The sequence below is a fragment of the Citrobacter sp. CK189 genome (genome assembly GCF_030333505.1).
In the GTDB taxonomy this organism is placed as follows: Bacteria; Pseudomonadota; Gammaproteobacteria; order Enterobacterales; family Enterobacteriaceae; genus Citrobacter_B; species Citrobacter_B koseri.
The window spans coordinates 57,672-115,342 of record NZ_JAOWFV010000020.1; the positions used below are offsets into that span (position 1 = coordinate 57,672).

The 57,671-nt window shown below is 55.2% G+C and carries 52 protein-coding genes (1 of these 52 only partly in view); 26 read left to right on the forward strand and 26 right to left on the reverse strand.

Annotated elements, in window-relative coordinates:
• Positions 1–754, reverse strand: partial view of an L-rhamnose/proton symporter RhaT gene (gene rhaT / locus OGV83_RS00395; protein WP_012133892.1) — the 5' portion only. Its footprint begins 281 nt before the window's first position; 754 of the gene's 1,035 nt are visible here — the first part of the coding sequence; the start codon lies at positions 752–754; its stop codon lies beyond the left edge, outside the window.
• 288 nt (positions 755–1,042) lie between these two features.
• On the opposite strand from rhaT, the gene sodA reads away from it, so the two are divergent.
• Both sodA and kdgT read left to right on the forward strand, forming a co-directional pair.
• Positions 1,043–1,663, forward strand: a complete 621-nt coding sequence (sodA, locus tag OGV83_RS00400; RefSeq protein ID WP_024130664.1) for a superoxide dismutase [Mn] — start codon at positions 1,043–1,045, stop codon at positions 1,661–1,663.
• Between the two features lie 341 nt (positions 1,664–2,004).
• Positions 2,005–2,988 (forward strand): 2-keto-3-deoxygluconate transporter, encoded by a 984-nt coding sequence (gene kdgT / locus OGV83_RS00405; RefSeq protein WP_012133890.1) that lies wholly within the window; start codon positions 2,005–2,007, stop codon positions 2,986–2,988.
• A 52-nt stretch (positions 2,989–3,040) separates the two neighbouring features.
• Here the strand turns inward: kdgT and OGV83_RS00410 are convergent, their stop codons facing one another.
• A complete protein-coding gene (locus tag OGV83_RS00410) occupies positions 3,041–3,931 on the reverse strand; it encodes a dihydrodipicolinate synthase family protein (protein WP_286463004.1) in 891 nt (296 codons plus the stop codon).
• Between the two features lie 153 nt (positions 3,932–4,084).
• On the opposite strand from OGV83_RS00410, the gene yiiM reads away from it, so the two are divergent.
• Complete coding sequence (gene yiiM, locus OGV83_RS00415) at positions 4,085–4,756, forward strand: 6-hydroxyaminopurine reductase (protein WP_286463005.1); 672 nt, start codon at positions 4,085–4,087, stop codon at positions 4,754–4,756.
• A 98-nt stretch (positions 4,757–4,854) separates the two neighbouring features.
• Here yiiM and cpxA read toward each other — a convergent pair whose 3' ends face one another.
• Both cpxA and cpxR read right to left on the reverse strand, forming a co-directional pair.
• A complete protein-coding gene (cpxA, locus tag OGV83_RS00420) occupies positions 4,855–6,228 on the reverse strand; it encodes an envelope stress sensor histidine kinase CpxA (RefSeq protein WP_110494833.1) in 1,374 nt (457 codons plus the stop codon).
• Entirely contained in the window at positions 6,225–6,923 is a 699-nt protein-coding gene (gene cpxR / locus OGV83_RS00425; RefSeq protein WP_012133886.1) for an envelope stress response regulator transcription factor CpxR, read from the reverse strand. The genes cpxA and cpxR overlap by 4 nt, the downstream gene beginning before the upstream one ends.
• Positions 6,924–7,073: 150 nt before the next feature.
• On the opposite strand from cpxR, the gene cpxP reads away from it, so the two are divergent.
• The 6 genes from cpxP to OGV83_RS00455 all read left to right on the forward strand — a co-directional run bounded on the left by cpxP (position 7,074) and on the right by OGV83_RS00455 (position 13,207).
• Entirely contained in the window at positions 7,074–7,574 is a 501-nt protein-coding gene (gene cpxP / locus OGV83_RS00430) for a cell-envelope stress modulator CpxP (protein WP_012133885.1), read from the forward strand.
• A 148-nt stretch (positions 7,575–7,722) separates the two neighbouring features.
• Complete coding sequence (gene fieF / locus OGV83_RS00435; RefSeq protein ID WP_049011792.1) at positions 7,723–8,625, forward strand: CDF family cation-efflux transporter FieF; 903 nt, start codon at positions 7,723–7,725, stop codon at positions 8,623–8,625.
• Positions 8,626–8,815: 190 nt separating this feature from the next.
• A complete protein-coding gene (gene pfkA, locus OGV83_RS00440; protein WP_012133883.1) occupies positions 8,816–9,778 on the forward strand; it encodes a 6-phosphofructokinase in 963 nt (320 codons plus the stop codon).
• A gap of 208 nt (positions 9,779–9,986) precedes the next feature.
• Positions 9,987–10,976 (forward strand): sulfate/thiosulfate ABC transporter substrate-binding protein Sbp, encoded by a 990-nt coding sequence (gene sbp, locus OGV83_RS00445; RefSeq protein ID WP_286463006.1) that lies wholly within the window; start codon positions 9,987–9,989, stop codon positions 10,974–10,976.
• A gap of 103 nt (positions 10,977–11,079) precedes the next feature.
• The gene (locus OGV83_RS00450; RefSeq protein WP_115615274.1) at positions 11,080–11,829 is read left to right on the forward strand and encodes a CDP-diacylglycerol diphosphatase; all 750 of its coding nucleotides are present in this window, start codon (positions 11,080–11,082) and stop codon (positions 11,827–11,829) included.
• A gap of 73 nt (positions 11,830–11,902) precedes the next feature.
• The gene (locus OGV83_RS00455) at positions 11,903–13,207 is read left to right on the forward strand and encodes an SLC13 family permease (protein WP_012133878.1); all 1,305 of its coding nucleotides are present in this window, start codon (positions 11,903–11,905) and stop codon (positions 13,205–13,207) included.
• 82 nt (positions 13,208–13,289) lie between these two features.
• Here the strand turns inward: OGV83_RS00455 and tpiA are convergent, their stop codons facing one another.
• Both tpiA and OGV83_RS00465 read right to left on the reverse strand, forming a co-directional pair.
• Complete coding sequence (tpiA, locus tag OGV83_RS00460; RefSeq protein WP_024130662.1) at positions 13,290–14,057, reverse strand: triose-phosphate isomerase; 768 nt, start codon at positions 14,055–14,057, stop codon at positions 13,290–13,292.
• A gap of 114 nt (positions 14,058–14,171) precedes the next feature.
• Positions 14,172–14,768, reverse strand: coding sequence for a YiiQ family protein (locus OGV83_RS00465; protein ID WP_286463007.1), 597 nt, complete (start codon positions 14,766–14,768; stop codon positions 14,172–14,174).
• A 100-nt stretch (positions 14,769–14,868) separates the two neighbouring features.
• On the opposite strand from OGV83_RS00465, the gene OGV83_RS00470 reads away from it, so the two are divergent.
• A complete protein-coding gene (locus OGV83_RS00470; RefSeq protein ID WP_049011788.1) occupies positions 14,869–15,315 on the forward strand; it encodes a DUF805 domain-containing protein in 447 nt (148 codons plus the stop codon).
• Positions 15,316–15,390: 75 nt separating this feature from the next.
• Here the strand turns inward: OGV83_RS00470 and fpr are convergent, their stop codons facing one another.
• A complete protein-coding gene (fpr, locus tag OGV83_RS00475) occupies positions 15,391–16,137 on the reverse strand; it encodes a ferredoxin--NADP(+) reductase (protein WP_286463008.1) in 747 nt (248 codons plus the stop codon).
• Between the two features lie 95 nt (positions 16,138–16,232).
• Positions 16,233–17,243 (reverse strand): class II fructose-bisphosphatase, encoded by a 1,011-nt coding sequence (glpX, locus tag OGV83_RS00480; protein ID WP_071259473.1) that lies wholly within the window; start codon positions 17,241–17,243, stop codon positions 16,233–16,235.
• A 140-nt stretch (positions 17,244–17,383) separates the two neighbouring features.
• Here glpX and OGV83_RS00485 point away from each other — a divergent pair, with 140 nt between their 5' ends.
• Positions 17,384–17,692 carry a type II toxin-antitoxin system HigB family toxin gene (locus tag OGV83_RS00485; RefSeq protein ID WP_047459826.1) on the forward strand — a complete coding sequence of 103 codons (309 nt, stop codon included), beginning with the start codon at positions 17,384–17,386 and terminating at the stop codon, positions 17,690–17,692.
• The gene (locus tag OGV83_RS00490) at positions 17,692–18,111 is read left to right on the forward strand and encodes a helix-turn-helix domain-containing protein (protein WP_049011786.1); all 420 of its coding nucleotides are present in this window, start codon (positions 17,692–17,694) and stop codon (positions 18,109–18,111) included. The genes OGV83_RS00485 and OGV83_RS00490 overlap by 1 nt, the downstream gene beginning before the upstream one ends.
• Before the next feature lie 117 nt (positions 18,112–18,228).
• On the opposite strand, the gene glpK is transcribed toward OGV83_RS00490, so the two are convergent.
• Both glpK and OGV83_RS00500 read right to left on the reverse strand, forming a co-directional pair.
• The gene (gene glpK / locus OGV83_RS00495) at positions 18,229–19,737 is read right to left on the reverse strand and encodes a glycerol kinase GlpK (protein ID WP_012133870.1); all 1,509 of its coding nucleotides are present in this window, start codon (positions 19,735–19,737) and stop codon (positions 18,229–18,231) included.
• 23 nt (positions 19,738–19,760) lie between these two features.
• The gene (locus OGV83_RS00500) at positions 19,761–20,606 is read right to left on the reverse strand and encodes an MIP/aquaporin family protein (protein WP_012133869.1); all 846 of its coding nucleotides are present in this window, start codon (positions 20,604–20,606) and stop codon (positions 19,761–19,763) included.
• A gap of 390 nt (positions 20,607–20,996) precedes the next feature.
• Here OGV83_RS00500 and zapB point away from each other — a divergent pair, with 390 nt between their 5' ends.
• Entirely contained in the window at positions 20,997–21,242 is a 246-nt protein-coding gene (gene zapB / locus OGV83_RS00505) for a septal ring assembly protein ZapB (protein WP_012133867.1), read from the forward strand.
• A gap of 165 nt (positions 21,243–21,407) precedes the next feature.
• Here the strand turns inward: zapB and rraA are convergent, their stop codons facing one another.
• The 7 genes from rraA to priA form a co-directional block, all read right to left on the reverse strand.
• Entirely contained in the window at positions 21,408–21,893 is a 486-nt protein-coding gene (rraA, locus tag OGV83_RS00510) for a ribonuclease E activity regulator RraA (RefSeq protein WP_012133864.1), read from the reverse strand.
• A gap of 92 nt (positions 21,894–21,985) precedes the next feature.
• Positions 21,986–22,915 carry a 1,4-dihydroxy-2-naphthoate polyprenyltransferase gene (menA, locus tag OGV83_RS00515; RefSeq protein ID WP_047459819.1) on the reverse strand — a complete coding sequence of 310 codons (930 nt, stop codon included), beginning with the start codon at positions 22,913–22,915 and terminating at the stop codon, positions 21,986–21,988.
• A gap of 66 nt (positions 22,916–22,981) precedes the next feature.
• Positions 22,982–24,313, reverse strand: a complete 1,332-nt coding sequence (gene hslU / locus OGV83_RS00520; protein WP_012133861.1) for an ATP-dependent protease ATPase subunit HslU — start codon at positions 24,311–24,313, stop codon at positions 22,982–22,984.
• Between the two features lie 9 nt (positions 24,314–24,322).
• Positions 24,323–24,853, reverse strand: a complete 531-nt coding sequence (gene hslV, locus OGV83_RS00525; RefSeq protein WP_012133860.1) for an ATP-dependent protease subunit HslV — start codon at positions 24,851–24,853, stop codon at positions 24,323–24,325.
• A gap of 91 nt (positions 24,854–24,944) precedes the next feature.
• Positions 24,945–25,949: a cell division protein FtsN gene (gene ftsN, locus OGV83_RS00530; RefSeq protein ID WP_024130660.1), complete on the reverse strand. Its 1,005-nt coding sequence runs from the start codon at positions 25,947–25,949 to the stop codon at positions 24,945–24,947.
• An 86-nt stretch (positions 25,950–26,035) separates the two neighbouring features.
• A complete protein-coding gene (gene cytR, locus OGV83_RS00535) occupies positions 26,036–27,061 on the reverse strand; it encodes a DNA-binding transcriptional regulator CytR (RefSeq protein ID WP_012133858.1) in 1,026 nt (341 codons plus the stop codon).
• Positions 27,062–27,216: 155 nt separating this feature from the next.
• A complete protein-coding gene (gene priA, locus OGV83_RS00540) occupies positions 27,217–29,415 on the reverse strand; it encodes a primosomal protein N' (RefSeq protein ID WP_286463009.1) in 2,199 nt (732 codons plus the stop codon).
• Between the two features lie 206 nt (positions 29,416–29,621).
• Between priA and rpmE the strand changes: the two genes are divergently transcribed.
• Complete coding sequence (gene rpmE / locus OGV83_RS00545; RefSeq protein WP_024130659.1) at positions 29,622–29,834, forward strand: 50S ribosomal protein L31; 213 nt, start codon at positions 29,622–29,624, stop codon at positions 29,832–29,834.
• A gap of 117 nt (positions 29,835–29,951) precedes the next feature.
• On the opposite strand, the gene metJ is transcribed toward rpmE, so the two are convergent.
• Positions 29,952–30,269, reverse strand: coding sequence for a met regulon transcriptional regulator MetJ (gene metJ, locus OGV83_RS00550; protein WP_012133855.1), 318 nt, complete (start codon positions 30,267–30,269; stop codon positions 29,952–29,954).
• 267 nt (positions 30,270–30,536) lie between these two features.
• On the opposite strand from metJ, the gene metB reads away from it, so the two are divergent.
• On the forward strand, positions 30,537–31,697 hold the full coding sequence (gene metB, locus OGV83_RS00555) for a cystathionine gamma-synthase (RefSeq protein ID WP_047459810.1): 1,161 nt from the start codon (positions 30,537–30,539) through the stop codon (positions 31,695–31,697).
• Positions 31,698–31,699: 2 nt separating this feature from the next.
• Entirely contained in the window at positions 31,700–34,132 is a 2,433-nt protein-coding gene (gene metL, locus OGV83_RS00560) for a bifunctional aspartate kinase/homoserine dehydrogenase II (protein WP_060815949.1), read from the forward strand.
• Positions 34,133–34,212: 80 nt separating this feature from the next.
• On the opposite strand, the gene OGV83_RS00565 is transcribed toward metL, so the two are convergent.
• Complete coding sequence (locus OGV83_RS00565) at positions 34,213–34,584, reverse strand: carboxymuconolactone decarboxylase family protein (protein WP_012133851.1); 372 nt, start codon at positions 34,582–34,584, stop codon at positions 34,213–34,215.
• Positions 34,585–34,675: 91 nt separating this feature from the next.
• On the opposite strand from OGV83_RS00565, the gene OGV83_RS00570 reads away from it, so the two are divergent.
• The 3 genes from OGV83_RS00570 (at position 34,676) to katG (ending at position 38,975) form a co-directional block, all read left to right on the forward strand.
• Positions 34,676–35,584 carry a LysR family transcriptional regulator gene (locus OGV83_RS00570; protein ID WP_286463010.1) on the forward strand — a complete coding sequence of 303 codons (909 nt, stop codon included), beginning with the start codon at positions 34,676–34,678 and terminating at the stop codon, positions 35,582–35,584.
• A gap of 157 nt (positions 35,585–35,741) precedes the next feature.
• Positions 35,742–36,632: a methylenetetrahydrofolate reductase gene (gene metF / locus OGV83_RS00575; protein WP_012133849.1), complete on the forward strand. Its 891-nt coding sequence runs from the start codon at positions 35,742–35,744 to the stop codon at positions 36,630–36,632.
• A 162-nt stretch (positions 36,633–36,794) separates the two neighbouring features.
• On the forward strand, positions 36,795–38,975 hold the full coding sequence (katG, locus tag OGV83_RS00580; RefSeq protein WP_012133848.1) for a catalase/peroxidase HPI: 2,181 nt from the start codon (positions 36,795–36,797) through the stop codon (positions 38,973–38,975).
• A 98-nt stretch (positions 38,976–39,073) separates the two neighbouring features.
• On the opposite strand, the gene gldA is transcribed toward katG, so the two are convergent.
• Genes gldA through ptsP form a run of 3 tightly spaced genes read right to left on the reverse strand, consistent with a single transcriptional unit; the run spans position 39,074 to position 43,365 of the window.
• A complete protein-coding gene (gene gldA / locus OGV83_RS00585; RefSeq protein WP_012133847.1) occupies positions 39,074–40,177 on the reverse strand; it encodes a bifunctional L-1,2-propanediol dehydrogenase/glycerol dehydrogenase in 1,104 nt (367 codons plus the stop codon).
• Between the two features lie 12 nt (positions 40,178–40,189).
• On the reverse strand, positions 40,190–40,852 hold the full coding sequence (gene fsa, locus OGV83_RS00590; RefSeq protein WP_058668384.1) for a fructose-6-phosphate aldolase: 663 nt from the start codon (positions 40,850–40,852) through the stop codon (positions 40,190–40,192).
• A gap of 11 nt (positions 40,853–40,863) precedes the next feature.
• Positions 40,864–43,365 carry a phosphoenolpyruvate--protein phosphotransferase gene (ptsP, locus tag OGV83_RS00595; protein WP_286463011.1) on the reverse strand — a complete coding sequence of 834 codons (2,502 nt, stop codon included), beginning with the start codon at positions 43,363–43,365 and terminating at the stop codon, positions 40,864–40,866.
• A gap of 308 nt (positions 43,366–43,673) precedes the next feature.
• On the opposite strand from ptsP, the gene OGV83_RS00600 reads away from it, so the two are divergent.
• From OGV83_RS00600 to OGV83_RS00620, 5 genes are all read left to right on the forward strand, one after another.
• On the forward strand, positions 43,674–44,753 hold the full coding sequence (locus OGV83_RS00600; RefSeq protein ID WP_012133843.1) for a PTS fructose transporter subunit EIIC: 1,080 nt from the start codon (positions 43,674–43,676) through the stop codon (positions 44,751–44,753).
• A 14-nt stretch (positions 44,754–44,767) separates the two neighbouring features.
• Entirely contained in the window at positions 44,768–45,088 is a 321-nt protein-coding gene (locus tag OGV83_RS00605; protein WP_024130658.1) for a PTS fructose-like transporter subunit IIB, read from the forward strand.
• 112 nt (positions 45,089–45,200) lie between these two features.
• Positions 45,201–47,498, forward strand: a complete 2,298-nt coding sequence (locus OGV83_RS00610; RefSeq protein WP_286463012.1) for a formate C-acetyltransferase — start codon at positions 45,201–45,203, stop codon at positions 47,496–47,498.
• Positions 47,464–48,342: a [formate-C-acetyltransferase]-activating enzyme gene (locus OGV83_RS00615; protein ID WP_286463013.1), complete on the forward strand. Its 879-nt coding sequence runs from the start codon at positions 47,464–47,466 to the stop codon at positions 48,340–48,342. Before OGV83_RS00610 ends, OGV83_RS00615 begins: the two co-directional genes overlap by 35 nt.
• A gap of 1 nt (position 48,343) precedes the next feature.
• Positions 48,344–48,700, forward strand: coding sequence for a PTS fructose-like transporter subunit IIB (locus OGV83_RS00620; protein WP_112001499.1), 357 nt, complete (start codon positions 48,344–48,346; stop codon positions 48,698–48,700).
• Here the strand turns inward: OGV83_RS00620 and OGV83_RS00625 are convergent.
• From OGV83_RS00625 to argE, 4 genes are all read right to left on the reverse strand, one after another.
• The gene (locus OGV83_RS00625; protein ID WP_049008124.1) at positions 48,687–49,547 is read right to left on the reverse strand and encodes an AraC family transcriptional regulator; all 861 of its coding nucleotides are present in this window, start codon (positions 49,545–49,547) and stop codon (positions 48,687–48,689) included. The genes OGV83_RS00620 and OGV83_RS00625 overlap by 14 nt on opposite strands.
• 138 nt (positions 49,548–49,685) lie before the next feature.
• Positions 49,686–51,419, reverse strand: a complete 1,734-nt coding sequence (locus OGV83_RS00630) for a phosphoethanolamine transferase CptA (protein WP_286463014.1) — start codon at positions 51,417–51,419, stop codon at positions 49,686–49,688.
• Between the two features lie 218 nt (positions 51,420–51,637).
• A complete protein-coding gene (gene ppc / locus OGV83_RS00635; RefSeq protein ID WP_012133836.1) occupies positions 51,638–54,289 on the reverse strand; it encodes a phosphoenolpyruvate carboxylase in 2,652 nt (883 codons plus the stop codon).
• 287 nt (positions 54,290–54,576) lie between these two features.
• Entirely contained in the window at positions 54,577–55,728 is a 1,152-nt protein-coding gene (gene argE / locus OGV83_RS00640) for an acetylornithine deacetylase (protein ID WP_286463015.1), read from the reverse strand.
• Between the two features lie 154 nt (positions 55,729–55,882).
• Between argE and argC the strand changes: the two genes are divergently transcribed.
• Both argC and argB read left to right on the forward strand, forming a co-directional pair.
• Complete coding sequence (argC, locus tag OGV83_RS00645; RefSeq protein WP_012133834.1) at positions 55,883–56,887, forward strand: N-acetyl-gamma-glutamyl-phosphate reductase; 1,005 nt, start codon at positions 55,883–55,885, stop codon at positions 56,885–56,887.
• A 7-nt stretch (positions 56,888–56,894) separates the two neighbouring features.
• Entirely contained in the window at positions 56,895–57,671 is a 777-nt protein-coding gene (gene argB / locus OGV83_RS00650; protein ID WP_286463017.1) for an acetylglutamate kinase, read from the forward strand.

Consider the following 57,671-nt stretch of genomic DNA (forward strand, 5'->3'; position numbering starts at 1 on the left):
TTGCCAGCGAGAAGTCGGCTTTTATCGACAAGTTTTTCACTTTTGCCAGACGAACGAAACAGAAACCCAGGTTGATCAGCGCGCCGCCGCCCATGATGACCACGTAGCTTGGCAGAGCGACATACAGCGGATCGACGCCGAGCGCGGCAGCGGCTTCATGCATCGGTTTGGCGGCGTTCATCGCAAAGGACATCCCGGCGGAGAAAATACCGCACATCACCGCCAGCAGCAGACCTTTTTTCAGGTTGAACTCCTCGGCGGTGATCCCCATTTTGCGTTCTTTTAACTGCCCGGCGCGGGTGACGATGCCAACGCCGATCAGCGCCACCAGGACGCCCAGCAGCGTCATTCGTCCTCCTTCGGTATTGATCAGCACATCAAAGTTTCCATTGATGATGGGGGTCATCAGGGTGCCGACGATCAGCGTAATACCAATCGCGATGCCGATCCCCATCGACATGCCGAGATAGCGCATGGTCAGGCCGTAGTTAATATTACCGATGCCCCACATTGCGCCGAACAGAAATACGGGCAACAGGGTGGAGAGGTTGAAGGAACTGTAATAGGCCCAGAAATCCGGGAGCAGCAGGGCGCTGATGGTCCAGGGCAGGATAAGCCAGGAGACAATCCCACCGATTGACCACATGGTTTCCCAGGACCATTGTTTAACTTGTTTGAACGGGGCATAAAAACAGGCTGCACTGGCCGCACCTATCAAATGCCAAAAGATACCCATCGTAATCGCGTTACTCATGACTTAATCCTCATCGTTTTTATTGCCGGTGTGACCCTCCCGACCTGATGAGTGTAAAAATTGCGCAGTTGATTAACCTTTTGAGGATTGCCGACATTTCTTCCTTCCTGGCAACCAGCACGTTATACGGGTGATTTGGCTCACATATTCAAGAACATAATGAAAAGTTATATCCTTATTAAAACTACGGCATTGATAAGCATTTTCAATATCATTTAATTAACTATAATGAACCAACTGCTTACGCGGCATTAACACTTCAGCCGCTCGACAATAATGGAGATGATTATGAGTTATACACTGCCATCCCTGCCGTACGCTTATGATGCGCTGGAACCGCACTTCGATAAGCAGACGATGGAAATCCACCATACCAAACACCATCAAACTTATGTCAACAACGCTAACGCGGCGCTGGAAAACCTGCCTGAATTCGCGAACCTGCCGGTTGAAGAACTGATCACCAAACTGGATCAGCTTCCGGCGGACAAAAAAACCGTACTGCGCAATAACGCGGGCGGCCACGCTAACCACAGCCTGTTCTGGAAAGGCCTGAAAAAAGGCACCGCTTTGCAGGGCGACCTGAAAGCGGCTATCGAGCGTGATTTCGGTTCCGTTGATAACTTCAAAGCGGAGTTTGAAAAAGCGGCGGCAACGCGTTTCGGTTCCGGTTGGGCCTGGCTGGTGTTGCAGGGCGACAAACTGGCGGTTGTCTCTACCGCTAACCAGGACTCCCCGCTGATGGGCGAGGCCATTTCCGGCGTTTCCGGTTTCCCAATCCTGGGTCTGGACGTATGGGAACACGCTTACTACCTGAAATTCCAGAACCGTCGCCCGGACTACATCAAAGAGTTCTGGAACGTGGTGAACTGGGACGAAGCTGCTGCGCGTTTCGCGGCGAAAAAATAAGTCTTTTTGCCTGATGGCGCTGCGCTTATCAGGCCTACGAAGAGGATTTGTCAATTTGTAGGCCGGATAAGGCGTTAGCCGCCATCCGGCATTGAATTCAGCCCCCGCAGGCATAACCTGCGGGGGCTTTCTTTTAGGCGCTTTTGGGCTTGCCTGGTGTGACTTACGTCAAATTAAAAACATCAATCCATAAAAAATGAAACATAGTTTTGTTATGTGGTTGGGATCACTTTTATTGTTCGAATGAATGTCTATCGTTTCTTCATCAACGCGGGTGTGCCTCAAAGTAAGGCGCATTCGCCCATAAAAATTGCCCGTTTTTATGTCTACAGGTGAAGGAAATGCAGATTAAACGCACGATAGAAAAAGTCCCGGGTGGCATGATGCTCGTTCCGTTGTTCCTCGGCGCGCTATGCCACACCTTCGCGCCAGGTGCAGGGAAATACTTCGGCTCATTCACAAACGGTATGATCACCGGTACGGTGCCGATTCTGGCGGTCTGGTTCTTTTGTATGGGCGCGTCGATCAAACTGAGCGCCACAGGCACCGTACTGCGTAAATCCGGGACGCTGGTGGTGACCAAAATTGCGGTTGCCTGGGTGGTGGCCGCTATTGCGTCACGCGTTATCCCGGAACATGGGGTGGAAGCGGGCTTCTTCGCCGGGCTGTCTACGTTGGCGCTGGTGGCTTCTATGGACATGACCAACGGCGGGCTGTACGCCTCCATCATGCAGCAGTACGGCACCAAAGAAGAGGCCGGGGCATTTGTCCTGATGTCGCTGGAGTCAGGGCCGCTGATGACGATGGTTATTCTGGGAACCGCCGGGATTGCCTCGTTTGAACCGCATGTATTTGTGGGGGCGGTATTACCGTTCCTGATTGGTTTCGCGCTGGGGAATCTCGACCCGGAACTGCGGGAATTCTTCAGCAAAGCGGTACAGACGCTGATCCCGTTCTTCGCCTTCGCGCTGGGCAACACCATTGATTTGAGCGTGATTGCACAGACGGGCGTGCTGGGGATTCTACTGGGTGTGGCGGTCATTATTATCACCGGTATCCCGTTAATTATCGCTGACAAGTTTATCGGCGGCGGTGACGGTACGGCAGGTATTGCCGCCTCAAGTTCTGCTGGCGCCGCAGTAGCCACGCCCGTGCTGATCGCAGAGATGGTTCCGGCGTTTAAACCGATGGCGCCCGCCGCGACCTCGCTGGTTGCCACATCGGTTATCGTAACTTCGATTCTGGTGCCGATCATTACCTCAGTCTGGTCGCGGAAGGTGAAGGCCAGAGCGGCGGAAATCGATATTCGCGGTACGGTGAAATAAACCCGTTTTGCCGGATGACGGCTTATGCCTCATCCGGCGCTTCCGGTCAGAATTAACGGCCAAACACCTCATCAATTGTGCGACGCTCGTGCTCGTTCAGTTCTCCTCCCGCATTACGCGACACGCCGGTACAATAGCCGAACTTACGCGATACCACGGTTTTAATCGTGGTTACAAAATCCTCGCCAATCGCGTAAATGGACATAAACGTGCCGATTTTCTCCTGGATATCGCGCAACGTTTGCAAATCACCCTGCTTAAACGCCTCCCGCGCGCTGACAAACAGCTCCGGCATCACGTTGTTTAAGCCGGAAATAATGCCTGCGCCGCCCGCCAGCAGGTTGGGAATGTAATACTCGTCATAGCCGGAGAGCACGGCAAAATCGTCGCGTACCGCGCGGGTGGTCTGAATCATGCTGCGGGTATGGGACTGGCAGTCGACGGTATCTTTAATCCCGGCAAAATTCGGGAATTCGGCGGCAAGGGTCGCCACCAGATCCGGCGTTAAATCGCAGCCGGTACGTGCCGGGAAATTGTAGGCAAACCATTTGCCGCTCAGGGCGTTACCAAGCTGGCGGAAGTAGCTCAGAAGCTGCTTCGACGTCTGCCCGTAGTAATACGGCGGCAGAATCATCACCGCATCGTACCCGACGCGGTACGCTTCCTGCGCCATAAGCAGGATGTCGCTGGTGCAGGTGGAGGAGACATTGGCAACCATCTTCAGCGAACTCATCGCGTGGGCCTCGCGGATCAGCATCAGCCGCTCTTCCAGCGTGAAAGACGCAAATTCGCCAATGCTGCCCATCAGCAAAATAACATCAATGTTGGCCTCGGTAAGGCGTTTGAGATGCTGGCTCAGGCCGTTGAGATCGACTTTTCCGTCATTGTCCATCGGCGTAATGGAAGGACACCAGACGCCAGCAAACTGCGATTGTACTGTCACGTTGTTGACTCCTTATTATGAAATGGCGTTTCAAAATCACTTTAATTGATAGCACGTCTGCTGGCGCATCATGTGAACCCGGCTCTCATTTTGAGCGGCTGAGACAAAATAAATATGCTCTAATGAGGATTATTTGTCGGGAGAGGGAAGCTGATGCGATATCCGGTCGAGGTGTTTACGGGCAAAATTCGGGACTATGCGGGAAATCGTCCCAGCGCCATTGCGAAAATCCAGGTTGATGGCGAGCTGATGCTTAGCGATCTGGGCCTTGCCGGTGATGAGCAGGCAGAGACAAAAATTCACGGTGGGCCCGATCGCGCGCTGTGCCATTATCCCCGTGAACACTATCTGCACTGGGCGCGTCAATTCCCGGCGCAGGCGGATCTGTTTGTCGCGCCCGCGTTTGGCGAAAACCTTTCGACCGACGGTCTGACCGAGCAAAATGTTTTTATCGGCGATATTTTTCAGTGGGGAGAGGCGCTGATTCAGGTGACTCAGCCACGTTCGCCGTGCTTTAAGCTCAACTTCCATTTCGGCATTAGCGATATGGCGACGCAGATGCAGAACGCCGGGAAAACCGGCTGGCTGTACAGCGTTATCGCGCCGGGGCAGGTATCGGCGGATGCGCCGTTAATTCTGGCGTCGCGCGTCAGTGATGTGAGCGTACAGGAGGCGATTGCGATAGCCTGGCATATGCCGTTTGACGACGGCCAGTATCATCGTTTGCTGTCGGCGGCGGGGTTATCGAAAAGCTGGACCAGAACGATGCAGAAGCGCCGTTTGAGCGGCAAAATTGAAGATCAGTCACGACGTTTACGTGGATGATGTAACGCCCGATGGCGCTACGCTTATCGGTCCTACAACGTACGGTTCCGTAGGCCGGATAAGGGCGTTCACGCCGCCATCCGGCACCACAGCGAGACTTAAGAACGCTTATACAACGGCAGCCAGATCACCAGCCGTAAGCCGCCCAGCGGGCTGTCTTCGGCTTTCACCCAACCGCGATGCTGCTGGATCGCGGTCTCAACGATGGCCAGCCCCAACCCTGTTCCACCGGACTCCCGATCGCGCGCTTCATCGGTACGATAAAACGGGCGGAAGATCTGTTCACGGTCTTCAGGGCTAACGCCCGGGCCATCGTCATCAACCGTTATCGTAATGCCGTCTTTATCCACCGCGAAGCCGACTTCAATCTTCGTGTGCGAATAGCGCAGGGCGTTACGGACAATGTTCTCCAGCGCGCTTTCCAGGGTGTTAGGGTTGCCGTATAACGGCCACGGCCCCGGCGGGAAGTTCACCGTTAACGATTTGCCCATCTGCTCGGCTTCGAAGGCGGCGTTATCCAGCACGTCTCCCCACAGATGATTGGCTTTCATCGTTTCGCTGACCAGCGCGTTTTTCTGTTGATTACGCGACATCACCAGCAGGTCGTTGATCATGCTGTCCAGCCGCTGCGCTTCGGTCTCGATGCGCTCCAGCTCTTTACTCTCGCCGCTACGGCGACGCAGCAGCGCGGTGCCCAGTTGCAGACGCGTAAGCGGAGTGCGTAGCTCGTGCGAGATATCCGACAGCAGACGCTGCTGCGTGGTCATCATACGTTCCAGCGCAGTTACCATCTGGTTAAAGCTGGCACCAGCCGCAAGAAATTCCTGCGGGCCTGCTTCCAGTTCTGGATGTTGTCGCAGATTACCCTGAGCCACTTCGTCCGCCGCGTTTTTCAACTTACGCGCCGGTTTCGCCAGGCTCCAGGCCAGCCAAAGCAACAGAGGCGAACTGACCAGCATGGTGACGATCAGCAACAAGAGCGGGCGGTCAAACAGCAGATTAATAAAATCGGATTGGGAACTGCTGGCCGGTCGAATCAGATAAAGCTGGTAGTTATCTTCCCCGTCTCTGACAGAGAACGGGCCTACCATCTCAACGCGGCCATATTTCTTCTTCTGCGGATGATCGGCGTTATCCGCCTGACCAATAAAGTTACGAATGATCTGCATTTCGCTGCGTTCTGCGCCGATCACGCGTCCTTCAGTGGTCACAAGCAATAACCGCTGTCCTGGCGGCGCCCACTTGTCGATCGCACGGAACAGGCGACGCCACCACATTAAATCGTTGGGTGGATCGTTCGCGAGTTCAGCTTCTACATGTTGCTCAATCATCAACCCCTGGCGCTGTTCGCTGTCCAGTAGCTCGGTCATCTGGCGTGAGTCGAGCTTGGGTAACATCAATACCAACATCAGCACCAGCGCCAGCGTCAACCAGAAGATGGCAAAGATGCGCGCGGTTAAACTGCCTATCATGAAGCGGAAACCATCAAATAACCGCGACCACGCAGGGTTTTAAACCACGGGTGCCCGTCTTTACGCTCCGGCAGCTTACGACGCAGGTTGGAGATATGCATGTCGATTGCGCGGTCGAACGGCGTCAGGCGTTTACCCAGCACTTCCTGGCTCAAATGTTCACGCGAAACCACCTGGCCGAGATGCTGCGCCAGCAAATAGAGCAGGGTAAATTCGGTGCCGGTTAACTCCAGGGTTTGACCATCGAAGCTGGCCTCCTGGCGACCCGGATTGAGGCTTAACGCATCCACTTCCAGCGTCGGCGAGCCGTTGTCGTTGTTCTGCTGCTGTTCGCTCCAGTGAGAGCGGCGCAGAATCGCACGGATACGCGCGACCAGTTCACGGTCGTTAAACGGTTTAGGTAAATAATCATCCGCGCCCAGCTCAAGGCCGAGTACGCGATCCAGTTCGCTGCCGCGCGCGGTCAGCATAATGACAGGGGTCTGGTGTGTCTGGCGAAGCGCTTTCAACGTATCAATACCGTTTTTCTTCGGCATCATGACATCGAGCAAAAGTAAATCAATGCTGTCGTCCAGAAGCTCAAGTGCCTGCTCCCCGTCATGGGCAACCAGCACATTGAAGCCTTCCATTTCGAGCAGCTCCTTTAACAGGGAAGTTAGCTCTCGGTCATCATCAACTAACAGGATTTTATTCATTGTTTAAGTACCTCCGAGGCAGAAATTACGTCATCAGGCGTCGCTAATCCATGACTTTACGTTGTTTTACACCCCCTGACGCATGTTTGCAGCCCGAATCGTAAACTGTCTCTCGTTGAATCGCGACAGAAAAGATTTTGGGAGCAAGTGATGCGCAAAGTTACCGCTGCCGTCATGGCCTCAACGCTGGCACTCAGTCCTTTAAGCCACGCTGCTGAAGTCGTTACAGGCGATAACTGGCATCAAGGTGAAGGACTTACGCAGCGCAGTACGCAGAGCCATATGTTCGACGGCATAAGTTTAACCGAACATCAGCGTCAACAGATGCGAGATCTGATGCAGCAGGCAAGACACGAACAGCCTCCTGTTAATGTTAGCGAAATGGAGACAATGCATCGCCTTGTCATCGCAGAAAAATTTGATGAAAACGCTGTGCGCGCTCAGGCAGAAAAAATGGCGCAAGAACAGGTTGCCCGCCAAGTCGAAATGGCCAGGGTTCGCAACCAGATGTATCGCCTGTTAACGCCGGAGCAGCAAGCGGTTTTAAATGAGAAGCATCAACAACGAATGGAGCAACTGCGCGATGTGGCGCAATGGCAAAACGGCTCCTCGTTGAAGTTATTGAGTAGTAGCAACTCACGTTCCCAGTAACAAACCCTGTTTTCCTTGCCATAGACACCATCCCTGTCTTCCCCTCCATGATGGAGGGGTTTTTTTTGTCCAAAATTTGTCATCCGGTTATTGCCTTACTGTTTTACTCCATCCGTTATACTACCGGCATGGAAAGGCAGGAGTGTTTATGAATCAAACCTATGGGCGACTGGTCAGCCGGGCGGCAATTGCCGCGACAGTGATGGCGTCACTGTTACTTTTGATCAAAATTTTTGCGTGGTGGTACACCGGGTCGGTGAGTATTCTGGCTGCGTTGGTTGACTCGCTGGTGGATATTGCCGCGTCGCTGACTAACCTGTTAGTGGTGCGCTATTCGCTGCAACCGGCGGATGATGAACACACCTTTGGACACGGCAAAGCAGAGTCGCTGGCGGCGCTGGCGCAGAGCATGTTTATTTCCGGCTCGGCGCTGTTTCTGTTTTTGACCGGTATTCAGCATCTGATTACCCCTACGCCAATGAACGAACCGGGCGTCGGGGTCGTGGTGACGCTTATCGCCCTGGTTTGTACGATCATTCTGGTCACGTTTCAGCGTTGGGTTGTGCGCAAGACGCAAAGTCAGGCAGTACGGGCAGATATGCTTCATTATCAGTCTGATGTTATGATGAACGGAGCGATTCTCGTTGCGCTTGGGCTGGCCTGGTATGGCTGGCATCGCGCGGACGCCTTGTTTGCGTTGGGAATCGGCATCTATATTCTATACAGCGCACTACGTATGGGGTATGAGGCAGTGCAGTCGTTACTGGATCGCGCGCTGCCCGATGAGGAACGTCAGGAAATTATTGATATCGTGACATCGTGGCCGGGCGTCAACGGTGCTCACGATCTTCGCACGCGGCAGTCAGGGCCGACCCGCTTTATTCAGATTCATTTGGAAATGGAAGATAATCTGCCGCTCGTTCAGGCGCATCTGGTGGCTGAACAGGTAGAGCAGGCGATTTTGCGGCGTTTTCCGGGTTCGGATGTCATTATCCACCAGGACCCCTGTTCAGTCGTACCCAGGGAAGGCAAGAGGTTTGAGCTTTCGTAATTCGTTGTAAAAAAGTGAGCAAGGCCAGCATTTTGTGTATAAATTACCGCCGTTTGGCCTGACCTGAATCAATTCAGCAGGAAGCGGTTGTTATACTATCTGCATATTCGTTGGATCGTCCCGATGTGCAGTAACAGTATCGGCTTCCGGCAACAGATTTCATTTTGCATTCCAAAGTTCAGAGGTAGTCATGATTAAGAAAATCGGTGTGTTGACAAGCGGCGGTGATGCGCCTGGCATGAACGCAGCAATCCGTGGTGTTGTACGCGCAGCGTTGACGGAAGGACTGGAAGTAATGGGTATTTATGATGGCTACCTGGGTCTGTATGAAGACCGTATGGTTCAGCTCGACCGTTACAGCGTGTCCGACATGATCAACCGTGGCGGTACTTTCCTCGGTTCCGCGCGCTTCCCGGAATTCCGCGATGAAAATGTTCGCGCAGTGGCTATCGAAAACCTGAAAAAACGTGGCATCGACGCGCTGGTTGTTATCGGCGGTGACGGTTCCTATATGGGTGCAAAACGTCTGACTGAAATGGGCTTCCCGTGCATCGGTCTGCCGGGCACGATCGACAACGACATCAAAGGCACTGACTACACCATCGGTTATTTCACCGCACTGGGTACGGTAGTGGAAGCGATTGACCGTCTGCGTGACACCTCTTCCTCTCACCAGCGTATTTCCATCGTTGAAGTGATGGGGCGTTACTGCGGCGACCTGACCCTGGCGGCGGCTATCGCTGGGGGCTGTGAGTTTGTTGTGGTGCCGGAAGTGGAATTCAGCCGTGACGATCTGGTTGCGGAAATCAAAGCGGGCATCGCGAAAGGTAAAAAACACGCGATTGTCGCGATCACCGAACATATGTGTGACGTTGATGAACTGGCGCACTACATCGAGAAAGAGACTGGCCGTGAAACGCGTGCGACCGTACTGGGTCACATCCAGCGTGGCGGCTCTCCGGTGCCTTACGACCGTATTCTGGCTTCCCGTATGGGCTCATATGCCATTGAACTGCTGCTGGAAGGCTTTGGCGGACGTTGTGTGGGCATCCAGAACGAACAACTGGTTCACCATGACATCATCGACGCTATCGAAAACATGAAGCGTCCGTTCAAAGGTGACTGGCTGGATTGCGCTAAAAAGCTGTACTGATCGTTGTGTGTATTGTGCCGGGTGGCGGCTAACGCCTTACCCGGCCTACAACAGTACGGCCTGTAGGCCGGATAAGGCGTTAGCCAGCATCCGGCAATATCCTTCATTTATTCCCTCAAGTTATAGCCAATCTTTTTTTATTCTTTAATGTTTGGATTCCTTTCTGGCACGCTTTACTCATCACAACACTACATAAGAGAGCTGGGCGATGAATAAATGGGGCGTGGGGTTAACATTATTGCTGGCATCGACCAGCGTTCTGGCGAAGGATATTCAGTTACTTAACGTGTCTTACGATCCAACGCGCGAGCTGTACGATCAGTACAACAAAGCGTTTAGCGCGCACTGGAAACAAGAAACGGGCGACAATGTGGTGATCCGTCAGTCACATGGCGGTTCCGGTAAGCAGGCGACGTCAGTCATTAACGGTATTGAGGCCGATGTGGTGACGCTGGCGCTGGCTTATGACGTTGATGCCATTGCAGAGCGCGGCCGTATCGACAAAAACTGGATCAAACGTCTGCCGGACAACTCCGCGCCGTACACGTCCACCATCGTCTTCCTGGTGCGTAAAGGCAATCCGAAGCAAATCCATGACTGGAACGACCTGGTAAAACCGGGCGTGTCGGTGATTACGCCGAATCCGAAAAGCTCTGGCGGCGCACGCTGGAACTATCTGGCTGCGTGGGGATACGCCCTGCACCACAACAACAACGATCAGGCCAAAGCGCAGGACTTCGTAAAAGCGTTATTTAAGAACGTGGAAGTGCTGGATTCTGGCGCGCGCGGTTCAACCAACACCTTTGTTGAGCGTGGGATTGGTGACGTGCTGATCGCCTGGGAGAACGAAGCGCTGTTGGCGACGAATGAACTGGGCAAAGATAAATTTGAAATCGTGACGCCGAGCGAATCGATTCTCGCAGAACCGACCGTCTCCGTGGTGGATAAAGTCGTGGAGAAAAAAGGGACGCAAGTCGTGGCGGAAGCCTATCTGAAGTATCTCTACTCGCCGGAAGGGCAGGAAATTGCGGCGAAAAACTTCTATCGCCCACGCGACCCTGAAGTGGCGAAGAAATATGAAAATGCATTTCCGAAGCTGAAACTCTTCACCATTGACGAGGAGTTTGGCGGGTGGACGAAAGCGCAGAAAGAGCATTTCTCTAATGGCGGTACGTTCGACCAAATCAGCAAACGCTAATGTAAATGGCTTTTCCAGCCCGGTGGCATCGTGCGACCGGGCTTTTTTATTTGTCATCATTTTGCGTTACTCTTGCACGTCAATAAGAGACAGGGAATGAGTAATGAAAAAAACAGGTTATTTTTTGCTGGCGGTTGTGATTGTTGCCGCCGTCGCGGGCATTGGCTACTGGAAGCTGGCCGCTAATCCGAACGCATTGCGGGATATTGTTCTGCAACAATGCGTACCGAACCAACTGCAACAGCAAAATCCTGCGCCATGCGCTGAAGTGAAACCGGATGCCGGGTATGTCGTGTTTAAAGATCGTAACGGCCCGTTGCAGTATCTGCTGATGCCGACGTACCGCATCAACGGTACGGAAAGCCCGCTGCTGGTGGAGCCCTACACGCCGAACTTCTTCTGGCTAGCCTGGCAGGCGCGCAGCTTTATGAGCCAAAAGTACGGCAAAGATATTCCAGATAGCGCCATTTCGCTGGCGATTAACTCACGCTCCGGGCGGACGCAAAACCACTTTCATATCCACATCTCCTGCCTGCGCCCTGATGTGCGAGCGAAACTGGATGATAATCTGGCGAAAGTGAGTACCCGATGGCTGCCGCTGCCGGGCGGATTGCGCGGGAATGAATATCTGGCGCGTCGGGTGACGGAAAGCGAGCTGGCGCAACGCAGCCCGTTCATGATGCTGGCGGAAGAAGTGCCGGATGCGCGTGAGCACATGGGCAGCTATGCACTGGCGGTGGTGCGCCAGAGCGACGACTCTTTTGTTTTGCTGGCGACGCAGCGCAACCTGCTGGCGTTTAACCTCGCTTCCGCTGAGGAAATTCAGGATCATCAATGTGAGATTTTGCAGTAACCCCACCTAATCTGGCGTTTACTCCACCTGCCTGTCTCCGTATTCTTGTTGAAAAAAACAACAGGAGACAGGCATGTCGCTCTGGCTTACACACCCTCTGTTCATTCCTTCGCTGGTGGTCGGCGTGACCATTCTGCTCTGGGCAACCTCGCTGTTGCCGGAGTTTATTACCGCGCTGCTGTTCTTTACCGTGGCGATGGTGGCGAAGATCGCGCCACCGGACGTCATTTTTGGCGGTTTTGCCTCGTCGGCTTTCTGGCTGGTCTTTAGCGGTTTTGTGCTGGGGGTGGCGATTCGCAAAACAGGGCTGGCAGACAGGGCGGCGCGCGCCTTATCCGCCAGACTGACCGACTCATGGCCGCTGATGGTGGCGAGCGTGGTGCTGCTCAGCTATGCGCTGGCGTTTGTGATGCCGTCCAATATGGGGCGTATCGCGCTGCTGATGCCCATTGTCGCGGCGATGGCGAAACGTGCCGGGATTGCCGATGGCACGCGCGCCTGGTACGGACTGGCGCTTGCGGTGGGCTTTGGAACCTTCCAGCTCTCCGCGACCATCCTGCCTGCTAATGTACCTAACCTGGTGATGAGCGGGGCGGCGGAAGGTTCGTATGGCATCCACCTGAACTATCTGCCGTATCTTCTGCTGCATACGCCTGTTCTGGGCTGGTTGAAAGGTGCGCTGTTAATCGTCCTGATTTGTTGGCTGTTTCCCGGTAAACCGCATGCGCCTCGCGACCTGACGCCGCCTGCGCCGATGAGCCGTGCGGAGAAACGGCTGGCGTGGATGCTGGCGGTGGTGCTGGCGATGTGGGTCAGCGAAAGCTGGCACGGTATTGGCCCGGCGTGGACCGGGCTGGCGGCGGCGGTGATCACGCTGTTGCCGCGCGTGGGGTTTATCAACGGGGAAGAGTTTTCCAGCGGCGTGAATATCCGCACCTGTATTTATGTGGCAGGCATTCTGGGGCTGGCGATCACCGTGACGCAAACCGGCATTGGCAATGCGGTGGGCGAGGCGCTGCTGCATGTCATGCCGCTGGACCCGGAAAAGCCCTTCACCAGTTTCCTGGCGCTGACCGGCATTACCACCGCGCTGAATTTTATTATGACGGCGAACGGCGTTCCGGCGCTGTATACCACGCTGGCGCAGAGTTTTTCCGACGCAACCGGTTTTCCGCTGCTGTCGGTGATTATGATTCAGGTATTGGGGTACTCCACGCCGCTGTTGCCGTATCAGGCGTCGCCGATTGTGGTGGCGATGGCATTAGGGAAAGTCCCGGCAAAACCAGGTATGACGCTGTGTCTGGCACTGGCGCTGGCAACGTATCTGGTGCTGTTGCCGCTGGATTACGTGTGGTTTAGTTTACTGGGGCGTTTGTAAAAAAAGCCCGGTGGCGTTAACGCTTACCGGGCCTGTGATTTTGTGTGGCGGGTAAGCGCACGCGCCACCCGCCACAACAGCATTAAGCTTGTTTAGCCGCTTCCGCTGCTTTAACGATCACCGCGAACGCGTCAGCTTTCAGGGAAGCACCGCCAACCAGCGCGCCGTCGATGTCCGGCTGAGCGAACAGTTCTGCCGCGTTAGCTGCGTTTACGGAACCGCCGTACTGGATGATCACTTGCTCAGCGATTTTCGCGTCAGCTTTGGCGATGTGGTCACGGATGAATTTGTGAACAGCTTGCGCCTGCGCCGGAGTGGCGGATTTGCCAGTACCGATCGCCCATACAGGTTCGTAAGCGATAACCACGCCTTCAAACGCCGCAGCGCCCTGAGTTTTCAGTACCGCATCGATCTGACGAGCACAGACTTCTTCAGTTTTGCCGGCTTCGTTTTCTGCTTCGGTTTCACCGATGCACAGAACCGGAGTCAGACCCTGCTCTTTCAGCACGGCGAATTTCTTCGCGATCAGCTCGTCAGACTCTTTGTGGTAAGTACGACGCTCAGAGTGGCCGATGATGATGTACTGCGCGCCGATATCCTTCAGCATTTCAGCAGAAGTTTCACCGGTGAATGCGCCAGACAGGTTCAGGTCAACGTTCTGCGCGCCCAGAATGATGTGGCTACCGGCAGCGGCGTGTTTCGCCATGTCGATATACATTTCCGGCGGTGCAATCGCAACTGCACAGCCAGCAACGCCAGCCAGTTCTTTACGCAGGTTAGCCACCAGCTCGTTTACCATGTGGCGGCTGCCGTTCAGTTTCCAGTTACCCATCACTAAAGGATGTCGCATTTCATTTCTCCACGCTTTGTCAGCGAATTAAGGAAGATGGCCGCCCTTCAGGGACGGCATGGTCTGTGAAACAGTATAGAGATCCCTCCCTCGAAAGGCTTTGCTTTTTGTCACTTAATTCAGCCCTTCCAGATTCTCCGATAGCGCTAGCTTAATCGGTTCAACAGCGAAGGTCAGCCCTTTTTCCCCGTTGTCTGCGACAACATAGCGAATCGCGCCTTCCGTTTCGGCGTAGTAGTGCTTATTCTTGCCCGCTGTGAGTAATTTTTGCAGTTTTTGCTGGCTTTGCTCTTTTGTCAGAAGCGGGGCGACGGTGCGGATCACCGCCGCCATGTATTCCTGCGCTTTGACTTTGGCGGCTTTTTGCTCGGGCCCCTGAATGGGAAGCCAGGTAATCTGCATACTTTTGATTTTTAACGTACCGCGCTCCAGCGCCGTTGAGGCGTACAGATTTTCATTGATCTTGCTGGCGGCGCGGGTCAGGTTCGCCCTGTCGCGGCTGCTGTCGATAGCACGAAATTCGTTCAGTGGAAGCCGGGGATTTTGCTGATTAAAGTTTTCGCGAAACTGGCTGATGGAGAGATCAAACGTCGGCGCGCCAGCCAGCAGGTAGGGCGCGGTCGTCGCAGACGGCGATGCCTCCGCCAGCACCGTTGTGCTCGCAGTTATGGCGGAAAACAATAATAAAAACAGTGTACACCCTGGCTTCATCAATCTTACCTTTCGTTAGGACTGCTCACGATTAAAACGATAACTGTCGGGCTTGTCAAAAGGGTAAACTGACAGCGAAGGCAATAATAAAGGAACTTACATGACCATACAGCAGTGGTTATTCTCATTTAAAGGGCGTATTGGACGCCGTGATTTCTGGATCTGGCTCGGTCTCTGGTTTGTCGGCATGCTGGTGCTGTTTTCGCTGGCGAGCAAGAATTTACTCGATATCCAGACGGCGGCATTTTGTCTGGTGTGTCTGCTCTGGCCCACGGCGGCGGTCATGGTTAAGCGTCTGCATGACCGGGGGCGCTCCGGCCTGTGGGCGTTATTGATGATTCTGGCGTGGATGCTGCTGGCCGGAAATTGGGTGATGTTGCCGGGAATGTGGCAGTGGGTCGTGGGGCGCTTTGTCCCGACGCTCATTCTGGTCATGATGTTTATCGATCTGGGGGCGTTTGTCGGCACTCAGGGCGAGAATAAGTTCGGCAAAGAAACGCAGGATGTGAAGTTTAAAGCAGAGCCTCAGGCAGGCGATAAACCGTAGGCCGGATAAGGCGTTTATGCCGCTATCCGGCAGATCGCCCGGTGGCGCTGGCGCTTACCGGGCCTGCAACCGTGCTTACCAGTAGTGCTCAGCGGTCATGTGCCCAGGACGACGACGCAGGTGTTTGGTCATGTGCCGGGTCTCCTTCAGCAGCTGTTGCGTATCACGCACCATCTGCGGATTTCCGCACAGCATCACATGGCTGGTCTCGGTGTCCATCGGTAAACCGACCGCCGCTTCCAGCGCGCCGCTTTCAATCAGCGCGGGGACACGCCCGGTAAGCGAGCCTGCGATGGTTTCCCGACTGACGACAGTTTGAATGCGCAGCTTGCCTTCGTAGCGCTTTTGCAATTCCAGCATTAACGGCAGGTAACTTAAATCAGCGGCGTAACGCGCGGCATGCACCAGTACCAGGTTGTTAAAGCGCTCCAGGTCCTTACCGAGTTGCAGAATCGACAAATAAGGGCCAATGGCCGTTCCGGTCGCCAGCATCCACAGGGTGTCGCAGTCAGGCACTTCATCCAGAACAAAGAACCCCGCCGCTTCACTCACCACCTGTACTTCATCGCCAGGTTTAAGCACCGCCAGATGTGGGCTGAGTTTGCCTTCGGGAACCGTCACCAGGTAAAACTCTAAATCGGGATTATCGGGCGCATTCACATAGGAATAGGCGCGTTGTACGCGTTCGCCGTCGATCTCCAGTCCGAGCTTGGTAAACTGGCCTGCGGTGAAGGGATGAACGGGGGCGTGAACGGTCAGACTAAACAGGGCGTCGGTCCAGTACTGTACCTTCGTGACTTTTCCTGTTACCCAATCTGCCATGATCTTCTCCTGTCTGCTGCAATACCCTTATCTTCGTTCGTTGAACGAAAGATTTCCAGCCCCGAAGGGCCGGAAGGCTCAATCGAACAAATCAGTTACAGGATATGCGCCTGCACATCCGGGTCTTTGCGATCCAGATAGTGGATGGACTGAATACGGCGGATAGTGCGCGATTTGCCGCGAATCAGCAGCGTTTCGGTGGTAGCGATATTGCCTTTGCGGCTAATCCCCTCCAGCAGATCGCCTTTGGTGATCCCGGTGGCGGAGAAGATGACGTTATCGCTGCGCGCCATTTCGTCCAGACGCAGCGCTTTACCGGCGTCAATGCCCATAGCTTTACAGCGTGCCAGCTCCTGCTCGCCAATGCGGCGGTTCTCTTCGCTGTCGCCTTTGACGTCGTGACGCGCCAGCAGACGGCCCTGCATGTCGCCATCCAGCGCACGGATTACCGCTGCGGAGACAACGCCTTCCGGCGCGCCGCCAATGCCGTACAGCACATCCACTTCACTGTCTGGCATACAGGTCAGAATAGAGGCCGCCACGTCGCCATCAGGAATGGCGAATACGCGCACGCCAAGCTGCTGCATCTCTGCAATCACCGCGTCATGACGCGGTTTGGCCAGAATCGTAACCGTCAGTTCGCTGAGTGGTTTGCTGAGGGTGGCTGCGATGTTGCGCAGGTTGTCCGCCAGCGGCAGATTCAGGTCGATAGATCCTTTAGCGCCCGGCCCGACGATCAGTTTTTCCATGTACATATCCGGCGCGTTGAGGAAACAGCCTTTGTCGCCGACCGCCAGAACTGCCAGCGCGTTCGCCTGGCCCATCGCCGTCATACGGGTGCCTTCGATAGGGTCGACGGCGATATCTACCGCATCGCCACGGCCGGTGCCGACTTTCTCACCGATAAACAGCATGGGCGCTTCATCAATCTCGCCTTCGCCGATGACAATGGTGCCGTCAATATTGACCTGGTTGAGCATAATACGCATGGCGTTTACCGCCGCGCCGTCAGCGGTATTTTTGTCGCCGCGTCCCAGCCATTTATAGCCAGCCAGCGCCGCCGCTTCCGTTACGCGGGAAAATTCGATGGCAAGTTCTCGTCTCATAGCAAACTCGTAGCAGAAAGGAATGGCGCGAAGTGTAGCACAGGGGAGGGGGCAATCTGAAGGAAGTGTTCACATATTGTAAACAGTAAAATACCATGCTATGGTGTTCACATAATGTAAACGGATGGAACGAACGCAAGATGCACGTCATTTCAAAAGAACCTTTTGAGGAAGCGGCAAAGCGATATCCCAACGATTCGTTAGCCATACGGGCGCTGTATCGCTTAATGCGTGAAACTGACTTCTCTTCTCCGACTGAGATGAGAACTCTGATACCGAGCCTGGACAATTTTAAGTACCGGAACAAATGGTGGGTTCTGGATGTGGGAGGCAACAACTTGAGGGTTATCGCCTACATCAATTTTGTGAATAAACGCTTCTATGTGAAGCACATCAGCACCCACGCTGAATATGACAAGTTGACCCGCTATTACAGGGAGAACAAATAATGAATACCGACACTGCAAAAGCCATTGAAGCAACCAAACAACTCGTCGCTGCTGTTCCTTTCCTGGGAGGCAGCTCTTCAGAGAGCGATTACCGTGAAGCGCTGTCTCTGGTGGATTATCTGATCGAGAACGACGATGAGAACCCGCTCATTGACTTCCTGGCGAGCAAAATTGCCGATTATGAGGATAACAGCGACCGTTTCGCTGAGTTCAATAAAGATATCGCTGAAATGCCGGTTGGCGTGGCGCTGCTACGTACTCTGATTGACCAGTACAAGCTGTCCTACTCAGACCTGAAAGAGGAGATCGGTTCAAAGTCGCTGGTGAGTCAGATCTTATCTGGTCAGCGCTCTCTGACTATCGCTCACATTAAGGCACTCTCTGCTCGTTTCGGTGTGAAGCCAGAGTGGTTTCTTTAAACCATGTCTTACATTCGAGTAATACCGCTCTTTTGGAGTGGTATTACTCTATGGTAATCAAATTATAATAAGTACCTGTAGGCCGGATAAGCGAAGCCGCCATCCGGCATGTCAGTATTACTCTTCGTGGTCTTCCCACGCCAGGGCGCGTTTGACCGCTTTTTTCCAGCCGCTGTAACGGAAGTTACGCTCGGTGGTTTCGATGCCAGGACGGAATTCACGCTCGATGACCGCTTTTTCCTGCAACTCATCCAGGTTCTGCCAGTAACCCACCGCCAGACCTGCCAGATACGCCGCACCCAGCGCCGTTACTTCGCGCACTTCCGGGCGCTCAACGCGCGTACCAAGAATGTCTGACTGGAACTGCATCAGGAAGTTGTTGGCAACCGCGCCGCCGTCAACGCGCAGGGCGTGCAGGCGAATACCGGAGTCCGCCTGCATCGCTTCCAGCACGTCACGCGTCTGGTAAGCGATCGATTCCAGCGTTGCACGGATGATGTGGTTGGAGTTTACGCCACGGGTCAGACCGAAGATGGCGCCGCGCGCATACGGGTCCCAGTACGGCGCGCCCAGACCGGTAAAGGCCGGAACAACGTATACGCCGTTGGTGTCTTTCACTTTGGTGGCGAAATATTCAGAGTCGAATGCGTCGCTGATGAGTTTCATCTCATCACGCAGCCACTGAATGGATGCGCCAGCCATAAACACCGCCCCTTCCAGCGCGTAGTTCACTTCGCCGGTCGGGCCACAGGCGATGGTGGTCAAAAGTCCGTTTTCGGACTTAACCGCTTTCTCGCCGGTGTTCATCAGCATAAAGCAGCCGGTGCCGTAAGTGTTTTTCGCCATCCCCTCTTTGACGCACAGCTGGCCGAACAGCGCCGCCTGCTGGTCACCGGCGATCCCGGCGATTGGAATACGCGTGCCGCCTTTACCCCCGATGTTCGTCTGGCCGTACACTTCAGAAGAACGACGCACTTCCGGCAGCATGGCGCGCGGGATATCCAGCGCATCCAGCATTTTGTCATCCCAGTCCAGGGTATGGATGTTGAACAGCATGGTACGTGAAGCGTTGGTGTAATCCGTGACGTGTACGCGTCCCTGCGTCATTTTCCAGATAAGCCAGGTATCCACCGTACCGAACAGCAGTTCACCGCGACGTGCGCGCTCACGGGAGCCTTCTACGTGATCGAGAATCCACTTCACTTTGGTGCCGGAGAAGTACGGGTCAATCACCAGACCGGTGTTGTTGCGGATGTAATCTTCCATGCCGTCACGCTTCAGGCGTTCGCAGATTTCGGCGGTACGGCGGCACTGCCAGACAATCGCGTTATAAATCGGTTTGCCGGTTTCACGTTCCCAGACGATGGTGGTTTCACGCTGGTTAGTAATACCGATTGCTGCGATCTGATCGGAACTGATGTCTGCTTTCGCCAGCACTTCAACCAGCGTTGAGCTTTGGGTGGCCCAGATTTCCATTGGGTCGTGTTCTACCCAGCCTGCTTTCGGGTAGATTTGCTCAAATTCACGTTGCGACACGCTAACGATATTCGCATCGTGATCCATCACGACGGCGCGGGAGCTGGTGGTGCCCTGGTCGAGCGCAACGATATATTTTTTCTCAGTCATAATTTTTTTGTCCCGTAGTCACATTACAGCGAAGCTTTTTGTTGTGCGGTAGTGGTGGTGTCCTTCTCTTCAACCACGCAAGTATCACACGGCAAATGGCGGCCAATCAGTTTACGATAGGCGAATGCGCCCAGAATGGCGCCCGCAATCGGGCCGAACATCGGCACCAGGAAGTAAGGAATATCCTTACCGCCAGTCAAGGCAACGTTCCCCCAGCCAGCGAGCCAGGCGAACAGTTTCGGGCCGAAGTCACGCGCCGGGTTCATCGCAAACCCGGTCAGCGGCCCCATAGAAGCGCCAATTACTGCGATCAGTAAACCAATGAGCAGAGGAGCCAGTGGGCCGCGCGGTACGCCGTTACCATCATCGGTCAGCGCCAGAATAAGCCCCATCAGAATAGCGGTAATTACCATCTCAACCGCGAAGGCTTGCACAAAATTGATATGTGGATTTGGATATGTTGAGAAAGTGCCAGCCAGATCAACACTTTCGATACTGCCACGGACGATGTGGTGCGTTTGTTCAAAATCAGCGAAAAGATTGTAGTAAAGCCCGTAAACTAATGCCGCTGCGCAAAACGCGCCGGCAACTTGAGAAATGATAAAAGGAACAACTTTGCGTTTGTCGAAACAGGCAAACAGCCACAGTGCGATTGTTACGGCTGGATTTAAATGTGCGCCGGAGACACCTGCTGTCAGGTAGATAGCCATCGCCACCCCCAGACCCCAGATGATACTGATTTCCCACTGACCGAAAGTAGCACCTGCTACTTTAAGAGCAGCGACACAACCCACACCGAAGAAAATCAACAACCCAGTACCGAGAAATTCAGCAATGCACTGGCCTTTTAAGGTTGATGTTTGACTCATAATCGGATCCTGAAGAGAGTTTAATGTTTATTGTTTGCGAAGAGGTCACTGACGCCTTCGATGCCTGTAGGCATACTGTTAATTTATCGTTAACGAGCAAAAACGAGAAATATCGAAATCAAAATGTGTGTACTGCGTCAATAAAATGAGCGTTATCGCGCCATGAAGCGCGTTTTACGACAAACCAGGAGTGTGAGCTGAATCATTTCATTAACCAATATGTTAACACTTTAGAGTTATGTGAGTTATGTCACCAGGACAAGGATGAAAAGTGTTGCAAACCGCAATCTACGCGGTATGTCGCTGGACAGGGATGGCGCGGCTTCATACAATCGGCACTATATATTGTGCGCGTTTACGTGAAGCGTCGCCTTGCAATTCAGGAGAGGTATGGCCATGTCATTAGAAGTGTTTGAGAAACTGGAAGCAAAAGTACAGCAGGCGATTGATACCATTACGCTTTTGCAGATGGAAATCGAAGAGCTGAAAGAAAAGAACAACAGCCTGGCGCAGGATGTACAGTCTGCTCAGCATCAGCGTGAAGAGCTGGAGCGTGAGAACAACCATCTGAAAGAACAGCAGAGCGGGTGGCAGGATCGTTTGCAGGCGCTGCTGGGTCGTATGGAAGAAGTCTGAGCCGTAGCAGTGTTGGCTGCGCTCAGCGTTGTAGGCCGGATAAGGCGTAAGCCGCCATCCGGCACTGCAATATCGCCTGATGGCGCTACGCTTATCAGGCCTACAGTCGGCATCGTTTATGAGCGGCAACGCAATAAAAAAGGCACCTTACGGTGCCTTTTTTGATCACTCGATATCAAGTGGGTCTTCGGAGAGGATTATCCCGGTATTGTCGGCGTAGAGATGATCGCCGGAGAAGAAGGTCACGCCGCCAAAATTGACGCGGACGTCGCTTTCCCCAATTCCTTCACCTGCGGCGCCTACCGGAATCGCGGCAAGCGCCTGGATGCCGATATCCAGCTCTTCCAGATCGTCTACCTGACGCACCGCGCCGTAGATGACCAGCCCTTCCCATTCATTCTGCGTAGCCAGACGCGCCAGTTCGGCGTCGACCAGCGCGCGACGGACAGAACCACCGCCATCGACCAGCAGAATGCGACCACGGCCATTCTGTTCGAGCAGATCGTAGAGCAACCCGTTGTCCTCGAAACATTTTACCGTGATGATTTGTCCGCCAAACGACGACCGCCCTCCAAAGTTAGAGAACAGTGGTTCCACGACGTTGACATCTTCCTGGTAGATGTCACAAAGCTCGGAAGTATCGTATTTCATAGGCTTAACGTTCAGTTGCTGCGAGAATTTTTAGTATATCGCGCTATGCGTACTGTTTGCAAAATCATCAATTGTTCATTGATATTTGTCAGTTAAACCGCCCACTGGCTTAAGAAAATCCCGACGACAAACAGCAGGTTAGTCAACAGCGCGGCTTTAACGGTACGTTCCAGCATCGGGCGCATCGCAGCGGGTTCCATTTCACGCATCACATAACGCGCCTGTTTAATCAGTAACGGTGCGGCCAGGATGAACAGCCATCCCCACAGGCTTTGCAGTGAAATCAGGTTAAACAGCGCCAGGCAGACCAGTGAACCCATCAACAGGCAGGCGTGATAACGACGTGCGTTAACCGCGCCTAAACGTACCACCAGCGTGTTTTTACCGTTTTCTTTATCGCTGTTGATATCGCGCAGATTGTTGATGTTGAGCACGGCGGTCGCCAGCAGTCCGCAGGCGGTAGCAGGTAAGATAAGCGCAGGAATGAGCGTATGCGCCTGTAGATACCAACTGCCCATTACGCTGAGCCAGCCGAAGAACACCAGCACGGAAATGTCGCCCAGACCAATATAGCCGTAAGGACGGTTCCCGACGGTGTAGGTAATCGCGGCGATAATCGACAGGCCGCCCAGCACCAGGAATCCGACAAAATCCGCCAGCGTATGACATGCGACAGCCACCAGCGCCAGACCGGAGAGGCAAATCAGCGCCACGGTAATGATCAGCGCCCGCTTCATCTCCTGCCGGGTGATCACCCCTTTTTGCATCCCGCGCAGCGGCCCGATGCGGTCAGGCTTATCACTGCCTTTGACGGCGTCGCCATAATCGTTGGCAAGGTTCGATAAGATTTGCAGCAGCCCGGCGGTGATCAACGCCAGCAGCGCAACCAGGGGATCGAAGTACCCTTGCCACCATGCCAGCGCTGTACCGACGATGATTGCCGCAAACGCGAGCGGCAGAGTTTTCGGTCGTAAACTTTCCAGCCAGGCCTGGGAGCGGCTAATTTGTTGTTGTTCAGTCATATTTAGCGCCAATAAAAATGGGGCTTTTCAGCCCCATCAACAGTGATGAAAATGCATTGAACGCGATTATAGGATAAAACGACTCAGATCTTCATCTGCGACCAGCGCATCCAGATGTTTGCTCACATATTCCGCATCAATTGTTATGCTCTGACCATTCAGATCGCTGGCGTCATAGGAGATATCTTCCATCAGACGTTCCAGAACGGTATGCAGACGACGCGCACCGATGTTTTCGGTGGTTTCGTTTACCTGCCATGCCGCTTCGGCAATGCGTTTGATGCCGGATTCGGTAAACTCGATGTCCACGCCTTCGGTCGCCATCAGCGCTTTGTACTGAACGGTAACGGACGCGTTCGGCTCGGTGAGAATGCGTTCGAAATCTTCCGTCGTCAGCGCTTTCAGCTCAACGCGAATCGGCAGACGCCCCTGCAACTCGGGGATCAGATCAGACGGTTTCGCCACCTGGAACGCGCCGGAGGCGATAAACAGGATGTGGTCGGTTTTCACCATACCGTGCTTGGTAGAGACGGTGCAGCCTTCTACCAGCGGCAGCAGGTCGCGCTGTACGCCTTCGCGGGAAACGTCCGGGCCAGAGGATTCGCCGCGTTTACAGATTTTGTCGATTTCGTCGATAAACACGATCCCGTGCTGTTCAACGGCGTCGATGGCTTCCTGTTTCAGCTCTTCCGGGTTCACCAGTTTGGCCGCTTCTTCTTCAATCAACAGCTTCATCGCGTCTTTGATTTTCAGCTTACGCGGTTTTTGTTTCTGGCCGCCCAGGTTCTGGAACATGGACTGCAACTGGCTGGTCATCTCTTCCATTCCCGGAGGCGCCATAATTTCAACGCCCATCGGTGCGGCTGCGAGATTGATCTCAATTTCTTTATCGTCGAGTTGGCCTTCACGCAGTTTTTTGCGGAATGCCTGGCGCGCGGCGGACGGCTCTTGCTGTTGCTCAGCCTGACCCCAGTTATTTTTCGCCGGAGGGATCAGCGCGTCGAGAATACGCTCTTCCGCCATTTCTTCCGCGCGGTAGCGGTTTTTCTCAATAGACTGAACGCGCACCATCTTGATCGCGGAGTCGGTCAGGTCGCGGATAATGGAATCCACTTCTTTACCCACATAACCGACTTCGGTGAATTTTGTCGCTTCAACTTTGATGAACGGCGCGTTGGCCAGTTTTGCCAGGCGACGCGCGATTTCGGTTTTACCTACGCCGGTCGGGCCGATCATCAGAATATTTTTTGGCGTCACTTCATGGCGCAGCTCTTCGTTGAGCTGCATGCGGCGCCAGCGGTTACGCAGTGCAATCGCCACGGAACGCTTGGCGTTGTCCTGGCCAATGATGTGCTTGTTCAGTTCGCTGACGATTTCGCGTGGGGTCATTTCAGACATGGGAGATCCTTACGCTTTAGACGGTAATTCTTCAATGGTGTGGAAGTGGTTGGTGTAAATGCAGATATCGCCTGCAATATCCAACGCCTTTTCAGCAATTTCGCGGGCGCCCAGTTCGGTATTTTCTAGCAGTGCGCGTGCCGCAGCCTGGGCGTAGGGACCACCGGAGCCGATAGCAATCAGATCATTTTCCGGCTGTATGACATCGCCATTACCCGTGATGATCAGTGAAGCGGTTTCATCTGCGACGGCCAGCAGCGCTTCGAGCTTGCGTAGCATGCGGTCGGTACGCCAGTCTTTTGCCAGTTCAACGGCGGCTTTGACCAGGTGGCCCTGATGCATTTCCAGTTTACGCTCAAACAGTTCGAACAGCGTGAATGCGTCTGCCGTTCCCCCTGCAAAGCCCGCAATGACTTTATCGTTGTACAGACGGCGAACTTTCTTCACGTTGCCTTTCATTACGGTATTGCCCAGTGTGGCCTGACCATCACCGGCGATTACCACATGGCCGTTACGGCGTACGCTTACTATTGTTGTCACGAGCAGACCCCTTGGTTACAAATGCAGAATACAGGCCCCGCACGCGGTACGGGGCATAATGCAAATATAAATGGGGGGGATTTTGGGGGTTTCAACCCCCGGAGGCGAGTCGAATGCAGTTTGTGTGACCCGCCATCTTCAGGCGGTTAAGGGTGCTGTCTGCATTCTCTTTGCCTTTGACTGGGCCGATGACCACACGATTCCACCCGTTGTTGGTGGTGATTTTGGAGTCAAAGCCTTCAAAAGCCAACTGGGCGCGCACGGTTTCCGCTTGCTCGGCGCCTTTGAAGGAGCCGCATTGCACCATCCAGCGACGTTCATCTTTCTTCTCTGCCGTCTGTTTTGGCGCTTCAGGTTCACGCGCGATCGGCGCGGCCTGCTGCGTTTTAGGCTGAGAAGTCGTGGTGTGCGCAGGCGTCTGCAACAGGTCCTGATAAGGCTGCTGGGATGTCGTCTGTTTCGGCTGCTGCGTCTGGCGTGGCTGCTGTGCAGGTGCAGTCTGCGCCGTACGCGGTTGCTGCTGTGGCTGTTGGTACGGTTGCTCCGTCACGCGTGGCTGCGTACGCGGCTGTTGAACCGGCTGGGTGTTAGCCCACTGCTGCTGTTGTACCTGCTGCTGTGCCTGACGCTGGCGCTGCAATGTCTGCTGACGCTGTTCAGGCGTCTGTTCGTTCCACGGCACTTCGTTAAGTTGGGTCGGCTGCTGGCGCATATCCGCCTGCATTTGCGCCAGTAGCTGACGCTGCTCGCTGGTGAGCTGCTCCGGGTTCATCACTTCGCCGCCCGCAGAAGGCTCGGTTGGCGCACGCACGCCCGGCTGGCGGCTTTCCAGTTCTTTAATGTAGCGCCAGCGCTCTTCCGGCTTCGGCGGCAGCCCGTTGCCGGTCACTTTCTGGCTTTGCAGCGTTTCGGACTCTTCTTTTTTGTGATGAGTAATGAAGTACAGACCCCCGATAAAGGCCACAAGGACAGCCGCCGCAATAGCGACCATTGCGGGTGAAACCGCAGGCGTGTTGCGTTGCTTTTTCCGTGAGGTGCTCTTTTTGCGCCGCGAAGGTGCCGGTTGACCGCGACGTACATAATCTCGTTGTGCCACTATCGTTTCGCTGTATTTATTCGTTCGTCAGCCCGCCATGTTACTTAAGCGGCGGGCTTTTGACCAGATACGTGAGTCTTAAAGGTTTAAGTTAAGGCTCGCGTCGAACCACGAATAATTAACTCGCAGTCCAGCAAGCGCGAGCCGCTGCTGACATTTTGCCCCTGTAACTGGTCGAGCAAGAGCAGCATTGCTTCGCGCCCGATATCGAAGCGCGGCTGTGAAACCGTCGTCAGAGGCGGGTCGCAAAATTCCGCCAGCGCAATGTTATCAAAGCCAATGATGGACAGATCGTCAGGGACTTTCAGACCATGACGCTTGGCCCAGGAGAGCGCGCCGAGCGCCATAACGTCGCTGTGACAGAACACGGCGGTCGGAGGCTGCGGAAGCGCAAGCAGCTGTTGCAGCGCGTGACCGCCCGCCTCGTAGGTGAAATCGCCCCGGGCGATATAATGCGGGTCGACGGTAATGCCGCAGCGACGCAGCGCCTGCACATAGCCTTGCAGACGGTAGTGGCACAGCGGCATCTCCTCCGGCCCGGCAATGCATCCGATACGCTGGTGCCCCTGTTCATGCAGATAATTTACGGCGTTAAAGGCCGCAGTCAGGTTATCAATATGAACGGTAGGCAGCTCCAGCTCCGGCGCGAATTCGTTGGCCATCACCATCGGCGGCAGATTTCGTTGCTCTTCAATGCTGGCGTCGAACGGCAGGCGTGAACCGAGCAATAACATGCCATCAATTTGTTTGGTGATGATCAAATTGATAAAGGTCTTCTCTTGCTGATTCTGGTGCGCGCAGTCACCAATCAACACCAGATATCCGTGGCTTGCGGCGGTAACCTCAATGCCCCGGATGATTTCACTGAAAAAGGGATCACAAATATCCGGGACGATCACCAGGATGGTGCGTGATTCATTCCGTTTGCTATTTCGCCCCATTGATTGCGGTAAATATCCCACCTCCATCGCCGCCTGTTCAACCCGGTTACGGGTCGACTGGGAGACTTTATCCGGGTTCATTAACGCACGGGACACGGTTGCTGTTGAGACTTTCGCCTTCATAGCAACATCTTTCATTGTAGCGGCAGCAACCTGTTTCTTCGGTTTCACACTCTCTCCTCGCCTGGGAAATCAGGCGCAGAACTATCCTTGTTTAACTCACATCGAAAACATTTTTATCAGATAGTTAATGGAAGCGGTTACAGAATTTTCATAAAAAGTGTGATGGATATTTAATTTTACGATCCGCCTCGCATCGTGACCCGTTATCCCTCAATGGGATCGACATCCAGCACCCATTTAACCTTGCGGGATTCGGGTAGCGTATTGATGAGCGCCAGCGTGCCGCTGACGATATGTTGCAGACGAATTCGCGACGGATGCTGCAACAAAATTTGCCAACGGTAGCGGCCGCCGCGTTTTGGCGCGAGCGCAGGCACCGGGCCTAATACCCAGAGCTTGTCATCCGCAAGCGGGCTGGCCTGAATCAGATTACGCAGCTGTTGCAGGAACACCGGCGCCTGCTGGTTGTTATGATCTTCCGCCCGTACAATCACATGGCTGGTCCACGGCGGAAGTTGCAGCGTTTGCCGCTCGGCCAGCGCCTGTTCAGCAAAAGCGTCATAGCCTTTGTGCAGCAAGGTTTGCAGCAAAGGGTGCTCTGGATGGTGGGTCTGCAATACCACCTCGCCCTGTTTTCCGGCGCGTCCGGCGCGGCCGGAAACCTGAGTGTAAAGCTGAGCAAAACGTTCCGCCGAACGGAAATCCGCCGAGAACAGCGCGCCGTCAACGTCCAGCAGCGCTACCAGGGTGACGTCCGGGAAATGGTGCCCTTTCGCCAGCATTTGCGTGCCGATCAAAATGCGCGCGCCGCCGCGATGGACTTCCGCCAGATGCTGCTCCAGCGCGCCTTTACGGCTGGTGGTGTCGCGGTCGATGCGCGAGACCGGCACGCCGGGAAAGAAGGGCGCCAACGCCTGCTCAAGCTGTTCTGTCCCTAACCCAACCGGCACCATATGCGTGGAGCCGCAGGAAGGGCACTGACGCGGTATCGGGCGCTGGCTGTCGCAATGGTGACAGCGCAGGTGGTGTTGCGCCTGGTGCAACGTGTAATAGTGATCGCAGCGCGGACATTCGGCAATCCAGCCGCAGTCGTGGCATAACAGCGCAGGAGCAAATCCCCGGCGGTTAAGGAAGAGAATGACCTGGTTATCTGCCTGCAGGTGCTGATGCATACGGGCGATAAGTGCGGGAGCCAGCCCGGCCTGGATCTTCTGGCCTTTTAAATCCAGCACATGCTGGAGGGCAGGGCGTGCGTTGCCTGCCCGGCGCGTCAGGCGCAGCATGCGGTACTTTTTTTGTCGCACGTTGCATAACGTCTCCAGCGCCGGTGTTGCCGAGCCGAGAATAATCGGGATTTGTTCGCTGTGAGCGCGGTATACCGCCAGGTCGCGGGCGTGGTAACGCCAGCCTTCCTGCTGCTTATAGGAGCTGTCATGCTCTTCGTCGATCACAATGACGCCGAGGTTTTTAAACGGCGTAAACAACGATGAGCGGGTGCCGATGACAATCGCCGCCTCGCCGTTTTTGGCTTTCAGCCAGGCTGAGAGACGTTCGCTGTCATTTAAACCGGAGTGCAGAACTTCGACGGGGGCGTTGAAGCGCTCGCGAAAGCGGGCGATGGTTTGCGGCGTCAGGCCAATTTCCGGCACCATCACCAGCGCCTGTTTGCCCTGAGCGAGGACGTTTTCCAGTACGCTGAGATAGACCTCTGTTTTACCGGAACCCGTAACGCCCGCCAGCAGCCAGGCAGAAAAGCTGTCCGACGCGCTGTGGATGGCGCCAACGGCGGTGGCCTGTTCGGTATTGAGACGCAGCCGATCGCCACAGACGGCGTAATGGGTGCGCCAGTCGCTAAAGCCGGGCGTTTCGCTCGCCAGCTCGCACAGTCCTTTTTTACGCAGCGCCTGGAGCGCCGCGTCATTAAATTCAAGATCCGCCACCTGGTCGCGCCAGATTCTCCCCTGCCGCAGCGCGGCCAGCGCCTGTTGCTGTTTAGGCGAGCGCTTCAGGCTATTGAGATCGATAGCGTGGCCGTCTTCGGTGGCGAACCAGTACCACATCGGCGCGTTGCTGGCGGGTTTCCCCTGGCGCAGCAAAATCGGCAGAGCGTGAAACAGAACGTCACCCATTGGATGGTGGTAGTAATCCGCCGCCCAAAGCAGCAAACGCCAGACGGAGGGGGAAAAGACCGGCTCGCTGTCCAGTACCTCAACGACCGCTTTCAGTTCGTTAAGCGGCAGTTCGCTTTGCTCGCTGACCGACACCACAATCCCGACGCGTTCCTGCTGTTTGCCAAACGGCACGCGCACCCGACACCCGGCTTTGACGGTCATGCCTTCTGGCAAGAGATAGTCAAAGGTGCGGGGTAGCGGAACGGGCAAGGCAACGTGCGCGACGGGCATGTAATCATCCTGGCTGACTTGAATTCTGGCGGGTTAGTATACACATTGTGATGAGGGAGCGCGGATCAGTTTGCATACGCTGGTCAAATTCTGTATGATTCGCCGCCTTTGATACACATTTGTATCATCGACCTATACTATCAACATCGCGTGGTGTCTGGCGTTAGGGCTGGAAGAGCGACGCGGCCTTAAACCGAGGTTTCCCCATGAAAAAAGATATTCACCCGAAATACGAAGAAATTACTGCAAACTGCTCTTGCGGTAATGTCATCAAAATCCGCTCTACTGCAGGTCACGACCTGAACCTGGACGTGTGCGGTAAATGCCACCCGTTCTACACTGGCAAACAGCGTGATGTTGCTACCGGTGGCCGTGTTGACCGCTTCAACAAGCGTTTCAGCATCCCGGGCAGCAAATAAGTTATTGCTGTCAAAGAAAAAAGCGCCGAAAGGCGCTTTTTTTGTCTTTGCCTGATGGCGTTGACGCTTATCAGTACCTGCGGTACTGAATCCTTCCGCTGCTATCCGGCAAAAAAATCAATACTCCCACGTATCCGGGTCGATCCCCAGTTCACGCATGATGATTTTGGCCTCTTCCGGTATTTCATCACTGCGCTCTTTACGCAAGTCTTCATCGTTCGGCAATGGTTGCCCGGTAAAGGCATGCAGAAACGCTTCACACAGCAGTTCGCTGTTGGTGGCGTGACGCAGGTTGTTCACCTGACGACGCGTGCGTTCATCGGTGAGGATTTTTAACACCTTCAGAGGAATGGAAACCGTAATCTTTTTGACTTGCTCACTCTTCTTACCGTGCTCAGCGTATGGGCTGATATATTCGCCGCTCCATTCAGCCATGAGATACCTTTAATCTTCTCGTCATTAGTTAAGGGCCAGAATCGTCGTGCCTGGCCGTAATCCCGCATAGTTTACCGTACAGGCGATATCGTGACACGGGTTAAGCGTCTGTAGATGTGCGCTAATGCATATAATTTTAACGGCTATTTCCAGTTTGCTCAATCTATACGCAAAGAAGTTTAGATGTCCAGATGTATTGACGTCTATTGTAACAATGTTTACTCTGGTGCCTGACTTTTCACCGATTCAGCCCAGGAACTTCTCAACATGACGCGTAAACAGGCCACCATCGCAGTGCGTAGCGGGTTAAATGACGACGAGCAGTACGGTTGCGTTGTCCCGCCGATTCACCTTTCCAGCACCTATAACTTCACTGGTTTTAATGAACCTCGCGCCCATGACTATTCGCGACGTGGAAATCCGACGCGTGATGTAGTTCAGCGCGCGCTGGCGGAGCTGGAGGGCGGTACGGGCGCGGTGCTGACCAATACCGGGATGTCGGCCATTCTGCTGGTGACGACCGTGTTCCTGAAGCCGGGCGATCTGCTGGTGGCGCCGCACGACTGCTACGGCGGCAGCTATCGCCTGTTTGACAGCCTGGCGAAGCGGGGCTGTTATCGCGTGCTGTTTGTCGATCAAGGCGATGAGCAGGCGCTGAAAGCGGCGCTGGCGGAAAAACCGAAGCTGGTGCTGGTGGAAAGCCCCAGTAATCCGTTGTTACGCGTGGTGGATATTGCGAAAATCTGCCAGCTGTCGCGAGAAGCGGGCGCGGTGAGCGTTGTGGACAACACGTTTTTAAGCCCTGCGCTGCAAAATCCGCTGGCGTTGGGCGCCGATCTGGTGTTGCATTCATGCACGAAATATTTAAACGGCCATTCGGATGTGGTGGCTGGCGTGGTGATTGCGAAAGATCCAGAGATTGTCACCGAACTGGCATGGTGGGCCAATAATATTGGCGTCACCGGCGGCGCGTTTGATAGCTATCTGCTGCTACGTGGGCTGCGTACTCTGGCGCCGCGAATGGACGTGGCTCAGCGCAATGCCCAGGCCATTGTGGACTATCTGCAAACCCAGCCGCTGGTGAAAAAACTGTATCATCCGTCGCTGCCGGATAATCAAGGGCACGAGATTGCCGCGCGCCAGCAAAAAGGTTTTGGCGCAATGTTGAGTTTTGAACTGGATGGCGATGAGCAGACGCTGCGTCGTTTCCTGGGCGGGCTGTCGTTGTTTACGCTGGCGGAATCCTTAGGGGGTGTTGAAAGCCTGATCTCCCACGCCGCAACGATGACACATGCAGGCATGGCGCCAGAAGCGCGTGCTGCCGCCGGAATTTCAGAGACGCTGCTGCGTATCTCCACCGGTATTGAAGATGGCGAAGATTTAATTGCCGACCTGGAAAATGGCTTCCGGGCTGCAAACAAGGGGTAAACATGAGTGTGATTGCGCAGGCAGGGGCGAAGGGTCGTCAACTGCATAAATTTGGTGGCAGTAGTCTGGCAGACGTGAAATGTTATCTGCGTGTCGCAGGCATTATGGCGGAGTACTCGCAGCCTGACGATATGATGGTTGTTTCCGCCGCCGGTAGTACCACCAACCAGTTGATTAGCTGGCTGAAGTTAAGCCAGACCGACCGCCTCTCCGCGCATCAGGTGCAACAGACGTTACGCCGCTATCAGAGCGATCTGATCAGCGGGCTGCTTCCCGCCGACGTTGCGGATGGCCTGATCAGCGCTTTCATTAGCGATCTGGAGCGTCTTGCCGCGCTGCTCGACAGTGGCGTGACCGATGCCGTTTATGCCGAAGTCGTCGGGCACGGCGAGATCTGGTCTGCGCGTCTGATGTCCGCAGTGCTGAATGAGCAAGGACTGGCGTCGGCATGGCTGGACGCGCGTGAGTTTTTACGCGCTGAACGCGCCGCGCAGCCGCAGGTAGATGAAGGTCTCTCTTACCCGTTACTGCAACAGCTGCTGGTGCAGCATCCGGGCAAACGTCTGGTCGTTACCGGTTTTATCAGTCGCAGCAATGCGGGCGAAACGGTGCTACTGGGCCGTAACGGTTCTGACTATTCCGCCACGCAAATTGGCGCGCTGGCGGGGGTTTCCCGCGTCACCATCTGGAGCGATGTGGCCGGGGTTTACAGCGCCGACCCGCGTAAAGTGAAAGATGCCTGCCTGCTGCCGCTGCTGCGTCTGGATGAAGCCAGCGAGCTGGCGCGTCTGGCCGCGCCGGTTCTGCACGCCCGTACCCTACAGCCGGTTTCCGGCAGCGATATCGATTTGCAGTTGCGCTGTAGCTACACGCCGGATCAGGGGTCCACGCGCATTGAACGCGTGCTGGCGTCCGGCACCGGGGCGCGTATCGTCACCAGTCATGATGACGTTTGCCTGATTGAGTTTCAGGTGCCCGCCAGCCAGGACTTTAAACTGGCCTGGAGAGACGTCGACCAGATTCTGAAACGGGCGCAGGTGCGTCCGCTGGCGGTTGGCGTGCATAACGATCGCCATCTGCTGCAATTCTGCTACACCTCTGAAGTCGCTGATAGCGCATTAAAAATTCTTGATGAAGCGGGCCTGCCGGGCGAATTGCGCCTGCGTCAGGGGCTGGCGCTGGTCGCGATGGTTGGCGCTGGCGTCACCCGTAACCCGCTGCACTGCCACCGCTTCTGGCAACAGCTGAAAGGCCAGCCGGTTGAATTTACCTGGCAGTCGGAAGAGGGGATCAGCCTGGTGGCCGTACTGCGCACCGGCCCGACTGAAAGCCTGATTCAGGGGCTGCACCAGTCTATTTTCCGCGCGGAAAAACGCATCGGCCTGGTGCTGTTCGGCAAAGGCAACATCGGTTCCCGCTGGCTGGAACTGTTTGCCCGCGAGCAGAGCACGCTCTCTGCGCGTACCGGGTTTGAATTTGTCCTGGCGGGCGTGGTGGATAGCCGTCGCAGCCTGCTGAACTACGAAGGGCTGGATGCCAGCCGTGCGCTGGCGTTCTTCAACGACGAAGCGATTGAGCAGGATGAAGAGTCGCTGTTCCTGTGGATGCGCGCTCACCCGTATGACGATCTGGTGGTGCTGGATGTCACCGCCAGCGAGCAACTGGCCGATCAGTATCTTGATTTCGCCAGCCACGGCTTCCACGTCATCAGCGCCAATAAACTGGCGGGGGCGAGCACCAGCGATAAATATCGCCAGATCCACGACGCGTTCGAAAAAACCGGGCGTCACTGGCTGTATAACGCGACCGTCGGCGCGGGCCTGCCGATCAACTATACGGTGCGCGATCTGATTGACAGCGGCGATGCCATTCTGTCGATCAGCGGGATCTTCTCCGGCACGCTGTCGTGGCTGTTCCTGCAATTTGACGGTTCCATACCGTTTACCGATCTGGTGGATCAGGCCTGGCAGCAGGGGCTGACCGAGCCGGACCCGCGCGTTGACCTTTCTGGTAAAGATGTGATGCGCAAGCTGGTGATTCTGGCGCGTGAAGCGGGTTATGACATCGAGCCGGACCAGGTGCGCGTTGAATCGCTGGTGCCCGCACACTGCGAAGAGGGGTCTGTCGATCACTTCTTTGAAAATGGCGATGAGCTGAATGAGCAGATGGTACAGCGTCTGGAAGCCGCTCGTGAAATGGGGCTGGTGCTGCGCTACGTGGCGCGTTTCGACGCCAACGGTAAAGCGCGCGTTGGCGTCGAAGCGGTGCGCCCGGAACATCCGCTGGCGGCGCTGCTGCCGTGCGATAACGTCTTTGCCATCGAAAGCCGCTGGTATCGCGACAATCCGCTGGTGATCCGCGGGCCGGGGGCCGGTCGTGACGTCACCGCCGGGGCGATTCAGTCGGATATCAACCGCCTGGCGCAGCTGCTGTAGTGTTTGTTGCCGGATGGCGCTGCGCTTATCCGGCCTACGGAACATGTAGGTCGGATAAGGCAACGCCGCCACCCGGCGCTTCACCGAGTCGCAAACACCTCTTTTGCGGCGAACAGACCGTTCAGCGCAGCCGGAAAACCGGCATAAACCGCCATCTGCATTATCACTTCGATAATTTCCTCCTGCGTTAACCCCACATGTCGCGCGGCGGCAATATGTACCTTCAACTGCGGCGTGGCGTTGCCCAGCGCGGTTAACGCGGCGACGGTTGCGATTTCCCGACTGCGTAAATCCAGCCCTGGCCGGGAATAGATATCGCCAAACGGAAATTCGATCAGATAGCGGGCAAAATCTGGCGCAATGTCTTGCAAACTTTCGATCACCGCATCGCCACCCTTGCCATCCACCTGTTGCAGCATTTTCTGACCGGTAATAAAGCGTTCTGAATGCATAGTGTATTCCTCGTTTGTCTGGAGTCTGTGGCGTGAGGATAGGGGGCGCGGAATGATTTGGATAATACCGTTTCCGTGATACCTTTTCGGTATGACAACATCCCCTTTGCACTCTCTGGATATCCGCCTGCTACGCTACTTTGCCGTGGTGGCGGAAGAGAACAATATGAGCCGCGCGGCACAGCGACTGTTTATGTCGCAACCGCCGCTGAGCCGCCATATTCGCCAGCTTGAAGAACGCCTGGGGGTGACGCTTTTTGTCCGTCATACTCGTGGACTCACGCTGACGGATGAGGGTCTGCGCGCGCTGGAAATCGTCCGCCCGCTGCTGGCGCAGCAGGACAAAACGTATGCTGCGCTGAATCAACTGGCGCAAACCGGCGCGCAATCGCTGCGTTTAGGGCTGAGCACCGCGTTTGAGCAGGGGATTTTTGCCCCCCTGGAGGCGCAGCTGAATACGCGTGTGGAGAGGCTGCATATTGTGCGTCATGGTTCGCCTGAACTGGTACGCCAGGCGCGTCGGGGGAAACTGGATGCGGCGCTGGTGGCGCTGCCGCTTGAGGCCACAGGGTTAACCGTCACGCCGCTCGACTGGCAAGAACCGTTGATTGCCGCATTACCCTCCGTCTGGCCGGAAGCGAGCCTGACGTCGCTCTCCTTAGCTGCGCTTAACCACCGCCCGCTGTTCTGGTTCAAACGGGAACGTAATCCGGCCTTTTTTGACTACACCCGACACATTTTCCGTCGCGCTGGTTACGCCCCCTCCTGCCTTGAAGAACCGCTGGAACATGATGTGCTGCTCGCGCGAATCGCCCACGGCGATGGCCTGAGTTTGCTCCCGGGCTCGTTTGCCGCTATTCAGCGCCAGGGCGTGATATTCCGCGTACTTAGCGACACTGAATTACGTATTCGTGCCGGGCTGGTGATGCTGCCTGAGAACGCTGTACGGTTGCGGTGGTTAAATACGCTTGCGATGCAATCCTTCATTATTTCGGACTGATTTGAATTTTTTTCACGTTGTCTGAGTATTCCTCACCTTTAACAGTGATTTTTCTGTTGACGGCATCCCACTTTTCGGTCATTTTTACATCCAGACGTCTAAACGGATAGATGTTCACAACACAACATATAATGACATGCGATTGATGAGGTAAGGTATGAGCTTTTTTCACGCCAACCAGCGGGAAGCCCTGAATCAGAGCCTGGCGGAAGTTCAGGGTCAGATTAATGTTTCGTTCGAGTTTTTCCCGCCGCGCACCAGTGAAATGGAGCAAACCTTGTGGAACTCTATCGATCGACTGAGCAGCCTGAAACCGAAGTTTGTCTCCGTGACCTACGGCGCCAACTCCGGTGAGCGCGACCGTACGCACAGCATCATCAAAGGCATTAAAGAGCGTACGGGCCTGGAAGCCGCGCCGCACCTGACCTGCATCGACGCCACCCGCGATGAACTGCGTACCATTGCCCAGGATTACTGGAATAACGGTATCCGCCATATTGTTGCCCTGCGCGGCGACCTGCCGCCGGGGAGCGGCAAGCCGGATATGTATGCCGCTGACCTGGTCAGCTTACTGAAAGAGGTTGCCGATTTTGATATCTCCGTCGCCGCTTACCCGGAAGTCCACCCGGAAGCGAAAAGCGCGCAGGCGGATCTGCTCAACCTGAAACGCAAAGTCGATGCTGGCGCTAACCGCGCAATTACCCAGTTTTTCTTCGATGTGGAAAGCTACCTGCGTTTTCGCGATCGCTGCGTCTCTGCGGGTATTGATGTCGAAATTATTCCGGGCATTCTGCCGGTCTCCAACTTTAAGCAGGCGAAGAAATTCGCTGATATGACTAACGTGCGTATTCCGGCGTGGATGTCACAGATGTTTGACGGCCTGGATGACGATGCGGAAACCCGCAAGCTGGTCGGGGCGAATATCGCGATGGACATGGTGAAGATCTTAAGCCGTGAAGGCGTGAAAGATTTCCACTTCTACACCCTGAACCGCGCTGAAATGAGTTACGCCATTTGCCACACGTTGGGTGTGCGGCCCGGCCTGTAACATGATTAGCCCTCTTCGGAGGGCTTTTTTATGCACATTTTGATCTGACGCCTGATACATAAATTTAAAAGATATTAGCTATCGAATCTGTGGGTTATTTCAACTATATCTTATCGTTGGTGATGTATATCGTAACGATAACACTGTAGAGGGAGCATATAGATGAGCATGTCTGACGATACCCATAATTCATTGTCTACCGGGAAGTGCCCTTTCCATCAGGGCAGCCACGACCGTAGCGCGGGTGCTGGCACCAGCAGCCACGACTGGTGGCCTAACCAACTCCGTGTAGATCTTTTGAATCAGCACTCCAACCGTTCGAACCCGCTGGGTGAGGACTTCGACTACCGCAAAGAATTTAGCAAACTCGACTATTCCGCCCTGAAAGGGGACCTTAAAGCTCTCCTGTCCGATTCTCAGCCGTGGTGGCCTGCGGACTGGGGCAGCTATGCCGGTCTGTTTATTCGTATGGCATGGCATGGCGCGGGCACTTATCGTTCCGTCGACGGGCGCGGCGGCGCCGGACGCGGGCAGCAGCGTTTTGCACCGCTGAACTCCTGGCCGGACAACGTCAGCCTGGATAAGGCGCGTCGTCTGCTGTGGCCTATCAAGCAGAAATATGGCCAGAAAATCTCTTGGGCCGACCTGTTTATTCTGGCGGGTAACGTGGCGCTGGAGAACTCCGGTTTCCGTACGTTCGGTTTTGGCGCCGGGCGTGAAGATGTGTGGGAACCGGATCTTGATGTGAACTGGGGGGATGAGAAAGCCTGGCTGACGCACCGTCATCCCGAAGCGCTGGCGAAAGCGCCGTTAGGCGCTACCGAAATGGGGCTTATCTACGTTAACCCGGAAGGGCCGGATCACAGCGGTGAACCGCTTTCCGCCGCTGCGGCTATCCGCGCGACGTTCGGCAATATGGGCATGAACGACGAAGAAACCGTGGCGCTGATTGGCGGCGGTCACACGCTGGGTAAAACCCACGGTGCGGCGGCGGCGTCCCATGTTGGCGTTGATCCAGAAGCCGCGCCGATTGAATTGCAGGGGCTGGGCTGGAGCAGTGACTACGGCAGCGGCGCAGGCGGCGATGCGATTACCTCGGGTCTGGAAGTGGTCTGGTCGCAGACGCCGACCCAGTGGAGTAATTACTTCTTCGAAAACCTGTTCAAATACGAGTGGGTGCAGACGCGCAGCCCGGCGGGCGCGATCCAGTTCGAAGCGGTTGATGCGCCAGAAATCATTCCCGATCCGTTCGATCCGTCGAAGAAACGTAAACCCACCATGCTGGTGACTGACCTGACGCTGCGTTTCGATCCAGAATTCGAGAAAATTTCCCGTCGTTTCCTCAACGATCCGCAGGCGTTTAACGAAGCATTCGCCCGCGCATGGTTCAAACTGACGCACAGGGATATGGGGCCAAAAGCGCGCTATATCGGGCCGGAAGTACCGAAAGAAGATCTGATTTGGCAGGACCCGCTGCCGCAGCCGGTATTTAATCCGAGCCAGGAAGACATCGTCAACCTGAAGGCCGCGATTGCCGCGTCCGGGCTTTCCGTCAGCGAACTGGTGTCGGTTGCATGGGCATCTGCGTCAACCTTCCGTGGCGGCGATAAACGTGGCGGCGCCAACGGCGCTCGCCTGGCTTTAGCACCGCAGCGAGACTGGGATGTGAACGCCGCTGCGGCGCGCGTTCTGCCGGTTCTGGAAGAGATTCAGAAATCGTCCGGGAAGGCGTCTCTGGCCGATATCATCGTCCTTGCGGGCGTTGTCGGTGTGGAGCAGGCAGCAAGTGCGGCGGGTGTCAGCATCAGCGTGCCGTTCGCGCCAGGCCGTGTGGATGCTCGTCAGGATCAGACGGATATCGAGATGTTTGAGCTTCTCGAACCGATCGCAGACGGCTTCCGTAACTATCGCGCACGGCTTGATGTGTCGACCACCGAGTCACTGCTGATTGATAAAGCGCAGCAGCTGACGCTGACCGCGCCGGAGATGACGGCGCTGGTGGGTGGGATGCGCGTTCTGGGCGCTAACTTTGATGGCAGCCAGAATGGCGTGTTTACCGACCGCCCGGGCGTACTCAGCAATGATTTCTTTGTGAATCTGCTGGATATGCGTAACGAGTGGAAAGCGGCGGACGAATCGAAAGAGCTGTTCGAAGGCCGCGATCGCCTGAGCGGTGAGGTGAAATTCACGGCGACCCGCGCAGACCTGGTATTCGGTTCTAACTCGGTACTGCGTGCCCTGGCGGAAGTTTACGCCAGCAGCGATGCGCGTGAGAAATTCGTGAAGGATTTCGTCGCGGCATGGGTGAAAGTGATGAACCTGGATCGTTTCGATCTGCTGTAAGCCATCTCAGTAAAATGTGTAGGCCGGATGAGCGTCAGCGCCATCCGGCAAATAAAAAAAGCCCGCACGATCTGCAGGCTTTTTGTCTCTCCTGACCGTTATTCCCACTCTTGCAGGAAACGCTGACCGTACTGGTCGGCAACCAGCAGGGCGGCGTAAACCTGATCCGGCGTGGCGCCGCCAGGCATGTTGTGAATGGTTTCGCCTTCCGCGCAGGAGGCTTCCGCCACCGTGCGCATCTTCGCCGGAATATCCTGCTTAATATCCAGTTGCGCCAGCGTGATCGGCAGGCCAACGGAATGGCACAACGCCGCAGCGGTTTCAATCTCTTCAACCGGCGCGTTTTCCAGTACCAGTTGCGTCAGCGTGCCGAACGCCACTTTCTCACCGTGATAGTAGTGATGCGCGTCTGGAATCGCCGTCAGGCCGTTATGTATGGCATGCGCCGCCGCCAGACCGCCGCTTTCAAAACCGACGCCGCTCAGGTAAGTGTTGGCTTCAATCACGCGTTCCAGCGCCGGCGTGACGACATGCTGCTCAGCCGCCAGCATGGCCTTTTCACCCTCTTCGATCAGCGTGTTATAGCACAACTCCGCCAGCGCGAGCGCCGCCTGTGTACACTTGCCGCCCGCCATCGTGGTCGCGCCGCTGCGTGAACAGGCGCGCGCTTCAAACCAGGTCGCCAGCGCATCGCCGATACCGGCAGCCAGCAGACGCGCGGGCGCGCCCGCAACGATTTTGGTATCAACAATCACCATATTCGGGTTACGCGGCAGCATCAGATAGCGTTCAAACTCGCCTGCATCGGTGTAGATCACGGAAAGCGCGCTACAGGGGGCATCGGTAGAGGCGATGGTCGGCGCGATAGCGACCGGGACATCCATAAAGTGGGCCAGCGCTTTCGCGGTATCCAGCGTTTTGCCGCCGCCGATGCCGAGAACGGCGCCGCACTGCGCTTTATCTGCGACGATACGCAGACGATCGATTTCATTTTGCGAACATTCGCCGCCAAATGGCGCGATTTCCAGAGCCAGTCCGGCATCCTGGAAACTTTTCTCCAGCGCGGACTGGGCAAAATTTAAGACAAACTTGTCTCCGACCACCAGCCAGCGTTCGGCCAGGGGTTTGAGATATTCTCCAAGACGTGTGATGACATCTGCACCCTGGATGTATTTACCAGGAGATTGAATAATGTGGTCCATACTTTATTTCCCTCACAGGTTGATGTGGCCAAATGCGTTATTCCAGTCTTGCTCAAACTTCCCTATAGCTGACTCTACCGCAGGGGTATTGAGCATTTGTTGAGCTACATCTAAAGGAAGGGTGATTGCTTCGCATCCTGCGAGTAAGCAATCCAGCGCCTGACGCGGCGTTTTAAAGCTGGCGGCCAGTACCATGCTGCCCGGCGCATGCATCTCCAGCAAGGTTTGCAGTTCCTGCACCATACGGATGCCGTCGCCGCCCTGGGCATCAACCCGATTGACATACGGGGCGACGTATTTTGCGCCTGCCAGCGCCGCCAGTAAGCCCTGCGCTGCGCTGTAGACAGCCGTTCCCAGCGTCGTAATACCTTCTTTTTTGAGCTGTTTGATCGCCGCGAGACCTTCGGCAGTGACCGGAATCTTCACCACAATACCGGGAATGGCATTGCTCAGGCGTTTGGCTTCTTCCACCATTCCTTGCGCATCGCGGCTCATCGTCTGGGCAAATAGCGTTCCCTCTTCGCCGATGGCTTTTTGCAGGCGAGGCAGTACATCCCAGATGGATTCTTTACTCGCCGCCACAATGCTTGGGTTGGTGGTGACGCCAGCAACAGGGAAGATGCGCGCCAGACGTTCGACTTCCGCGACGTTCGCGGTATCCAGATAGAGTTCCATTTTGCTCCCTCTTAGAGTTCAAGTTCATGTTGCAACAGGCTGGCAATTGCCTCGGCAGATGCGGCGTTGACCAGCGCGTTGCGGAATTCTTCGTGCATAATGCGGCGGGCCAGGCGTGAGAAAATGCGCATATGCTGGTCGCCTGCGGCGTGTTTGTTGAGTGTCAGCATGATGATGAACTGCGCATCGTCATCGCCCCAGCGTACCGGCGCTTTCAGACGCGCTACGCTGATGGTGGACTGCTCAATGTGTTCAGATTTGCTGTGTGGAATGGCGAAGCTAAACCCTAACCCGGTGGAGAACACGGCTTCACGCGCCCACAGGTCGGCCTCCAGCTTGCGCGGGTAGCGACAGCGGCTTGCCAGCAGCAGGTTGTCGGTCATCCCCTTGATCACCTCTTCTTTGCTGCGCCAGTCGCTATCAAGCGTGATGCACTGGGCGGTGACCAGCGGCGCGTCCTGCTGGGTCATGCGGAATTGCGCCAGCAGATGCTCCACTTCCAGCGAGGTGCGACAGGCCATCGCCTGATTCAGCAACTGGCGGCAGGCACGACTGTCGAGCTGCGCCATCCGCGCTTTGGCGGCAGGAATTGACGGGGCGCTCATGCTGATCTCGTCCAGCCCCAGTCCGACCAGCAGCGGCAACACTGACCCTTTCGCGCCGAGTTCGCCGCACAGGCCAATCCATTTCCCCTGACGATGTACCGCCTGTACGGCGAAATCCAGCGCGCGCAGGAAGGCCGGATTCAGGCTGTTGTAGTGACGGGTGACTTTGGCGTTGTCGCGATCGACCGCCAGCAGATATTGCGTCAGGTCATTGCTGCCAATACTGAAGAAATCGATCTCTTCACAGCACTGGTCGATGATGAACATCACCGATGGCACTTCCAGCATGATGCCGAGGGGGATCTTCTCATCAAACGGGACGTGCTCGTTGCGTAACTGCTGTTTAGCCTCCGCCAGCTTCTCTTTGACCCACAGGATCTCTTCCATTGAGGAGATCATCGGGATCATGATTTTCAGGCTGCCGTGTGCGGAAGCGCGGAGGATCGATCGCAACTGCGTGGTAAACAGCGTGGCGTACTCTTCATATATACGTACGGCGCGATAGCCGAGGAACGGGTTGGCTTCCGCAGGAATGTTCAGATAATCAACGGGCTTGTCACCGCCGATATCCATCGTGCGCACAATAATGCTACGGCCCTGTGCGGACTCCAGCGCCTGGCAAAAAATGTTGTACAGCTCGTTCTCGCAAGGTGCGCTGGTTCTGTCCATATACAGCATTTCTGTACGGAACAGACCAACCGCTTCCGCGCCGTTGCCGAATGCCGCTTGCGCTTCGACGGAGTGCGCAATGTTGGCGGCCACTTCCATACGGATACCGTCGGCAGTGCGCGCTTGTTGGGTCAGCCAGATACGCTGTTGCTCGCGTAAAGCGTCCTGCACGCGGGCTTCCTGTTGGTAGTAACGGGTGACGGGTTCATCTGGCGCAACGACAATCGCACCGGCGTTGCCGTCGATATAGACCGTCTGGTGCAGCCACGGTGTTAGTGCCTCAATATCCACGCCAACCAGCGTGGGAATGTTGAATGAGCGGGCAAGAATAACCGTGTGCGAAGTCGTACCGCCGCTTTTTAACAACAAGCCTTTGAGGAACGTTTTATCCAGTTCGAGGAACTGGCTTGGGGTGAGTTCATCGGCCATACAGACGGTGGGTTGGATCAGTTTGCCTGGCGCCGGGAAGCGTTGTTCGCCATAAATTTGTTGCAGGAGCTGGAAACAGACGTCGCGTACGTCCAGCGCGCGTTCCTGTAAATAGCGGCTGCTGGAACGGGCAAACTCATCACAAAAGTGTCCGGCGCTTTCGACTATCGCCTGCGCACAGCTTAAACCGCGCGCAACGCCTGCCAGCAAATGTTGGCGCAGGGAGGTGTCGCCAGCCAGCGAACGGTGGGCTTCCAGAATAGCGCTGGTGGCGCCGTCGCTGTCGAGCTGGCGGAACGCAATATTCTTTATCAGCAGCGTTAAGCCGTTATCCAGCGCAGATTGTTCGGTCTCTATATCACTGGCAGCAGGAAGTTCGCCGAGCGTATTGAGATCCAGCGAGGAGAGCTGCGTCAGAACGCCGCCCGCGCTGCCGGTGCAGACGGCGTGGGCGCGAAAAAACAGCGGGTTCAGGTTTGTCAGCGATGCCGGAAGCGGCTCCAGCTCACTGTTTTTGATCTCCGCCAGAGGCGCATCGCAAAGGGGGAATTCATCGCGCAGCCATTGGCTCAGGCGCTGGTGGGCATCCTGTTCGTCCGTACCCGAAATCAATAACTGACAGGCGTCGCCTGCCAGCGTGTCGGTGCCAATCAGCGCCAGCGCGCTTTTGGCGTTGCCTTTACGGTCGGTGCGCAGGTTATGCCACTCAATGTGTGAGGTAAAGGTATTGCACAGCGTCTCAACGTGGCTTGCCGGGCGGGCGTGTACGCCATTGGGCAGCTCACAGGTAAATTCCACAATCAGGGCCATTGCCTTTCTCCCATAACGATTTTCTGGCTACAGGATAAAAGGGCGTTGCCGCATAGTGCCATGTGACAAAACTGCCAAACGCTGGACAAATGTAACATACACGTCAAATTGCGAGACACTTCACAAGTCGAAGTACGGCATCTTATTCCTGAGGTTTAATAAGTTATGAGGCGGATCGCATTTTTTGACTGATATTACAAAAATCCAGTAAATGGCCTTTTTATCCACTGTCTGCGCCGCGTTGGATTGCCTATTGTTTGCCACAACAACGTTATGGATAGGGGCCTGAAGTGGCCCGGGAGCGACTTATGAAAGAGTTGGTGCAGATCCTGAAAAACACCCGTCAACATCTGATGACCGGTGTTTCGCATATGATCCCCTTCGTCGTAGCGGGTGGGATCTTGCTGGCGGTTTCCGTCATGCTGTATGGCAAAGGCGCTGTTCCCGATGCCGCGACCGATCCTAATCTCAAGAAGCTTTTTGATATTGGCGTCGCAGGACTGACGCTGATGGTGCCTTTTCTTGCCGCCTATATCGGTTACTCCATTGCTGAACGTTCCGCGCTGGCGCCTTGCGCGATCGGCGCCTGGGTGGGCAACAGCTTTGGCGCCGGGTTCTTTGGCGCGCTCATTGCCGGGATTATCGGCGGTATCGTCGTGCATTATCTGAAGAAAATCCCGGTGCATAAGGTATTGCGCTCGGTGATGCCTATCTTCGTTATCCCTATCGTCGGCACCTTCATTACCGCAGGCATCATGATGTGGGGGCTGGGCGAACCGGTTGGCGCGTTAACCACCAGCCTGACCCAATGGCTGCAAGGAATGCAGCAGGGCAGCATCGTGCTGCTGGCGGTCATCATGGGGCTGATGCTGGCCTTCGATATGGGCGGCCCGATTAATAAAGTGGCCTACGCCTTCATGCTGATTTGCGTGGCGCAGGGCGTATACAGCGTGGTGGCGATTGCTGCGGTGGGTATCTGCGTTCCGCCGCTGGGTCTGGGCCTGGCAACGCTGGTTGGCCGTAAAAACTTCTCTTCTGAAGAACGTGAAGCCGGTAAAGCCGCGCTGGTAATGGGCTGCGTTGGGGTCACGGAAGGCGCGATTCCCTTCGCCGCCGCCGATCCGCTGCGCGTGATCCCGTCCATTATGGTTGGCTCTGCCTGTGGTGCGGTAACGGCTGCGCTGTTTGGCGCGCAGTGTTATGCCGGCTGGGGCGGGCTGATTGTTCTACCGGTTGTGGAAGGCAAGCTGGGTTATATCGCGGCAGTCGCTGTCGGGGCGGTAGTGACGGCAATCTGCGTTAACGTGCTGAAAAGTCTGGCGCGTAAGAAAGTGTCTCAGGTTGATGAGAAAGAAGACGACCTGGATTTAGAGTTTGAGATGAATTAAGTGAGGAATGAGCCATGACGAAGATTATCGCAGTAACAGCATGTCCTTCTGGTGTCGCACACACTTATATGGCGGCCGAAGCGCTGGAAAGCGCGGCCAAAGCGAAAGGCTGGGAAGTCAAAGTCGAGACCCAGGGCTCGATTGGTCTGGAAAACGAACTGACTGCGGCGGATGTGGCGGATGCGGATATGGTGATTCTGACCAAAGATATCGGCATCAAGTTCGAGGAACGCTTTGCGGGTAAAACCATTGTCCGCGTCAACATCAGCGATGCGGTAAAACGCGCCGATGCCATTATGAACAAAATTGACGCGCATCTTTCGCAAATCGCTTAACGTTAGAATGCCCGATGGCGCAAGCTTATCGGGCCTACGATGTTAATCCCCGTAGGCCGGATAAGGCGATCACGCCGCCATCCGGCAACAAGCTTGCCTACAGGAGTTCCTCATGACGAATCGTACCCAGCGCCTTAAAGCCGCACTTTTCCAGAATAACCGTGAAATTTCGCTTGAGCGCGCGCAGCTGTATACCACCAGCTATCAGCAGACAGAGGGAGAGCCGGTCATATTGCGTCGCGCTAAAGCGACGGCGTATATCCTTGAGCATGTTGAAATTTCGATTCGTGATGAGGAGTTGATTGCCGGGAACCGTACGGTGAAACCGCGGGCGGGGATTATGTCGCCGGAAATGGACCCGTACTGGTTACTTAACGAGTTAGATCAGTTCCCGACGCGTCCACAGGACCGTTTTGACATCAGCGAGGACGATAAGCGCCTCTACCGCGAGGTGCTGTTCCCGTACTGGGAAAAACGGTCGATGAAGGATTTCATCAACGGTCAGATGACCGATGACGTGAAAGCCGCCGTCAGCACGCAGATTTTTAGCGTTAACCAGACGGATAAAGGGCAGGGGCACATTATTATTGATTACCCGCGGCTGTTGAATCACGGTCTGGGCGAACTGGTGGCGCAAGTGCGGCAACACTGCCAGCAGCAGCCGGACAATCACTTTTACCAGGCGGCGTTGCTGCTGCTGGAGGCTTCGCAAGGCCACATTCTGCGTTACGCGATGCTGGCGGAGAAAATGGCGGAAAGCTGCCTGGATGCGCGTCGGCGTCAGGAGTTGCTCACCATTGCCGCGAACTCCCGACATAACATGCAGTACAAGCCGCAAACCTTCTGGCAAGCGTGCCAGCTGTTCTGGTACATGAACATCATTCTGCAATATGAGTCTAACGCCAGCTCGCTCTCGCTGGGGCGTTTTGACCAGTATATGCTGCCGTTTTATCAGGCATCGCTGAGCCAGGGCGAAGACCCGGCATTTTTAAAAGAACTCCTCGAATCGCTGTGGGTAAAATGTAACGACATCGTGCTGTTACGTTCGACCAGCAGCGCACGCTATTTCGCCGGATTCCCGACCGGTTACACCGCATTGCTTGGGGGATTGACGGAGAACGGACGCAGTGCGGTGAACGTGCTCTCTTTTCTCTGTCTTGATGCGTACCAGAATGTGCAACTGCCGCAGCCGAACCTTGGCGTGCGCACCAATGCGCTGATTGACACGCCCTTCCTGATGAAAACGGCGGAGACGATTCGCCTCGGCACCGGTATTCCGCAGATCTTTAATGATGAAGTGGTTGTGCCTGCGTTCCTGAACCGGGGTGTTTCGCTGGAGGACGCCCGTGATTACGCGGTAGTGGGGTGTGTGGAGCTGTCGATTCCGGGCAGGACCTACGGTCTGCACGACATCGCCATGTTCAACCTGCTGAAAGTGATGGAAATCAGCCTGTATGAGAATGAAGGAAACCACGCGCTGACGTACGAAGATCTGTTGGCGCATATTCGCGCCAAAATCAGCCATTACATTACGCTGATGGTGGAAGGCAGTAATATTTGCGATATCGGCCACCGTGACTGGGCGCCAGTGCCGCTGCTTTCCTCGTTTATCAGCGACTGCCTGGATAAAGGCCGTGATATTACCGATGGCGGCGCGCGTTATAACTTCTCTGGCGTACAGGGGATTGGCATTGCTAATCTGAGCGACTCCCTGCACGCGTTAAAAGGGCTGGTATTTGATCAGCAACGTTTACGTTTCGATGAGCTGCTGGCGGTGTTAAAGGCGAACTTTGCGACGCCGGAAGGTGAGCGAATTCGTGCCCGGCTGATTAACCGCTTCGAGAAATACGGTAATGATATTGATGATGTGGATAACATCAGCGCTGAACTGCTGCGCCATTACTGTAAAGAGGTGGAGAAATACCAGAACCCGCGCGGTGGGCAATTTACACCGGGTTCATACACTGTCTCCGCGCATGTGCCGCTGGGTTCGGTGGTGGGGGCGACGCCGGATGGCCGTTTTGCCGGGGAACAGCTGGCAGACGGCGGGTTGTCGCCAATGCTCGGCCAGGATATGCAGGGGCCGACGGCGGTGCTGAAATCAGTAAGTAAACTGGATAACACGCTGCTTTCTAACGGTACGCTGCTCAACGTGAAGTTTACGCCCGCGACGCTGGAAGGTGAGGCCGGCTTGCGCAAACTGGCGGATTTTCTGCGCGCCTTTACCCAGCTTAAGCTACAGCATATTCAGTTTAACGTGTTGAATGCGGATACATTGCGTGAAGCGCAATTGCGCCCGCAGGATTTCGCCGGGCTGGTGGTGCGCGTGGCGGGTTACAGTGCCTTCTTTGTCGAGCTGTCGAAGGAGATCCAGGATGACATCATTCGCCGCACCGCGCATCAGCTGTAAGAATCTGGAAACGAGCGCTGATGATGTCGCACGTATTTTCAACATTCAGCGTTATTCGTTGAATGACGGGCAGGGAATTCGTACGGTGGTCTTTTTTAAAGGCTGCCCGCATACCTGTCCGTGGTGCGCCAATCCAGAGTCTATTTCGCCACGCATCGAAACGGTACGGCGGGAGAGTAAATGTCTGCATTGCTCGCCCTGCTTGCGTGATGCGGATGAATGCCCTTCCGGGGCGTTTGAACGTATCGGGCGCGATATTACGCTGGATGAACTGGAACGCGAGGTGATGAAAGACGAACTCTTTTTTCGCACCTCCGGCGGTGGCGTCACGCTTTCTGGCGGTGAAGTATTAATGCAGGCGGCGTTTGCCACGCGGTTTTTGCAACGTCTGCGACGTTTCGGCATTTCCTGCGCGATTGAAACCGCAGGCGATGCGCCTGCCAGCCGGTTGCTACCGCTGGCTAAAGTGTGCGATGAAGTGCTGTTTGATTTAAAGATTATGGAGCCGCGCCAGGCGCATGAGGTGGTCAAAATGAATTTACCACGCGTGCTGGATAACCTGCGTTTACTGGTAAACGAGGGGATTACGGTCATCCCCCGTTTGCCGTTGATTCCGGGCTACACGCTCAACGTTGAGAATATGCAGCGTGCGTTGGCAGTGTTGCTATCGTCAGGGATTAATCAGGTGCACCTGCTACCGTTTCATCAGTATGGTGAAGCGAAATACCGTCTGCTTGGGCAGGCGTGGGCAATGAAAGATGTGCCTGTACCCTCGCCGCAAGAGGTGGCGGAAATGCAGGCGTTGGCAGAGCGAGCCGGGTTTCTGGTCACTGTGGGAGGTTAATATGACAGTCTCAACTGTACGCTATCTGGTTGCCGTTACCGCCTGCGTCAGCGGCGTGGCGCATACCTATATGGCTGCCGAACGCCTGGAGAAGCTCTGCCAGCAGGAAAAATGGAACATTAAAATTGAAACCCAGGGGGCGCTGGGCACGGAAAATCGCTTAACGGAGGAGGATATTAACCGGGCGGATGTTGTGTTGCTGATTACGGATATTGAACTGGCGGGCGCGGAGCGTTTTGTTCAGAGTCGGTATGTTCAGTCAGGAATTAACGCCTTTCTTCGCGAACCTCAGCGGGTGATGAGCGCCGTGCGTAAACTGCTCACCGCGCCGCAGCATACGCATCTTATTCTGGAGTAGCCTTCTTTTCCGTCAACTGGCTGTGGTACTGCCGACGATATTCTGACGGCGAACGCTCCGTATTTTTACGAAACAGGCGGCAGAAATAGTTGCTGTCGACAAATCCACAGGTGTGAGCCACTTCTTTGACTTTCAGATCGTAACCCTTCAGCAGCGTTTTCGCGTGTTCCAGCCGAGTGTGATTCAGATATTCGTTAAAGCCGATAGCGCCTGTTTTTTGAAACAGATGAGAAAGGTAGTTTGGCGAAATATAAAACGCCTGCGCCACCGATTCGCGGGTGAGCGGGGAAGCGTAACGCTCATCGATATAGCTGCGAATCGCTTCAAAAAGCGCCTGACTCCGTGACGCCGTCTGGATTTGGCTACCCAGCAGGTCGCGGCAGTGGCTCAACAGGCTGGCGACAATTAATCGGGCCGTCTGCTGTTCCTGCGGCTGCATCTGCATTTCATTGAGCGTTTGCAGCAGGAAGGAGCCAATACGTGGGCCTCGACGTGCGACATGCTGCTTTGCAAGATTCTGATATTGTTTGCCGTCCCAGTGAACAACGCTGAAACCTAATTGCTGCTTGCCGAACAGGATGCTGAGCGTGGTGACGGGCGTTTGCCACTGCGGGAAGTTCCAGCTGCCTGCCGGAACATACAGAACGTCGCCAGCGATGAGTGTCACGGGCGCGGCCGGGATGCCTGTATCGGTGAACTCTCCCTCCAGCACCATCTCCAGGCGTGGAAAATCAACCTGATACGCCAGTTCGGGCGCCGTACCGCTGGTATTGGCGAAAAAAACCTGCCGCAGCGCCATAGGGCCGTTAATCAGACGGGAGAGAAGGTGGCTGACGTCGTGATACATGTTGATACCTTGCAGAGCGCAGACAGAGGAAACAGTAACGTTGAACGTAAACCGCCTCAAGCGATAATTGCCGGATGGCGGTACACGGGTTATGCATTTTGTAGGCCGGATAAGCGTCAGCGTTATCCGGCGATGCCGTTACTGATTCCCGACACGATCCCCGTAAGGCAGGGTATCGTAATCAATCAACGCGTTTTTCTTATACGGGTTGCCAATCCAGCGCGTGATCGCCTTAAACTGCGGGCTGGTGATGGAGCGCGTCGGGTCGAACCCGTCGTAGGTCAGCCCCGCTAAGTCGGACCAGGTATGGATAAGTTCAGAGCTGCTGTACTTGCGGTCAACATACGCCGAGAGATCGCGCGGGTGTGCGGCCTGCCACTTTTCTGACGTCCATAACAGGAACGGCACCGTATACATATGACGCGTAGGGTTGTCTTCGTTACGTCCCTGCGTTTTGTGCGGCGGCGTGTCATACACTTCTTCACCGTGATCGGAGAAGTAGAGCAGAAAACCGTTCGGGTCAGTCGCTTTATAGTCCTTAATCAGGCTGGCGACGACATGGTCGTTATACAGATTCGCGTTATCGTAATCGTTATAAATATCCTGTTCGTCTTCGCTCACGCCCGCAGGGATATGATCGGTTTGACCGTCAAATTTTCCCTGATTCTCCGGGTAGCGGAATTTGTATTTGATATGTGTTCCCAGCAGGTGAACGATAATAAATTTCTTCGGTGCCGGGTCGGCCATCACGTCTTTAAAGGGCGCCAGAACGTTGGTGTCATATTCCCGCGCGCTTTGAGTACGCTGCTGATTCATATAAAACTGCTTGTCGGTCTGTTTCGAGAATACGGTCAGCATCGTATTACGCGCGGTCATCGTCTGCTGATTGGTGATCCAGAACGTCTTATAACCTGCCTGTTTCATCATGTTCATCAGCGACGGTTTCGTCAGATACAGATCCGGGTTCTTTTCATTGGCGAAGGTCAGCGCCTGTTGCAGAATTTCAATCGTGTATGGCCGGGAGGTGACGACGTTATTGAATACGGTCAGATCCGGGTCGCTTTTATGCAACGCGTCCAGCTCTGGCGTGGTTTCACGCGGGTAACCGTACAGACTCATGCGACCACGCTGGGTTGACTCGCCGATAACCAGCACTAACGTACGCGGCGCATCACCGGAGTTATCTTTAAAATTCGTTAACGGAGGCAGTGCGTTGTTCTCGTTAAGCAGGCTATTCAGCGACGTGAGTTGCTGATTATATTGATAATAGCCATTGATAAACTGCCACGGCGCAGCGGGTTCCATACGCGAGGCGAGGCCGCCTAATGTCTGCTCAAACGGCTTATGTTTGATAAACGTCCCGACGGCGATCGGATGCAGAATAAGGCCGTATAACAATGCAAAGGAGACTAACCAGCGCCACGGCGCGGGAATATATATGGGCTTTAAACGCGTCCACAGCAGGATTGCCACAGCGGTATAGGCCAGAGCGATAAGGATAATCTTCAGACTGAAATACTGGCTCAAGTACTCGCTGGCTTCGTTCGCGTTTGTTTCAAACATGACATACAGAACGCTTTGCGAGAATTCCTGCCCGTAAATGACATAATAACTGAGCGCCGCCAGCGAAGAGGCCCAGAGTACAACGCCAATAGCGGCGGCAATCGCGCGGGTATGACGGGGAAATAAAAATACCGGGATCAGCCAGAGCGAACTGAAAAGCAGTGAATCACGCAGCCCGTTGGTGCCGCTATAGCCGCTGATGCAAATAACGGCCTGAAGTAATGTAGAGAAGAACCAAAAATAGAGTAGCGCCCAGCCAAGGGCTTTCCAGCTAAACGAAGGTTTAGCAGATGTGTGTGTGAAGAACATATATGAAGCCTGTTTTTATTCGAGTCGCCAACGTAGCGACAAATCATTAAGAGAACCTTAAGTATGGCGATGCCAGTGACCTATTCTTGTTGATGGCGTATTCAGCAGAGTGAACAAAACGCAGGCAGGAATATATTGAAAAACAGGCGATTATTACAGAAATATTTCAAAGCCCTCTCGCCCGGGCGGGCGAGAGGGGATATGACGATGCGTGTGGGTTAGCCGGTATTACGCATCCCCGCAGCCACGCCCGCAATCGTGACCATCAGCGCCTGCTCGACGCGCGGGTCTGGATCTTTGCCTTGCTCTTCTGCAAGACGGGAACGGTGTAAAAGCTCCGCCTGCAATACGTTCAGCGGGTCGGTATACACATTCCTTAACTGGATAGACTCGGCAATCCACGGCAGGTCGGCCATCAGATGGGAATCGTTGGCAATCGCCAGCACCACTTTGATGTCCTCTGCCAGCAGGTTGCGTAACTCTTCACCCAGTGGCCACAGCGCTTTTTTGACCAGGCGTTGATCGTAGTATTCCGCCAGCCACAGGTCGGCTTTAGAGAACACCATCTCCAGCATGCCGAGGCGCGTGGAGAAGAACGGCCAGTCGCGGCACATGGCTTCCAGTTCGCTTTGCTTGCCATCTTCAACGACTTTTTGCAGCGCAGTGCCCGCACCCAGCCAGGCCGGGAGCATCAGGCGGTTTTGCGTCCAGGCGAAGATCCAGGGAATGGCGCGCAGGGATTCAACCCCGCCTGTCGGGCGACGTTTTGCCGGGCGCGAACCGAGCGGCAATTTGCCCAGTTCCTGTTCTGGCGTTGCGGAACGGAAGTACGGGACGAAGTCTTTATTCTCACGGACATAGCCGCGATACAGGTCGCAGGAGATCACGGACAGCTCGTCCATGATATGACGCCACGAATTTTTCGGCTCCGGCGGCGGCAGCAGGTTGGCTTCCAGAATCGCGCCGGTGTACAGGGACAGGCTGCTGATGGTGACTTCAGGCAGGCCGTACTTAAAGCGGATCATCTCACCCTGTTCGGTCACGCGCAGGCCGCCTTTCAGGCTGCCCGGCGGTTGGGAAAGCAGTGCGGCATGAGCAGGCGCGCCGCCACGGCCAATGGAACCGCCGCGACCGTGGAACAGCGTCAGTTCAATTCCGGCTTTTTCACAGGTTTTGATCAGCGCGTCCTGAGCCTGATACTGCGCCCAGGAGGCGGCCATTACGCCTGCGTCTTTCGCCGAGTCAGAGTAGCCAATCATGACCATCTGTTTGCCCTGAATAAAGCCGCGATACCAGTCGATATTCAGCAACTGAGTCATTACCGCGTCGGCGTTGTTCAGGTCGTCCAGCGTTTCGAACAGCGGCGCAACAGGCATGGCAAAGCTAATTCCGGCTTCTTTCAACAACAGATGCACGGCCAGCACGTCGGACGGCGTTTTCGCCATAGAGATAACGTAAGCGGCGATGGAACCCAGCGGCGCTTCGGCAATCACTTGACAGGTCTCAAGCACTTCGCGGGTGTCGTCGCTCGGTTCCCACTGACGAGGCAGCAGCGGACGCTTGGAGTTGAGTTCGCGGATCAGGAAAGCCTGTTTATCGGCTTCGGACCAGCTTTCATAATCGCCGATGCCCAGATAACGCGTCAGTTCGCCCAGCGCTTCGGTATGGCGGGTGCTCTCCTGGCGAATATCGATGCGCACCAGCGGCACGCCAAAGCATTTCACCCGGCGCAGGGTATCAAGCAGTTCGCCATTGGCGATAATGCCCATGCCGCACGCTTGCAGAGACTGATAACAGGCGTACAGCGGCTCCCACAGCTGCTCGTTTTGCGTCAGCAGGCCAGCGGGTTTCGGCAGTTTCTCGCCTTTCAGACGCGCTTCCAGCCAGGCTTGCGTTGCCATCAGGCGGGAACGCAGGCTTTTCATCAGGTAGCGGTAAGGTTCTGATGCGCCTTCTTCGCCGACCAGCGCCAGCAGTTCCGGCGTGGCGTCGACCATCGACAGCTCAGAAATCAGAACCTGAATATCTTTCAGGAACAGATCGGTGGCTTTCCAGCGGCTCAACAGGAGAACGTGGCGGGTGACATCAGCCGTTACGTTCGGGTTGCCGTCACGGTCGCCGCCCATCCAGGAGGTGAAACGCACCGGAACAAAATCCACCGGCAGTTTGTAGCCCAGATGTTCTTCCAGTTGTTCGTTCAACTCACGTAGATAATTTGGCACCCCTTCCCACAGGCTGTTTTCAACCACCGCAAAGCCCCATTTGGCTTCGTCGACCGGACTTGGGCGGTTTTTACGGATTTCATCCGTATGCCAGGACTGGGCGATCAGCTGGCGCAGACGGCGCATGAGCTGATTACGTTCGTAATCCGCGATCTCTTTGTTATCAAGCTGCTTCAGACAGGCGTTGACTTCGCCCATTTTGTGAATCAGCGTGCGGCGAGTGATCTCGGTAGGGTGTGCGGTCAGTACCAGTTCCAGAGATAACGACTCCACCGCGTTTTTGATGGTGGCTTCGTCGAGATTGGGTTGATCTTTCAGTTTACGCAGGGTGCGGGCAATCACTTCCGGGTTGCTGGCAGCTTCGCCCTGCGGCGAAATGCTGTGGTACTGCTCGGCGGTATTGGCCAGGTTCAGGAACTGACTAAACGCGCGGGCAACAGGCAGCAGCTCGTCGTTGGACAGATTCTGTAGCGTGGTGAGCAACTCCTGGCGATTCGCTTCATTGCCAGCGCGAGATGATTTAGACAGCTTACGGATTGTTTCTACGCGATCAAGAATGTTCTCTCCCAGCGCATCCTTGATGGTCTCTCCCAGCACTTTGCCGAGCATACTGACATTACTACGCAACGCGGAATATTGTTCGTTCATATGATCCCAGACACCCCATCTGTTTTGAATATGTCCTGTATCTTTCGCGTCACAGCGGCGTTGGCTGCAACGTGAAATCTTTCGGACTTTAATTTTTTACATCACTTCTTATCTTTATAAAGCCACGTAAAACACCTGACGTCAATTGCTGCGAAATCGGTTCAGCAAACGAATAAATGACGGGAATTTACGTAATTTAATTCACATCGAATCAAATAAGCGTTGCTTATGGAAATGTTAATAAATCACCTCACTTACCACTAAAGGGTTAGCGAGGTGATAAGCAGTTAATGCCAGCAGAAATGATGGACAACCTGCGTAATCAGCTCGCGGGTTGGCTTGATAAAACGCGTTTCCAGATATTCATCCGGCTGGTGCGCCTGATTAATCGAACCCGGGCCAAGCACCAGCGTTGGGCACAAGGTCTGGATAAACGGCGCTTCGGTGCAGTAGTTCACCACTTCGGTTTGCGCGCCCAGCAGTTTCTCGACCACTTCCACCAGTTGATGGTCAGGCGGGCATTCGTAGCCGGGAATCGGCGGATGCAGTTCGGACACCGTCAGACGGCCCGGCCAGCGCTCGCTCACGGGCGCCAGCGCATCGTTGAGCAATCCGTTGAGATCGTTCAGCGTCATGCCCGGCAGCGGGCGAATATCCATATGCAACTCGCAACAGGCGCAGATACGGTTCGCGGCGTCGCCACCGTGAATGTGGCCCAGGTTTAATGTCGGATAAGGAACGGTAAACGCCGCGTAGTGATAACGTTCTTTCAGGTCATCGCGCAGCTGCATGATGCGGCTAATGGCGTCGTGCATCAGCTCAATGGCGTTAACCCCGCGCGCCGGATCGCTGGAGTGGCCCGATTGCCCCAGAATGCGGATGGCGTTTGAAATGTGGCCTTTGTGCGCGCGCACCGGTTGCAGGGACGTTGGTTCACCGATGATCGCGCAGTCCGGGCGCAGGGCGGTGGTTTCAGCAAAATAGCGCGCGCCCGCCATGCTGGTCTCTTCATCGGCGGTAGCCAGAATATACAGCGGTTTTTTCAGCGTCGTCACATCCACGTCACGCAGGGCATCGAGGATAAAAGCAAAGAAGCCTTTCATGTCCGCCGTACCCAGCCCGTAGAGCTTGTTATCGTGCTCGGTCAGCGTGAACGGATCGCGCGTCCAGCGTCCGTCGTCAAAGGGAACGGTATCGGTATGGCCCGCCAGCAACAAACCGCCAGCACCCTGTCCGGTGCTTGCCAGCATATTGAATTTATTGCGCGTACCGGGGACTGCCTGAACCTCAACCTTGAAGCCCAGATCTTTAAACCAGTCTGCCAGCAGAGTGATTAAAGACGCATTACTTTGATCGAGCGCTTCTTCGGTAGCGCTAATCGATGGTGTGGCAATCAGAGCGCGGTAAATCTCGATAAATGGCGGTAAAGTGTTTTTCATTGTTGACACACCTCGGGTCATGATAGTATCAATATTCATGCATTATTTGTGAATAAAAATACATTAACGTTGAGCGTAAGAAAACCCACCAACTGTAAGGTGAAGTTGTTACGGCTTAACCAGGCAACCAGACATAAGAAGGTGAACAGCCCCGATGTTGAATACGCTGATTGTGGGTGCCAGCGGTTACGCTGGCGCAGAGCTTGTGACCTATGTAAATCGTCATCCTGATATGACCATAACCGCTTTAACCGTCTCAGCGCAAAGCAATGATGCAGGAAAGCTAATCTCTGATTTACATCCGCAGTTAAAAGGCATTGTCGATCTGCCATTGCAGCCAATGTCTGATATTAGCGAGTTCAGCGGCGGGGTGGATGTGGTGTTTCTCGCCACCGCGCATGAAGTGAGCCACGACCTGGCCCCGCAGTTCCTGAATGCGGGCTGCGTTGTGTTTGATCTCTCCGGTGCGTTCCGGGTTAATGATAGCGCCTTCTACGAAAAATATTATGGCTTTACCCATCAGCACCCTGAGCTGCTGGAACAGGCGGTGTATGGCCTGGCGGAGTGGAGCGCGGACAAGCTAAAAGAAGCGAATCTGATTGCGGTGCCGGGATGCTATCCGACGGCGGCGCAATTGTCGTTAAAACCGCTGATTGACGCAGGCCTGCTGGATCTCAACCAGTGGCCGGTCATTAACGCAACCAGCGGCGTGAGCGGCGCCGGGCGTAAAGCGGCGCTTTCGAACAGTTTCTGTGAAGTCAGCCTGCAACCGTATGGCGTCTTTACCCATCGTCATCAGCCGGAAATCGCCACCCATCTGGGGGCTGAGGTTATTTTCACGCCGCATCTGGGGAACTTCCCGCGCGGGATTCTGGAAACGATCACCTGCCGCCTGAAAGCTGGCGTTACCCATACTCAGGTGGCGCAGGCGTTGCAGCAGGCGTATGGCGACAAGCCGCTGGTGCGGCTATATGACAAGGGCGTTCCGGCGCTGAAGAATGTGGTCGGGCTGCCGTTCTGCGATATTGGCTTTGCCGTTCAGGGCGAGCACCTGATCGTGGTGGCGACCGAAGATAACCTGTTGAAAGGCGCAGCGGCGCAGGCTGTGCAGTGCGCAAATATCCGTTTCGGCTTTGCTGAAACGCAGTCTCTTATTTAAGGGTGCAATGATGAATCCATTAATTATCAAGCTGGGCGGCGTATTACTGGATAGCGAAGAGGCGCTGGAGCGTCTGTTTACTGCGCTGGTCAATTACCGCGAGTCGCATCAGCGTCCGCTGATTATCGTGCACGGCGGCGGCTGCGTTGTGGATGAACTGATGAAACAATTAAATTTGCCGGTGAAAAAGAAAAATGGCCTGCGCGTGACGCCCGCCGATCAGATTGACATCATCACCGGCGCGCTGGCGGGAACTGCCAATAAAACCTTGCTGGCGTGGGCGAAAAAACACCATATCGCGTCCGTTGGCCTGTATCTCGGCGACGGTGATAGCGTAAAAGTGACTCAGCTCGATGAAGCACTGGGCCACGTTGGACTGGCGCAGCCGGATTCGCCTAAGCTGATTAACATGCTGCTGGAAGGCGGCTTCTTGCCGGTGGTCAGTTCCATTGGCGTGACCGAAGAAGGGCAACTGATGAACGTCAATGCCGATCAGGCGGCGACGGCGCTGGCGGCAACGCTGGGGGCGGATCTGATCCTGCTTTCTGATGTAAGCGGTATTCTGGATGGCAAAGGTCAGCGCATTGCCGAGATGACGGCGGCCAAAGCGGAACAGCTGATCGATCAGGGCATCATTACCGACGGCATGATTGTGAAGGTGAACGCGGCGCTGGACGCCGCCCGCACGCTGGGGCGCCCGGTGGATATCGCCTCCTGGCGTCATGCCGAGCAGCTTCCGGCGTTGTTTAACGGTACGCCGATCGGTACGCGTATTCTGGCTTAA

What these genes read in the sequence shown, in the direction of transcription:
- OGV83_RS00565 (WP_012133851.1), bottom strand. Translation starts at nt 34,584, where the DNA reads ATGCATTCAGAACGCTTTATTACCGGTCAGAAAATGCTGCAACAGGTG.
- OGV83_RS00570 (WP_286463010.1), top strand. Translation starts at nt 34,676, where the DNA reads ATGACAACATCCCCTTTGCACTCTCTGGATATCCGCCTGCTACGCTAC.
- katG (WP_012133848.1), top strand. Translation starts at nt 36,795, where the DNA reads ATGAGCATGTCTGACGATACCCATAATTCATTGTCTACCGGGAAGTGC.
- OGV83_RS00630 (WP_286463014.1), bottom strand. Translation starts at nt 51,419, where the DNA reads ATGTTCTTCACACACACATCTGCTAAACCTTCGTTTAGCTGGAAAGCC.
- OGV83_RS00450 (WP_115615274.1), top strand. Translation starts at nt 11,080, where the DNA reads ATGAAAAAAACAGGTTATTTTTTGCTGGCGGTTGTGATTGTTGCCGCC.
- cpxA (WP_110494833.1), bottom strand. Translation starts at nt 6,228, where the DNA reads ATGATAGGCAGTTTAACCGCGCGCATCTTTGCCATCTTCTGGTTGACG.
- gldA (WP_012133847.1), bottom strand. Translation starts at nt 40,177, where the DNA reads ATGGACCACATTATTCAATCTCCTGGTAAATACATCCAGGGTGCAGAT.
- menA (WP_047459819.1), bottom strand. Translation starts at nt 22,915, where the DNA reads ATGACTGAACAACAACAAATTAGCCGCTCCCAGGCCTGGCTGGAAAGT.
- OGV83_RS00485 (WP_047459826.1), top strand. Translation starts at nt 17,384, where the DNA reads ATGCACGTCATTTCAAAAGAACCTTTTGAGGAAGCGGCAAAGCGATAT.
- glpK (WP_012133870.1), bottom strand. Translation starts at nt 19,737, where the DNA reads ATGACTGAGAAAAAATATATCGTTGCGCTCGACCAGGGCACCACCAGC.
- metF (WP_012133849.1), top strand. Translation starts at nt 35,742, where the DNA reads ATGAGCTTTTTTCACGCCAACCAGCGGGAAGCCCTGAATCAGAGCCTG.
- OGV83_RS00620 (WP_112001499.1), top strand. Translation starts at nt 48,344, where the DNA reads ATGACAGTCTCAACTGTACGCTATCTGGTTGCCGTTACCGCCTGCGTC.
- OGV83_RS00490 (WP_049011786.1), top strand. Translation starts at nt 17,692, where the DNA reads ATGAATACCGACACTGCAAAAGCCATTGAAGCAACCAAACAACTCGTC.
- metL (WP_060815949.1), top strand. Translation starts at nt 31,700, where the DNA reads ATGAGTGTGATTGCGCAGGCAGGGGCGAAGGGTCGTCAACTGCATAAA.
- OGV83_RS00465 (WP_286463007.1), bottom strand. Translation starts at nt 14,768, where the DNA reads ATGAAGCCAGGGTGTACACTGTTTTTATTATTGTTTTCCGCCATAACT.
- rraA (WP_012133864.1), bottom strand. Translation starts at nt 21,893, where the DNA reads ATGAAATACGATACTTCCGAGCTTTGTGACATCTACCAGGAAGATGTC.
- cpxR (WP_012133886.1), bottom strand. Translation starts at nt 6,923, where the DNA reads ATGAATAAAATCCTGTTAGTTGATGATGACCGAGAGCTAACTTCCCTG.
- OGV83_RS00605 (WP_024130658.1), top strand. Translation starts at nt 44,768, where the DNA reads ATGACGAAGATTATCGCAGTAACAGCATGTCCTTCTGGTGTCGCACAC.
- rpmE (WP_024130659.1), top strand. Translation starts at nt 29,622, where the DNA reads ATGAAAAAAGATATTCACCCGAAATACGAAGAAATTACTGCAAACTGC.
- tpiA (WP_024130662.1), bottom strand. Translation starts at nt 14,057, where the DNA reads ATGCGACATCCTTTAGTGATGGGTAACTGGAAACTGAACGGCAGCCGC.
- OGV83_RS00470 (WP_049011788.1), top strand. Translation starts at nt 14,869, where the DNA reads ATGACCATACAGCAGTGGTTATTCTCATTTAAAGGGCGTATTGGACGC.
- hslU (WP_012133861.1), bottom strand. Translation starts at nt 24,313, where the DNA reads ATGTCTGAAATGACCCCACGCGAAATCGTCAGCGAACTGAACAAGCAC.
- OGV83_RS00615 (WP_286463013.1), top strand. Translation starts at nt 47,464, where the DNA reads ATGACATCATTCGCCGCACCGCGCATCAGCTGTAAGAATCTGGAAACG.
- pfkA (WP_012133883.1), top strand. Translation starts at nt 8,816, where the DNA reads ATGATTAAGAAAATCGGTGTGTTGACAAGCGGCGGTGATGCGCCTGGC.
- fpr (WP_286463008.1), bottom strand. Translation starts at nt 16,137, where the DNA reads ATGGCAGATTGGGTAACAGGAAAAGTCACGAAGGTACAGTACTGGACC.
- OGV83_RS00455 (WP_012133878.1), top strand. Translation starts at nt 11,903, where the DNA reads ATGTCGCTCTGGCTTACACACCCTCTGTTCATTCCTTCGCTGGTGGTC.
- fsa (WP_058668384.1), bottom strand. Translation starts at nt 40,852, where the DNA reads ATGGAACTCTATCTGGATACCGCGAACGTCGCGGAAGTCGAACGTCTG.
- priA (WP_286463009.1), bottom strand. Translation starts at nt 29,415, where the DNA reads ATGCCCGTCGCGCACGTTGCCTTGCCCGTTCCGCTACCCCGCACCTTT.
- ptsP (WP_286463011.1), bottom strand. Translation starts at nt 43,365, where the DNA reads ATGGCCCTGATTGTGGAATTTACCTGTGAGCTGCCCAATGGCGTACAC.
- OGV83_RS00625 (WP_049008124.1), bottom strand. Translation starts at nt 49,547, where the DNA reads ATGTATCACGACGTCAGCCACCTTCTCTCCCGTCTGATTAACGGCCCT.
- sodA (WP_024130664.1), top strand. Translation starts at nt 1,043, where the DNA reads ATGAGTTATACACTGCCATCCCTGCCGTACGCTTATGATGCGCTGGAA.
- argE (WP_286463015.1), bottom strand. Translation starts at nt 55,728, where the DNA reads ATGAAAAACACTTTACCGCCATTTATCGAGATTTACCGCGCTCTGATT.
- OGV83_RS00610 (WP_286463012.1), top strand. Translation starts at nt 45,201, where the DNA reads ATGACGAATCGTACCCAGCGCCTTAAAGCCGCACTTTTCCAGAATAAC.
- argC (WP_012133834.1), top strand. Translation starts at nt 55,883, where the DNA reads ATGTTGAATACGCTGATTGTGGGTGCCAGCGGTTACGCTGGCGCAGAG.
- OGV83_RS00600 (WP_012133843.1), top strand. Translation starts at nt 43,674, where the DNA reads ATGAAAGAGTTGGTGCAGATCCTGAAAAACACCCGTCAACATCTGATG.
- kdgT (WP_012133890.1), top strand. Translation starts at nt 2,005, where the DNA reads ATGCAGATTAAACGCACGATAGAAAAAGTCCCGGGTGGCATGATGCTC.
- zapB (WP_012133867.1), top strand. Translation starts at nt 20,997, where the DNA reads ATGGCCATGTCATTAGAAGTGTTTGAGAAACTGGAAGCAAAAGTACAG.
- ppc (WP_012133836.1), bottom strand. Translation starts at nt 54,289, where the DNA reads ATGAACGAACAATATTCCGCGTTGCGTAGTAATGTCAGTATGCTCGGC.
- metJ (WP_012133855.1), bottom strand. Translation starts at nt 30,269, where the DNA reads ATGGCTGAATGGAGCGGCGAATATATCAGCCCATACGCTGAGCACGGT.
- glpX (WP_071259473.1), bottom strand. Translation starts at nt 17,243, where the DNA reads ATGAGACGAGAACTTGCCATCGAATTTTCCCGCGTAACGGAAGCGGCG.
- metB (WP_047459810.1), top strand. Translation starts at nt 30,537, where the DNA reads ATGACGCGTAAACAGGCCACCATCGCAGTGCGTAGCGGGTTAAATGAC.
- fieF (WP_049011792.1), top strand. Translation starts at nt 7,723, where the DNA reads ATGAATCAAACCTATGGGCGACTGGTCAGCCGGGCGGCAATTGCCGCG.
- yiiM (WP_286463005.1), top strand. Translation starts at nt 4,085, where the DNA reads ATGCGATATCCGGTCGAGGTGTTTACGGGCAAAATTCGGGACTATGCG.
- sbp (WP_286463006.1), top strand. Translation starts at nt 9,987, where the DNA reads ATGAATAAATGGGGCGTGGGGTTAACATTATTGCTGGCATCGACCAGC.
- argB (WP_286463017.1), top strand. Translation starts at nt 56,895, where the DNA reads ATGATGAATCCATTAATTATCAAGCTGGGCGGCGTATTACTGGATAGC.
- OGV83_RS00500 (WP_012133869.1), bottom strand. Translation starts at nt 20,606, where the DNA reads ATGAGTCAAACATCAACCTTAAAAGGCCAGTGCATTGCTGAATTTCTC.
- cpxP (WP_012133885.1), top strand. Translation starts at nt 7,074, where the DNA reads ATGCGCAAAGTTACCGCTGCCGTCATGGCCTCAACGCTGGCACTCAGT.